Origin of the sequence: Paraburkholderia sp. BR14320 (genome assembly GCF_040948665.1) — a bacterium.
Lineage (GTDB): Bacteria > Pseudomonadota > Gammaproteobacteria > Burkholderiales > Burkholderiaceae > Paraburkholderia > Paraburkholderia youngii.
This window is the reverse complement of sequence record NZ_JBFPKG010000056.1, coordinates 1-49,363: the sequence shown is the minus strand read 5'-3', so window position 1 is coordinate 49,363 and position 49,363 is coordinate 1. Positions and strand designations below refer to the sequence as shown.

General features: G+C 56.9%; 38 protein-coding genes and 3 pseudogenes. 19 read left to right on the top strand and 22 right to left on the bottom strand.

Translation table 11 applies throughout. The features are described 5' to 3' along the window. Positions 1–150 precede the first annotated feature (150 nt). Entirely contained in the window at positions 151–621 is a 471-nt protein-coding gene (locus tag AB3X89_RS33160; protein ID WP_368587028.1) for a TetR/AcrR family transcriptional regulator, read from the top strand. An 816-nt stretch (positions 622–1,437) separates the two neighbouring features. Here AB3X89_RS33160 and AB3X89_RS33155 read toward each other — a convergent pair. From AB3X89_RS33155 to nodB, 15 genes are all read right to left on the bottom strand, one after another. After that, positions 1,438–2,805 (bottom strand): carboxyl transferase domain-containing protein, encoded by a 1,368-nt coding sequence (locus AB3X89_RS33155; RefSeq protein WP_368587027.1) that lies wholly within the window; start codon positions 2,803–2,805, stop codon positions 1,438–1,440. Between the two features lie 82 nt (positions 2,806–2,887). Further along, a complete protein-coding gene (locus AB3X89_RS33150; protein ID WP_368587026.1) occupies positions 2,888–4,231 on the bottom strand; it encodes an amidase family protein in 1,344 nt (447 codons plus the stop codon). Positions 4,232–4,270: 39 nt separating this feature from the next. Next, positions 4,271–5,959 carry an FAD-dependent oxidoreductase gene (locus AB3X89_RS33145; protein WP_368587025.1) on the bottom strand — a complete coding sequence of 563 codons (1,689 nt, stop codon included), beginning with the start codon at positions 5,957–5,959 and terminating at the stop codon, positions 4,271–4,273. A 1,554-nt stretch (positions 5,960–7,513) separates the two neighbouring features. After that, a complete protein-coding gene (locus AB3X89_RS33140) occupies positions 7,514–10,561 on the bottom strand; it encodes an efflux RND transporter permease subunit (protein WP_368587024.1) in 3,048 nt (1,015 codons plus the stop codon). 11 nt (positions 10,562–10,572) lie between these two features. Continuing rightward, positions 10,573–11,724, bottom strand: coding sequence for an efflux RND transporter periplasmic adaptor subunit (locus tag AB3X89_RS33135; RefSeq protein ID WP_368587023.1), 1,152 nt, complete (start codon positions 11,722–11,724; stop codon positions 10,573–10,575). A gap of 94 nt (positions 11,725–11,818) precedes the next feature. Then, positions 11,819–13,411 carry an efflux transporter outer membrane subunit gene (locus AB3X89_RS33130; protein ID WP_368587022.1) on the bottom strand — a complete coding sequence of 531 codons (1,593 nt, stop codon included), beginning with the start codon at positions 13,409–13,411 and terminating at the stop codon, positions 11,819–11,821. Between the two features lie 217 nt (positions 13,412–13,628). Continuing rightward, positions 13,629–14,225 (bottom strand): adenylyl-sulfate kinase, encoded by a 597-nt coding sequence (gene cysC, locus AB3X89_RS33125; protein WP_368587021.1) that lies wholly within the window; start codon positions 14,223–14,225, stop codon positions 13,629–13,631. Between the two features lie 181 nt (positions 14,226–14,406). Then, a complete protein-coding gene (gene nodU, locus AB3X89_RS33120) occupies positions 14,407–16,155 on the bottom strand; it encodes a nodulation protein NodU (RefSeq protein ID WP_368587020.1) in 1,749 nt (582 codons plus the stop codon). Positions 16,156–16,168: 13 nt separating this feature from the next. Then, the gene (gene nodS, locus AB3X89_RS33115) at positions 16,169–16,804 is read right to left on the bottom strand and encodes a nodulation methyltransferase NodS (RefSeq protein WP_368587019.1); all 636 of its coding nucleotides are present in this window, start codon (positions 16,802–16,804) and stop codon (positions 16,169–16,171) included. An 80-nt stretch (positions 16,805–16,884) separates the two neighbouring features. Further along, complete coding sequence (locus AB3X89_RS33110; protein WP_026228599.1) at positions 16,885–17,475, bottom strand: NodA family N-acyltransferase; 591 nt, start codon at positions 17,473–17,475, stop codon at positions 16,885–16,887. 222 nt (positions 17,476–17,697) lie between these two features. Then, positions 17,698–18,438 carry a sulfotransferase gene (locus tag AB3X89_RS33105; protein ID WP_368587018.1) on the bottom strand — a complete coding sequence of 247 codons (741 nt, stop codon included), beginning with the start codon at positions 18,436–18,438 and terminating at the stop codon, positions 17,698–17,700. Between the two features lie 102 nt (positions 18,439–18,540). Next, on the bottom strand, positions 18,541–19,329 hold the full coding sequence (locus AB3X89_RS33100) for an ABC transporter permease (protein ID WP_368587017.1): 789 nt from the start codon (positions 19,327–19,329) through the stop codon (positions 18,541–18,543). Positions 19,330–19,331: 2 nt separating this feature from the next. Continuing rightward, positions 19,332–20,252, bottom strand: coding sequence for a nodulation factor ABC transporter ATP-binding protein NodI (nodI, locus tag AB3X89_RS33095; protein WP_368587031.1), 921 nt, complete (start codon positions 20,250–20,252; stop codon positions 19,332–19,334). 49 nt (positions 20,253–20,301) lie between these two features. Beyond that, positions 20,302–21,645 (bottom strand): chitooligosaccharide synthase NodC, encoded by a 1,344-nt coding sequence (nodC, locus tag AB3X89_RS33090; protein WP_368587016.1) that lies wholly within the window; start codon positions 21,643–21,645, stop codon positions 20,302–20,304. A gap of 432 nt (positions 21,646–22,077) precedes the next feature. Beyond that, positions 22,078–22,755, bottom strand: coding sequence for a chitooligosaccharide deacetylase NodB (nodB, locus tag AB3X89_RS33085; RefSeq protein WP_368587015.1), 678 nt, complete (start codon positions 22,753–22,755; stop codon positions 22,078–22,080). Between the two features lie 226 nt (positions 22,756–22,981). Here nodB and AB3X89_RS33080 point away from each other — a divergent pair, with 226 nt between their 5' ends. Continuing rightward, positions 22,982–23,890: a LysR family transcriptional regulator gene (locus tag AB3X89_RS33080; protein WP_368587014.1), complete on the top strand. Its 909-nt coding sequence runs from the start codon at positions 22,982–22,984 to the stop codon at positions 23,888–23,890. Here the strand turns inward: AB3X89_RS33080 and AB3X89_RS33075 are convergent. Continuing rightward, a complete protein-coding gene (locus tag AB3X89_RS33075; protein ID WP_184251770.1) occupies positions 23,887–25,206 on the bottom strand; it encodes an acetyl-CoA carboxylase biotin carboxylase subunit family protein in 1,320 nt (439 codons plus the stop codon). The genes AB3X89_RS33080 and AB3X89_RS33075 overlap by 4 nt on opposite strands. A 626-nt stretch (positions 25,207–25,832) precedes the next feature. Further along, positions 25,833–26,546, bottom strand: a complete 714-nt coding sequence (locus AB3X89_RS33070; RefSeq protein ID WP_368587013.1) for a hypothetical protein — start codon at positions 26,544–26,546, stop codon at positions 25,833–25,835. Between the two features lie 657 nt (positions 26,547–27,203). On the opposite strand from AB3X89_RS33070, the gene AB3X89_RS33065 reads away from it, so the two are divergent. The 8 genes from AB3X89_RS33065 (at position 27,204) to AB3X89_RS33030 (ending at position 35,305) form a co-directional block, all read left to right on the top strand. Continuing rightward, the gene (locus tag AB3X89_RS33065) at positions 27,204–28,136 is read left to right on the top strand and encodes a LysR family transcriptional regulator (RefSeq protein ID WP_018435001.1); all 933 of its coding nucleotides are present in this window, start codon (positions 27,204–27,206) and stop codon (positions 28,134–28,136) included. Positions 28,137–28,866: 730 nt separating this feature from the next. Beyond that, on the top strand, positions 28,867–30,513 hold the full coding sequence (nifA, locus tag AB3X89_RS33060; RefSeq protein WP_368587012.1) for a nif-specific transcriptional activator NifA: 1,647 nt from the start codon (positions 28,867–28,869) through the stop codon (positions 30,511–30,513). A 273-nt stretch (positions 30,514–30,786) separates the two neighbouring features. Further along, a complete protein-coding gene (gene nifE / locus AB3X89_RS33055) occupies positions 30,787–32,280 on the top strand; it encodes a nitrogenase iron-molybdenum cofactor biosynthesis protein NifE (RefSeq protein WP_368587011.1) in 1,494 nt (497 codons plus the stop codon). Positions 32,281–32,301: 21 nt separating this feature from the next. After that, positions 32,302–33,663, top strand: coding sequence for a nitrogenase iron-molybdenum cofactor biosynthesis protein NifN (gene nifN, locus AB3X89_RS33050; RefSeq protein ID WP_368587010.1), 1,362 nt, complete (start codon positions 32,302–32,304; stop codon positions 33,661–33,663). A 51-nt stretch (positions 33,664–33,714) separates the two neighbouring features. Then, the gene (gene nifX, locus AB3X89_RS33045) at positions 33,715–34,128 is read left to right on the top strand and encodes a nitrogen fixation protein NifX (protein WP_018435005.1); all 414 of its coding nucleotides are present in this window, start codon (positions 33,715–33,717) and stop codon (positions 34,126–34,128) included. A 73-nt stretch (positions 34,129–34,201) separates the two neighbouring features. Further along, positions 34,202–34,420, top strand: coding sequence for a CCE_0567 family metalloprotein (locus AB3X89_RS33040; protein ID WP_026228605.1), 219 nt, complete (start codon positions 34,202–34,204; stop codon positions 34,418–34,420). Next, entirely contained in the window at positions 34,417–34,719 is a 303-nt protein-coding gene (fdxB, locus tag AB3X89_RS33035; protein WP_368587009.1) for a ferredoxin III, nif-specific, read from the top strand. The genes AB3X89_RS33040 and fdxB overlap by 4 nt, the downstream gene beginning before the upstream one ends. Positions 34,720–34,735: 16 nt before the next feature. Then, on the top strand, positions 34,736–35,305 hold the full coding sequence (locus AB3X89_RS33030; RefSeq protein WP_018435008.1) for a nitrogen fixation protein NifQ: 570 nt from the start codon (positions 34,736–34,738) through the stop codon (positions 35,303–35,305). A 421-nt stretch (positions 35,306–35,726) separates the two neighbouring features. Here AB3X89_RS33030 and AB3X89_RS33025 read toward each other — a convergent pair whose 3' ends face one another. Continuing rightward, positions 35,727–37,619, bottom strand: a complete 1,893-nt coding sequence (locus tag AB3X89_RS33025; RefSeq protein WP_368587008.1) for an SAM-dependent methyltransferase — start codon at positions 37,617–37,619, stop codon at positions 35,727–35,729. A 1,502-nt stretch (positions 37,620–39,121) separates the two neighbouring features. On the opposite strand from AB3X89_RS33025, the gene AB3X89_RS33020 reads away from it, so the two are divergent. Together AB3X89_RS33020 and AB3X89_RS33015 are read left to right on the top strand one after the other, a co-directional pair. Beyond that, positions 39,122–39,586, top strand: a complete 465-nt coding sequence (locus AB3X89_RS33020) for a hypothetical protein (protein WP_368587007.1) — start codon at positions 39,122–39,124, stop codon at positions 39,584–39,586. 248 nt (positions 39,587–39,834) lie between these two features. After that, entirely contained in the window at positions 39,835–40,083 is a 249-nt protein-coding gene (locus AB3X89_RS33015) for a hypothetical protein (protein ID WP_368587006.1), read from the top strand. Between the two features lie 733 nt (positions 40,084–40,816). Here the strand turns inward: AB3X89_RS33015 and AB3X89_RS33010 are convergent. From AB3X89_RS33010 to AB3X89_RS33000, 3 genes and pseudogenes are all read right to left on the bottom strand, one after another. Next, the gene (locus AB3X89_RS33010) at positions 40,817–41,011 is read right to left on the bottom strand and encodes a CocE/NonD family hydrolase (protein WP_368587030.1); all 195 of its coding nucleotides are present in this window, start codon (positions 41,009–41,011) and stop codon (positions 40,817–40,819) included. 1,065 nt (positions 41,012–42,076) lie between these two features. After that, positions 42,077–42,259: pseudogene (locus AB3X89_RS33005) on the bottom strand (transposase); the annotation flags it as partial. A 132-nt stretch (positions 42,260–42,391) separates the two neighbouring features. Next, a pseudogene (locus AB3X89_RS33000) lies at positions 42,392–42,490 on the bottom strand (DUF6680 family protein); the annotation flags it as partial. Between the two features lie 243 nt (positions 42,491–42,733). Between AB3X89_RS33000 and AB3X89_RS32995 the strand changes: the two are divergent. The 4 genes from AB3X89_RS32995 (at position 42,734) to AB3X89_RS32980 (ending at position 44,985) form a co-directional block, all read left to right on the top strand. After that, positions 42,734–42,883 (top strand): DUF4224 domain-containing protein, encoded by a 150-nt coding sequence (locus tag AB3X89_RS32995; protein ID WP_368587005.1) that lies wholly within the window; start codon positions 42,734–42,736, stop codon positions 42,881–42,883. A 109-nt stretch (positions 42,884–42,992) separates the two neighbouring features. After that, positions 42,993–43,799: an IS5 family transposase gene (locus AB3X89_RS32990; RefSeq protein ID WP_368587004.1), complete on the top strand. Its 807-nt coding sequence runs from the start codon at positions 42,993–42,995 to the stop codon at positions 43,797–43,799. Between the two features lie 235 nt (positions 43,800–44,034). Next, a complete protein-coding gene (locus AB3X89_RS32985) occupies positions 44,035–44,583 on the top strand; it encodes a hypothetical protein (RefSeq protein ID WP_368587003.1) in 549 nt (182 codons plus the stop codon). 114 nt (positions 44,584–44,697) lie between these two features. Continuing rightward, complete coding sequence (locus tag AB3X89_RS32980) at positions 44,698–44,985, top strand: hypothetical protein (protein WP_368587002.1); 288 nt, start codon at positions 44,698–44,700, stop codon at positions 44,983–44,985. 121 nt (positions 44,986–45,106) lie between these two features. Here the strand turns inward: AB3X89_RS32980 and AB3X89_RS32975 are convergent, their stop codons facing one another. After that, complete coding sequence (locus AB3X89_RS32975) at positions 45,107–45,343, bottom strand: DUF3892 domain-containing protein (RefSeq protein WP_368587029.1); 237 nt, start codon at positions 45,341–45,343, stop codon at positions 45,107–45,109. Here AB3X89_RS32975 and AB3X89_RS32970 point away from each other — a divergent pair. The 3 genes and pseudogenes from AB3X89_RS32970 (at position 45,233) to AB3X89_RS32960 (ending at position 48,443) form a co-directional block, all read left to right on the top strand. Further along, positions 45,233–45,463, top strand: coding sequence for a hypothetical protein (locus AB3X89_RS32970; RefSeq protein ID WP_368587032.1), 231 nt, complete (start codon positions 45,233–45,235; stop codon positions 45,461–45,463). The genes AB3X89_RS32975 and AB3X89_RS32970 overlap by 111 nt on opposite strands. A 600-nt stretch (positions 45,464–46,063) precedes the next feature. Continuing rightward, positions 46,064–47,141, top strand: a pseudogene (locus AB3X89_RS32965) (IS110 family transposase). A gap of 166 nt (positions 47,142–47,307) precedes the next feature. After that, positions 47,308–48,443, top strand: a protein-coding gene (locus AB3X89_RS32960; protein ID WP_368587001.1) for an IS3 family transposase whose coding sequence is annotated in 2 segments (ribosomal slippage) — positions 47,308–47,563 and positions 47,563–48,443 — 1,137 coding nt in all. Because the reading frame shifts where the segments join, the coding sequence is not laid out codon by codon here. Positions 48,444–49,363 lie beyond the last annotated feature (920 nt).

Below are 49,363 nucleotides of genomic sequence, written 5' to 3'. Positions count from 1 at the left end.
CAAATCAGCACTTGCGAGAGGAGGTAAAAACAAGGATTCTTGATACCCGTTCGAGCCCCGAATCAGGCGCCTGTCGCTGGCGCCATTACGCCGAAAACACCCGGCTCCTTTACGGCGAAAGGCAACATTTGCAAAGCAGCTCATCGTTGCGTGCCTTCCAATGACGCTATAGGGACAATCTATCGTCACTTCCCCCAACGTTCGGATCTAGTTGTAGCCGCGTTGTGCAGTGAGGTGGATGCCTGCGCCGATGCAGGCTTTGAACTTGCCGCCACGCTTGGCGCTGGCGACGCATTAGTAGGATGGATTGAACGCTACGTCGATTTTGTGACGAGGAGACGCGGTCTCGCCGCGGCTCTGAATTCGGGCGATGCCGCGTTCCGGGCATTGCCGACCTATTTTCTTGACCGACTCCGGCCTGTCGTTCAGAGCCTTCTTGATGCCGCCACAGATTCGGGCGATATTCGCAAGGGAATACGGCCCGAAGAAGTTTTGTGCGCGGTAGCCGCCCTGTGCGCTCCGCTTGAATGTCCCGATCCGCCCGATGCCCGGAGGTTGGTGGCTGTGTTTCTCGATGGATTGCGCTACGGTGCGAGCAACAGGATTCTAGTCCGGGGTTGACTTAGCGACGATAGCGCGACTATCGCCACTTTTTGTTGGGCGCTTTTGCCGACCAACTGCTCAAGCGGCTTGCCGGATCGTCGAGCATCAGTGCGATTCACCCGGTTTCGCAAAATCGTCTCATACGGCGCATCGCACGATATTGCCATCGAGACGTTCTTCAGAGAGAAATCGTGAGTGCGGCGATCGACCACTTGCGGACCAAGCGCGTGTCTGGCCGCGCCCGCGCGACGGGCGCGCTGTCGCACCCGTCACCGGGCCCGGACGCGGAAGTCGGGCGAGTCCGGCTTCCTCGCCCAGGACTTTGGTCCCGCAGCGCGAATGACAAGAGTGTATATGTTACATCTCCCCTAGTTCAGCGGCAGGTTTTGTGCACGTCATTTCTTCAAATAGAACTAATCCGGGAGGCACGCTCGACGTGCGCAAAGGCGCCACAGTGAAGTCGGTGCGCGTGTAGACACCACACAATCCGATCGGAGCAGTTCAAAAGCGGCCGGTTTTTGCATCGGCAGCTGAACTGCAATCCTTGGCAGAAAAGCAGTCGCACTATGCAGGTTACAAGTCGGCGTGCCAAACGCATCTGTCCTGGGCATCGTCCTGCTGAGCCTGACACGCAGCGCAATCTTGTTGATAGTGCGTGGACCCCGCCTAGCGCGATGAACGTGACATGCGTACATCGAATCGCTGGTTATCATGACGCAGTGCCGGATGACCGTGGCGCGGCAACAGTCCAAAGAAGTTTGATCGCGGCAGTGCTACGACTTGGACACGATAGTCTGGCAAGTCGCGCATTGTCCCGCGATCAGAGCATCCGACTCAAGATCTGCCTGCTTCCGCGAACAAGTATCTCGAAACCTGCTCCCGGGTATCTTCTATTTCAATGACGTCGGTGATCAGTCCACTGGCCTTCAACAGTTCGGGATTTACGATTTCGTCGGTCAGCTTCTGTATTATGTCTCTTGTCGTTTCATCAAGTTCTGGCATGTCTTTTGTCATCGTATCGGGACCGAAAACACCAATGTGAGCCTGCGGATAAGCCAAGACTGCTACTGGGTTAAAGCCAGGGCCGCACATAGCATACACGCCTCCCGTGTACGCTTTTCTTGCAATGAGCAGCAACTTAGGTACTTTGCTTCGAACGTGTGCCCTGAACAAATCTGCCGCTGCAGAAAAAATCCCACTATTTTCGGCCTCTCGGCCTATCATAAATCCAGGGATGTCAGCAATAAACATGATCGGTATCCGGACTTTCTCAGCCACACCAACCATTTTGACTATTTTGGTAGCGGATTGCCTGTGAATGGCACCGCCCTTATAGCGGGGATTGTTGGCAATGATAGCAACCGCGCTTCCTTTAATGGTCGCGTAGCCTGTCAACACTTCCTTTGCGTATTCGGGGCTAATTTCGGTGAAACTGTCCTTGTCGACGAAAGAATGCAGCAACTGATGCATGTCATAGGGCGTACGATGATCCGATGGAATCAAGCTCTTGAAATCAGCTGCTTCGGGTTCTTCATATCCCAGACCACGGTTCGCTCCGCGGTTGGCGCTGACGTGAAGCAACTGCCTTACACATCCGAATAGGTCTTCTTCATCTTCGAATACCAATTGAACTGAACCTGAGTGCTTGCTGTGAACGTCTGTTCCACCTAGCGAATAGAGATCTGAATCCTGAGCCAGCATGGCCTTCACCATATCGGGGCGACCCATGCACAAGGCGCCCTTTTTGGTCATCAACACCAAGTCAGCCAGCATCAGTGGTAAGGCCAAGGGGCCTGAGGTCGGGCCGAGTATGGCGGAAATTAGCAAATTCTTCTCGGCCAACTCCGCGAGAGATGCACTGACTCTGCCCATTCCAGTTGGTGATAAAAGCAGTTTCGACATGTCCGATGAAAGAACTTTTGTGGTATCGAAACTATCTGTCCCTCCGGGACGGTCCTGAACGTAAATCAATGGGGCGCAACTGTCCCGGGCTATCGTTACGGTCTTTGTAATCTGCGTGGCGGTGCGCCACTGTCCGCTTCCTCTGAATTCACAGTCTCGTCCCCGATTCATGACCAGAAACGTTCTTACGGAATTTATAGACCCTTCGCCGCAGATGAAATGACTTCTCTCGACAGGGTGATGGTCGACAAAACTACCGGCGTCAAAGAGAGTGTTTATTCTTTGCAATGAAATCTGCATTGGCTACCGCCTCCGAAACGGTGTGCGAATCGTTTGCTGCTGCCTGCGCATGAAACATTTCGCAGTGAAGATGGCAGTCGTGTTACGACGAATTCAGAACGTCTTCTACAGACGTTGCCATAGTCAAGAGGCGGCGGTCCTGACCTCGTGGTGCGTCAAGGCTCAAACCAACGGGCAATGCACCATCCGGAGCGACAGGAAGCGTAACCGAGGGCATCGCGGCATTGCTGGCCAAGTCGGTATTACGTATCACCTCCGAGAAAAGTTCGGGCCGCCCGGCATCGCTACAGTGGGGAACGCTGCGTGGAACCGTCGGGTATGCGAGAAAATCGATACCTTGGGTGGTGAACAGGTTTTTCATTTGCTGACGCAAAAGGCCCACATTCTGAATCGCAAAAGAATAATCCGCCGCAGAGATCAGTTGCGCACTGAGGTTGCTGTGGACGATGTTGCGGACAGCTTCATCACGGATGTTATCGAATATCGTATTTATCCTGTTGGCCCAACCGAAGGAAAGCAATGTGCGTGGAAAGTCCATGAAGAATTCGTAAACGGGAATGGTGAAGGTTCCGATCCTATTTAAGTCGGCAACAGCCGAGTCGTCCAGATCAACGCACTCGAACCCCGCGCGGATCAGACGCGTGATCGCACGCCAACAATGCTTTCGGACATCTTCATTGAGGTCACTCCACATGGACGCCGGAAGTCCTATGCGGCAAGGAGTACCAATCTGTTTTGCCGGCGGGCGGGTACCGGTGGACAGCAGCTCATATATCATCAACGCGTCCTTCGCCGTGCGCGTCAAAAGCCCAGGTGAATCTTTAGTGCGAGAAACTGGAATGATTCCAGCTGAAGACCAGTGACCGCTTGTAGGCCTGAAGCCGATAATGCCACAGAAGGCGGCCGGTATCCGCACTGAGCCGCCAGTGTCAGTTCCGATCGCCATCGGAACGATCCCGGCAGCCACTGCGGCCGCGCAACCGCCACTGCTTCCGCCCGCCAGATATCCCGGAGCCGTCGGGTTGCCCACCGTTCCCCACCTCGGATTGACCGATGTGATGCCAAAACTAAGTTCATGCATATTGTTCTTACCGGCGACGACAGCGCCCAAGGATTTCAGTTTTCGGACGATAATGGCATCGCGTGTCGCTATGCATCCTTCCATCCCTGGCGTACCGGCGGTTACTGGAAACCCGTTAGCACAAATATTGTCTTTCAATGAGAAGGGGATGCCGTAGAGTGGTGCACCTTTCAGCACATCATTCGGCCTTGCGAAATGCGCATCGAGGTCGCGACTACCAATGAAACAATTGAGCTTCGACTGACTAGCATTGGCGCTAATTGCGTGCTTCCGCATGTCATCCGCAGAGATTTCACCATCGCGTATACCATCACAAAGCGATTCCAGAGAGTCTTCCGAATACATAAAGTGTCCCAAAATAGGGTGTCGTCAGAGCATGCGATATCAGTAGTGATAGGCACTGCGTATTTCGTCGAGAGGATTGCCCCGTAGAAGGTCTCCGCCTGTACTGCGTATAACGGCGCAGGCGCTATTGATAGCCGTCTGGATCGCCCCCTCGATCCAACCACCGGTGAATGAACAACCACATCCAGCCAAATATAGGCCGGTATCCGTTGCAAGGTCGTTTGCCGTCTGAAATTGAAAAAAAAGCCGCTGTGAGTACACATCTTCACCGGGATAGTTGAGTTTAAACGCACCGGAAGAATGGGGATCAGTCAACCAGTCATGGTGAAGGATAGCATGCTCGTAGTCGTCATCCACGGGAGTCAGGTGGCGCGCAAGTTCAGGGTTGAATGTAGCAAGGGCGTTGACAAAACGCTCGCAGCGCTGCTTTTTGTCGGGGACGCTTAGTAGCTTATGCGCGTCGTCCTCCCACGTGTAGCTAAGCAAAACTACACCTGGACCGTCTGGCCTATCGGGCTCGTAGTCAAGGCAATATACCCCGCGCGCAAAACTGTCAGATTGAATTGTGACTGGCAAATCGTTACCGATCCAAAATTTACCATGTGTAAGCATGAATAGTTTTGATGACCCGGTGAGATGCGTTTCTCTAACGGCTCGTGAGACGTCTCGACTGAGAAACGTCTCGTCGTCGGTCAGGCCGTGAACCATCTGCATTGTCCTTGTGTTGCTGGTAACGATAACTCGGTCAAAAGTCATGATTTCGCCCGCGTCAGTCATCAGCCTTATCTTTCCGTCTTCTTTGTAGATACGGCCCACGCCATTGAAGCGAACCCGGTCAGCAACGGTGCATTCTCCGATCTTCTCTGCTGCGAGGCACTCAGCTAGTGTAGAAATTCCGCAAGAGACCAAGCGTTGATCGTCCATGTAGCCATTGATGACGAGCCGTAGTATTTCGGTGAATGCCGCCTGATAAACGGGAAGGAAGCCTCCAGAGCCTATGCCCAAAGAACCGAATAGTTCAAAGTCGTCAGGCCGTTCCCAGCGGATGTCTCCGGGCGGGCGAGATCCAGTGAAGATGGCCACGATGGCTGCATAAAAAGAACTGTCACGAAACACGTCGAGCCACGTTTGCCATTCCGCTCGGGCTTTCTCAAACCGGCCTGACCTCAACATTGCGGTGATTTTTGCGGGAGCAACTAGAGACGTACCGTTGATCACGCATCCTTCCTGCAAAAAGGCTCTCCAGCCTTCATAGACGACTCTGAACAATGGGGGCGGCGGTTCTCCCGCGCGCCAGATATGGCGAGTACCGCGATAGTGCAATTCGGTATCGACCATTCCTGGATCCGGGAAAGAGGCTGTCGTCGAAATACCGTACCTGTCAAGATAATGAAAAAGACCGGTCGCAGTCGGAGGAAATCTCATTGCACCCATTTCAGCAATGAGATGCGGGTACCGTGGATCAAAAGCTTGTGACCATACTCTACCTCCGATGCGATCGCGGGCTTCAAACACGGTGACATCGGTGACACCTGCTCGCATCAATTCCGCCGCGGCCAGAAGCCCGCTAATGCCAGCCCCCACGATTGCAACCCGCGGCGTCTGTAAACTGGGTGAAAACGAGCCAATTGCTCCTTCTGATTTGCAAATGTCGAGGAAAGGAGCGTAGTCATACAATAGGTCAATAGTCGGTGATGCAATTTGTGAAGATGCGGAGCAGTTTTTCATGAATTATCTCGCTTTGGAGTACCTCTACCCGTCGAAAAGACGATCACTGAGAGTAACGCTACGATTTAGATAAGAGAGAGGGAAAGATTGCTTATTTCGTTGCCAATAACTTGGTTGTCTGTCAAGGCAAGCCGCTATTTATTTTTAGTATCCGTGTATGCCACGATAGCAAATCGTCTACCTCAGGATCAAACAAATAAAATTGATACTTGTGAGAAGATATCGTGAGGTCAGAGCCGGTCGTCTATTTTTTGTCGCCGCCGAGTTGCCTAAACATCGCTTGCGAAGACGTGAAGGCAATGTCGCAACGAGGCGAGCGTCAGGATGTCGACTGGAAAAGGTTACCTCGTGCTCGATATCGGCTAACTTGAGGACGAGAACCCGTGGGCATATAACTTTCGGACTGGACTCGATTGCGGGTTGGTGGCGTGGAGTTGCCCTATAACCCCGGGGAAACGCACATCGTCTTCACGAACGAGTGAGCCATACAATTGCTGTGGGCCAGTGTACGTGCGTGGTCAGCGGATGCGGGGGGAAGGCAGTTCGCGCCCGAAGATACGCGTGCCATGGTCGATGTAGGTAGAGCGTTGTACGTCATCCGTTCGACGAGCTGCGCTGCTCGACGGCAATCAGCATCACGTCGTGCGCCACGCTACCGGTATGGCTTCGAGTTGTCGCAGTCCAGCTAATCGCCTCCGGTTGCGGCAGGCAGCTCGAAGGTTACACACAGGGAAGAGCCATCGTCGCACCGGAACTTGAAGCCATCGGAGCACGAATGGTATTGCTGTTGTCCACGGCAACAACACGATCGTCGTGCTGCCACGTGTATCGCAGCGCCCCGAGACGGCGCAGCAGCAGATGATGCCCTCAGATAAGCCGATACACGCGCTTGTGGTTGGGCTACGGGGCGATCTGTTCTCGCCCGGAATGCGGTAGCGCCCAGACACCTGAAGTCGGAAGAAAATGCGTTACATGGACCAGCATTTCTTCGAGACATTCTGAGTCATCGGACGGTGTGGCGCTACGACCGCTTTGCCAATCGGACAAGCGAGCCCGTTTTCACTGCTACGTCATAGCGGACCGCGCCGAGAACTTCGCAGACCGCTTCAATCGTCGCCCCCCGCACCAAGGCGGGCGCGCAAACACGTCTTTGTGCGCGCCATTCCAAACCTTCTTTTAAGGTTCCGACAGCGGTCGTCCTAGTCCGCTGCGGCGTGCTCTGATGACGGTGCGACGTATCGTCAGCTTTCATCGCCGCCACTCCGCCTTCCTGCAATTGCTCGGTCCGACCGGACACCTGGTTCGGGTTAACGCCTCGCCAACGGTGCTCCGGTTCACTCATAAATTCAACGGTTTCACATAATGTCTAGGCTTACCGCTAGCCTAGGCTATCCCTGATCTTAGGGGAGCCTTCGTGTCATCAGATACGTGGGGCTGATCAATGGCGAGACACAAAGACCCGCGTGAAGGCGGTCCTTACCGTCATCGCAAGTCGCTTGCTCCAGCCACGCCGCGGCGCGAGGAGTGCACGAAAAATTGCACAGTTGATGGCGGTCACGTCATTGCTGTTGTCTTCTTGTGATGTTCTGCACCTAACAACATGTACATCGACGGGACAACGAACAGTGTGAACAGAGTGCCGATCGACAGTCCCGTGAATATTACCAGCCCGATCGCGTTGCGCCCTGCCGCGCCAGCGCCGGACGCAATCACTAACGGCAGAACACCAAGCACCATGGCGGCTGTAGTCATTACGATCGGGCGCAGGCGCGCGCCTGCCGCTTCTTCAAGAGCTTCGCGCTTGCTGCGGCCTGAACGCTGTAACTCATTCGCGAACTGCACGATGAGAATGCCATGCTTGCTGATAAGCCCCATGAGTGTGACCAGTCCGACTTGCGTGTAGATGTTGAGCGTGGAAACGCCGATGTTAATGAAGATCAGCGCACCGAACAACGCCAACGGCACTGATACCAGAATGACGATGGGATCGCGGAAGCTTTCAAACTGCGCCGCGAGTGCAAGGAACACAATGACCGCTGCGAACATCAGAGTGATTAGGAAGCCGCCCGACTCCTGCATGAATTGGCGCGAAAGTCCGGAATAGTCCATGTTGTATCCTGAGGGAGCGACGCGGGTTGTGGCGTTGCGCAGGAACTCGAGTACTTCGCCCTGCGAAACGCCGGGTGCGACTACGGCCGAGATCGTTGCCGAATTCATTTGCTGAAAATGGTTGATGGATTCGGGCACAACCGTCGACTTCAGATGCGAGACAGTCGAAGCAGGGATCATACTGCCGTCGGAAGTGCGCAGGTTGTAGTCTAATAGCTGCGATGGGTTCATTCGGTCGACCTGCTGAAGTTGTGGAATCACCTTGTAAGAACGGCCGGCGACCGAGAAATAATTCGCGTAGTTACCACCGAGCGCAGCTCCGAGCGCCTGTCCCATGTCGCTTTGCGTAAGGCCGAGCGAGGCGACCTTGTCGCGGTCAACCATCAGAACGGTCTCGGGCTTGTCGATCTTTAGGTCGCAGTCGACAAAGAGGAACATGCCGCTTTCGCGCGCCTGTTGCAAAACCGCTTGGGTTACTTCGTTAAGGTTATCGAAAGGCTCAGTCGTGTTGATCACGAACTGCACCGGGAAGCCTTGCGCACCGGGCAGGGGTGGAAGCTGGAAAGCAGCAACTCGCGCGCCGGCGATGCCATTCCACTTCTGTTGAAGCTCCTGTTGCAACTCGGAGGCACCTCTCTTGCGCCTGTCCCATGTCGTGAAGAGCACGCCGCCGAAGCCCTGATTCAATGTCGGCGCGCCTGTCAACTGAAACATCTGCGCATACTCGGGCAATTGCTTAGATATCTGGAAAACCTGGTCGGCATACATCTGCATCTGTTGAATCGTCGCATTGGGTGGTCCCTGGATCAGCGACAGTACGATGCCTTGGTCCTCCTGGGGGGCGAGTTCGGACTGTGACGTCGCAAATAAATAGATGGTCCCGCATAACAGTATTGCACCCATCACGACGAATACGGTCCATGTGTCCAGTATCGAGCGCAGGAGCCGCATGTAACCCCGATGCACTTTCTCAAACTGCTGATGGACGAAACGGTTGAAGCGTCCGGGTTGCTGCTCGTGATGAAAGAGTCGCGAGCACATCATTGGCGATAGGCTTAGCGCGACCACCCCCGACATAGTGACCGCGCTTGCCAGTGTAAATGCGAACTCCGTGAACAGTGCGCCCGTCAGTCCGCCCTGGAAGCCAATGGGGAGATAGACGGCAATCAACACAACAGTCATTGCGAGTATCGGGCCACTGAGTTCGCGCGCGGCGATGAACGCGGCATCGAAGGGACGCTTGCCCCCGGTCGTCAGGTGTCGGTCGAAATTCTCAACCACGATGATCGCGTCATCGACCACGAGTCCGACCGCGAGCACCAGCGCGAGCAGCGTCAGTAGATTAATGGAGTAGCCGAGCAACTGCATCATGAAGAATGTGCCGATCAGAGACAGCGGCATCGCGAACAAGGGCACTATCACCGCGCGGAAGCTGCCGAAGAACAGGTAAATCACTAGCGTTACGATCAGTAGTGCCTCGACGAGCGTCTTCACCACTTCGTCGATGGCAGTCTCGATAAAGTCCGTGGCATCATAGACGATGTCGCTCGACACCCCCGTGGGGAGCTGCTTCTGCAGATCAGGGAACACAGCTTTGACGCGTTTCGCTACTTCGAGCAGGTTCGCGTCGGGCGCTACCTTGATCCCAATGAACACCGAGCGTTTTCCACTAAAAGCGACATTGGAGTCGTAGTTGTCCGCACCCAATACAACATTGGCGACATCCTCTAGGCGCACGATCGCGCCGTTCTTCTGCTTGATAACCAGCTTCCTGAAGTCTTCGACGGAATGCAGATCGGTACCAGCGTTTAGACTGACGCTGGTCATCTGGCCTTTGGTTGCTCCGAGCGTCGCCAGATAGTTGTTGTTGCCGAGTGCGGTGTAGACGTCAGAAGCCGTGACGTTGTGCGCTGCGAGCCTGGTGGAATCAAGCCACGCGCGCAACGCGAACTGACGGCCGCCGAGAACCTCTGCGGTTTGCACGCCCTGAATTGAATCGAGCTTCGGCTTGACAACGCGCAGCAGATAGTCCGTGACGTTGTTGCTTGGCAGGACATCGCTGTAGAAGCCCATATACATCGTGTCAGTAGTCTGGCCGACCTGAATCGTCAACACTGGCTGTTGCGCTTGGGGTGGCAACTGGTTCCGCATAGACGCGATTTGGGTGTTGATCTCTGTTAGCGCGCGGTTCGGATCGTAGTTCAGGCGGAGAGTCGCGGTGATACTTGAGACACTCGTGCTACTCTTCGACGACATGTAATCGATGCCTTGCACCTGTGCGATCGCGGCTTCGAGCGGCTGAGTAACGAAGCCGGCCATCGTCTCGGCGCTAGCGCCATAGTACGAGGTGGTGATGGTAACGACGCCAGTGCCGGTCTGGGGATATTCGCTAACCTTAAGTGTCGACAGGGAACGTAAGCCCAGCACGAGGATGAATAGGCTTACCACGGACGCGAGGACCGGCCGTTTGATAAAGATGTCGGTGAAATCCATCTGAGGAACTCTTATTGTTCTTGGGGCGTCGGAGCAGGACTGTCTGCCGGCAACACGCGATTGTCGATTACGAGCGGTGTGCCGTTCTTCAGCTTGAGTTGGCCGCTCGTCACCACTAGTGCGCCTTCGTCTAAGCCCTTCAGGATCGCAACCTGATCGCCGCGCGTGGGTCCTGGCGTTACGAAGATCTGTTGCGCAACGGGCATCGTTTTGCCGCGTGCGTCCTTATGCTCGCCCGGTTTGATGACGAAAACTGTTGCCCCGTAGGGATTGTAAGTGATTGCCGTTTGCGGCAGTGTCAGGTAACGCTGCTCGTGACCAACATCGACTTTTACGCTAGCGTACATCCCCGGCAACAGCTTGCGCTCGCGGTTGTCGAGGGCCGCTTCGACCTCCACGTTGCGCGTCGTGCTGTCGAGGCGCGGGTTGATAGCGCGGATCTTGCCCACGAAGCCGCGGCTCACGAATGCACTTGTAGCTACGGCGACGCTCTGTCCCACCTGCAGTTGACCGAGTTCCTGCTGGGGCAGGTGAAAGTCGACGTAGATGGGGTCAATAGCTTGCAACGTAACGATGGCGTCGCCCGGATTGACGTACTGGCCTGGATTGACTGTCGTGATGCCCACGCGTCCCGCGAAAGGCGCGCGAATCGTTTTTTTCTCGACTAGTGCGGCCTGCTGTTCGACTTGTGCTCGTTTGCTTCTCAGGTCGGCGGCATCAGCATCCACTTGCGCCCTGGCAATCGCCTGAATGTCGTACTGTGCCGTGTCGCGGTTATAGACGGTTTGCGAGAGTTCGGCGGCAGCTCTTAGCGAGGCGAGCTGCGCGCGGTCCGAGCGGTCGTTCAGACGCACGAGCACCTGTCCAGCCTTGACTTCCTCGCCGGACTTGAATGCGATCTCGCGAACGAGTCCAGCCACTTCAGTCGTCACGTCGACACCGCGCACGGCACGCAGGCTGCCCACAGCGGCAAGCTGTGGCTGCCATATCTGATAGCTCACGACGGCGGACGTGACGGTAGCAGCCGGCACCGCATTGTGTGCCATGAATTTCCGGATCATATGCGCCTTGTACAGGTTGAAACCGATCAGCGCGCCAAGCAGAACGCCCATGCAGATCAGCATGGTGATCATCCGTTTTGCTGTTGGTTTATTTGTCGTCATCGTCGTGTCCTTGCACGGCAAACTGATATGGAACAGATCCCTTTGGACGCGCAGCATTGGAAACCATGCGGGGCGCGGCAAGCAGAAAGAGGGTTCACTGCGGGTTGATATCGGAGTCCGCCTGTCCTGTCTGGATCCTGGCCGCGTCGCTCCACCAGCCGCCACCCAGTGCTTCGAACAATGCGGCCGTGTCTGCGTAGCGTGCAGCGCGCGCCTGGGTGAGATTGACGATGGTCTGCTGGTATTGACGCTGCGCATCGAGCAGAGCTAGATAACTGACACCGCCGGCACGAAACTGGCCACGCGTCAGCTCGAGCGAGCTGCTGGCTGCACGCCACGCTTCGGTTTGCGCGGCGAGTGCGGCTGCATCGTGATCGAGTGCGCGGAGCGTATCCGCGACATCTTCGAATGCAAGCAGTATCGTTTGCCTGTATTGCCCGTTGGCCTCATCGTAGGCGGCTTCCGCCGCGCGCTTTTTAGCGCTCAGTTGGCCTCCGTTAAAGATCGGCTGCGTGAGCCCCGCGCCGATGTTCCAGATCATGTCCGCGTACTTCAGCATGCCCGCTGGCGTTAATGATTGCGGGCCGTAGTTTGCGGACAGCGTAAGCTGCGGATACATGTTCGCGGTTGCGACGCCGACCTGGGCGCTCGCCTGACGCAGCAGGGCTTCCGCAGCCAGGATGTCCGGACGTTGACGGACGAGCGACGAAGGGAGGGCGACGGGTAAGGTCTGCGGTAGGGTGAACATCGACAGCCTGAACTCGGGAACGCTGTTATCGCTAGGTGGTTTACCCGCGAGCACGGCAAGCTGATGTCGCGCCCGATCGAGAGACTGCCGCAGTGGCGGCAGGGTAGCGCGCGTTTGTGCGAGCAACGTTTCCTGCGAGAGCACAGCCACGCGACCCACCCCGCCGAACTCAAGTTGCTTACGCAATACACCGAGCTGAGTCTCCTCATCCGCGGCGATACGCTCGGTCGCGTCAATCTGCTCGCGGACGGAAGCTTCCCTGACCGCAGCGGTGACGATGTTCGCTGACAGCGCCAGGTATGTGCCCTGTAGCTGCAAATTCTGGAAGTCGACCTGCGCGCCCAGCGCCTCGAGTTCGTGGCGTGCAGCCCCGAATAGATCCAGGTTGTAGGAAACGTTCACTGATGCGTTGTACAGACTTAGTATTCTGTTCAGGCTGGGCTGGCCTAGCGTCGTGCCATTGAGCTTTTCGCGAGTAGCATTGAGCTTCACATCGATGGCGGGATATAGATCGATCCCTGTTTGCGCACGCAGATTTTCGCTCGCCTGGCGCAGCGCCGCGCTGGCTGCAGCGATATTCGGGCTATTTGAGAGGGCCTCGCGTATCAGCGCGTCGAGGGGCTCGCAACGGTAAAGGGTCCACCATTGTGCAGGCAGCTCGCCGCCAGCCTTGAACTGCTGCGCAAGACCCGTCGCACCGGGCGACGAAACCGTGTGTTCGGGTAGGGCCTTCGGTGTATAGCTGTCGGTCGCGGGCGGCGCGGGAGTGCGATATTCGGGGCCGACTGTGCAGCCGGAAACTGAATAGACTAGTGAAAGCAAGACAGTGATCGATGCGGCACGGCCGAGAGGCCGATTTGCTGCCGGAAGCAACGCTGAGTCGCGCAACCGAGACCGCGATCGTCCGCGATAGCAATTGAGATTGCCGTAATCAATCATCTGTCTACCTTGGTCCGCGTGAGCGCAGTGCAATCAGATGGGTGGTTGAAGAAACTCACCTCCCTGGCACCGGGTTCGCTGGAAGGAGGGTATGCAACATGCGAGTGTCGACGTTTCGCCCGCTCCGACAATTGGCGTCGATCGAGCCGCTCGTCCGCCATGGACATCGGTTTATCGAGTCCAGTTTTGCGGCGTGCCCACACTCGTCTCGCTCCAACTAGCGGCTATTGAGCCATTTCACCACAAGGTCCGCGCCTTCATCGATGGACTTCGAACATGTGTCGATGAATACGTCCGGGAGCGTCGGCTGTTCATACGGCGAGTCGATGCCGGTGAAATGCTGTATGGCGCCAGTTCTCGCAAGCCGATACAGTCCCTTGGGATCGCGAGCTTCGGCTACGGCCAAACTAGCGTGAACGTGGATTTCGGCGAAACGGTGCCTACCCGCGGTAGATCTGGCGAGTTCCCGATCGCGACGGAACGGCGAAATGAGGCACACCAGCACTACGAGCCCCGCGTCAGCCATCAATTTTGCAATTTCGGCCACGCGCCGCACGTTCTCGTGGCGATCCGCATCCGCAAAGCCGAGATCCTTGCATAGACCGAGCCTGATAGAGTCTCCATCGAGAATGTAGGTGAGTTGACCGGACGCATGCAGTAGTGCCTCGACCTTGTCGGCAATCGCCGACTTTCCAGCTGCCGACAGCCCCGTGAACCACAGGATGGCGGGCGTTTGCCGGAGCAATCGTCCCCTCGACTCCGGCTGAATCCGGAAGCCGTGCACATGAAGATCTGAAACGGAGGTCTTCTTCATATTTGTCTACGATAGGGGGTGAAACCGCTGTTGGAAGCAAAGGCGTCCGCTCTGCATCGCAGGGTCGGAGCAGTGTGGTGGGGCATCGGTATGGCAATATAAAAAATCTTGACATTGAGGGATGCTGCCGCTGTCTGTGCAGTTCGTCCGTGAAAGAAAGTCCCTGACGCACTCATTCAAGTCACGCCCCGAGCGGTGCGCCTACGGCCCGCTCAAACCGGCCGCCAGAACCTGGTTCGTCGATTGACAATGGCAGGCCAGTGCTACATGCCTTGCTCAATAAAAGACCGTCGCACCATACATGTTCGACACCTCCCCACTCGCAGGCTGAAGCAGCGTCCGGAAAGAAGCCACGTCCATGATAGTTGGCACTGGTGTTACATAGCAAAGGAACGCCAGTGAGTCTTTCGTATTCAATCAGGAGTTGCGCCACGGGATGCGCGGAAGTTCTTGCAATGGTTTGCAACCGAGCCGATCCGTCGAGATGCACTACGGCGGGGATCCTCTCCCGCCATTCCTCGCGCGTCTGATGATCGAACAGCATGTAGGGGTCTGGAGTACCGGGACAAAAGACGGCAACCGCCCGATCTTCAAGACATATTGGTGCTACCGGACGAAAATGCTCCCGATGCTTCACCGCGTTGAGGAAGTCCTTCATCGCAGGGGACGTCGCAGCAGCGAGAATGCTTCGGGCACCCAACGCTCGGGGTCCCAGCTCTGCCCTGCCGGCTAGGAAGACGACGGGTTTATTTTCAGCGAGTACGCCGGCGAGTTGTGCAATGGAGCAAGGGGACGTTGTCCATCCGGGCGGCACGTCACCAGTTTTCACTGCTGGCCCGCTATAGATCGACCATTCCAACGGCAGGAAGCCTTTGTTCGCTGCCATCGAGCAGCAAGCGGCGCCAATCGCAGACCCACTATCGTTCGGAAAAGGCGGAATCCAGATTGCGTCAAAAAGACGACTCTCACGTAGTGCGCTGTTCCATTTGATGTTGAGACCGCATCCGCCAGAGATGCACAAGTTCCGCGGCTCGAAAATCGGATGGCGTGAGAGCGCTGCCTCCATTCCTTGAACCAGAAGACGCTCGAGGAATACGTGAAAGGATGCAAGTATGTCTTCTTCAGGCTTGGCCTCCAATTGTGGAACGCATTCTTGGAAAAAGTCGCGTGTAGCTGCGAGAGATTTTTCTGGTATGCGGACATTCTCGCGGTATTCTTGCGCAAGTTCGGTGTCGCCGGCAAAGCGTTGCTCATAAAGATCCCGAAAGACTGCAATGATGCCTTCGTCGACCGACCCCAGCGCGATGTATGCCATAAGCTTGCCTGCCACGCCCAGGTCCCAGTCAGCGCCGCTCGCCTTCTTGTAGGGCCCGAAATGATGTCCAGCCGCCGCGTACATTTGGCCGATAACTGGGAACAGGCAATTGACGAGGCGTGCTTCGTCCGGTCGCACATAGTACAGTCTTGGGACCATGCCGCCATCCCAGACTAGGCAGTATGCAGGCTCCCCGCTTATCGCGAACGGACTGGTGCAGTACGCGGACGCGACATGGCCCGAAACATGAGGGTAGCTCTGATACGAATACGATTGTTCGCCGATTAACAGGCCGGTGCGTTCGAGCGGATGGAGGAGATCGTCGGCTCTGCGTTCGATATAGGGAGCACCTTTCAAGATCACAGGCGTACGGCCGCTGAGAGTGCGAAATTCCGACTCTATCTCGCCGTCCCAGCCATCAATTACAAACTGATCGATGTCATCGACAAGCAGCCCGTGTTCGCTCAGCACTGTTGCAACTACGTCAAGATTCCCGATTTCCTGATATCGCGGGTTATTGTCCCGCTTCTCCTGTTCGATGCAAAAAAGGAGCTTTCCATCCTCCACAACAGCGATGGCTCCATCGTGTGTCAGTTTGATGCCGCAGATGCGCATAGTATCTCCCGCTCTAACGGAGGCAATTCGGTTGATTTGGAAAATCCATCGGGCTCCGGAAGCGCGCGAGCATGCAATCCTCATTGGACGACCGCCCGATGCACTGCACGCGCTCGACCTCGGTCAGCTCTTCCCGTAGCATTTCGAGCACCGTTTCCGCCCCGGCGATGTGGCCCCACCGCCGGCAATTGGCGTCAACAGCCGATCCGAATACCAACTGCCCGTTGGGCGCAAGCATGCGCGCCAAGCTCTGCACAGTGGCCCGTACCTCGGCGATGCTTCCGAGGTAATAAAGAACCTCCGCGACAACGATCAGATCGAACTTTGCCGGAGCCGAAAAGCGCTGGATGTCTGATACGATCCAAGTGATATTGGCCGGTTCCATTAACCGTGCGCGTGTTCGCGCGATCGCTTCTGGAACTACATCGATGACGGTGAGCCGTCGACAGTGAGGCGCCAGCTTTTCCGTGAACGCCCCGCCCGCACATCCAACTTCAAGTGCATTTGTGACGATGCCCTCGGCAAGTGACAATCGAAGCATTTGCCTGTGGCGCTCGAATTCGAACGGGTTACTGTCCAGCCGCCACGGATCGTTGGAGTTCAATTCCCGAAGCAGCAAGTCGAAGTTCGCTACATGTGTCAAGTTCACATACCTCGATAGCGGTTTACTATAAGGACAATTGCATGGGGGCGTCGGCTCCACCGCCTTCTGTGGTGAAGCGCCAGCCTTCATAGCTCCGGACCATTGCGCTCGATTGCACTCCCCTCCGGCCACTGGCTCATCGAGCTACCAATCGGCATGATTACCGCAAGGACGTCTTCAGTGCGTGTCGGGGGCAAATCTAGACGAACGTCGGCCAGAGTTGACCGCACCCGCACGCCCGAGACGACCGTTCCCAATCCATGCCGACACAACCTCGCGATATGGTTCTTCAACTCATGGCGCACCGTGCCGAATGCGAAAGGAACCCGAAGGCCCTGCAGTGCCGGATACATCGCGCGGATCGAATGGCTGATGCCGAGTCCTTCGAGATCCGGACGAACTCCGTAAAGTCCCAGTTCGGCTACAAGAACATCGACCGTGCCAACCTTGATGAACCGGCGCAGCGAGCCCATGTGAGCCGCCACCCCTTGCGAATCGTAGGCAATCGCACGGAGTTCGGGCCGCGCACCAGCCCAACTCCGGCTGCCCTCGAAAGGTTTCGCGTTAAAAGATCCAGTTGGTCCATACGTTGCCCGAAAAAACTCGGACAATTCTATGTGGTCCGAGAGCCCTAGCTCATTTTCCCAACACAGTCTCCATTGCACAGTTGAGGCCATTTGACGTCACCTTATAACAATATGTTCATACGCCATTCGCTGAACACAGAACCGGAACAGTGGGCCATACACATCGTGGTTCATCTGCTGTTCGGAACGCAGGAATTAGTTTAGCTAGGCTGCGGACCGCTAAACCCGAGTTTGCGAGTCGATAAAGCCAATGCTCTTCAAAAGCTAGACAATTGAAAGCTATCGGGGAAATCTTGATGTTTGGCGGGCCGATCAGCCCCCTTGAGCTTCGAAAAAGCTATCGTATCGACTGCCCTCGAAGTGACGCCTCAACTCTTCGAAGTTAAGTACCGTCTGCCGCAGCGATCGAACTTCCTGACGTCTAAGAGATGTGTTTTCAGAGCAAGGGTGATTCGAGATGCCGAGAAAGGCTGAGACCGCCTTCAGACTTGAGGCCGGATCGTCCCGAAGAGTTTCATAGTCGATAGTGAGCACGCTCGACGGTGAAAACGAGCTCAGAATTAAGTGGTGGAAATCGTCCGCGGCTTTAAAGTAAGCCTCACAGTCTTCGGTTTTCAATATGACTTGCGGAGGCGGACGTGAGTCGTCGTTGTCCGGACCGTATTTTAGCCACTGACCGCTTTGTCTTGCTTGCACCAAAGAACGAAACGATTCCAACGTGTTTCGTCGAATCACGAGCAGTACCTTCAAACGTGGCCACGCGGCCAGCGTCTCGAAAAACCCTGGACGTTCGTTAAACTGAGGCTGGTTGATCTTGCAACCGACGTGTGTCAAATGCGGATTGCCGGTCATGGTCGGATGGTGCAGATAGGCTAGCTCGAGCAGTTCGCGATCGCTACGCAAAAGCCGGGCGCTATCGGGCCAGATTGGGTCATACGGATTGAGCAACTCACCATTGCTTGACACGTTCGGATGCGCATTCAGCAATTCTTCCAAGTAATGAGTGCCGGTCCTCGGCATCCCCACGATCGCAAATGGCTCAGTTGTCAGCATGGGGTATGTCATGGCGTTCATCTAACGGGTTGAAAGAGGGTGTGAGTGCTGCGCAGATGGTCCGTTGCGAAGCTCGTGGGCTCGGATTGATTGCCAAAATCGTCACGACATTAGGCGGCGGCGAAGTAGAACCGCCGATAAAAAGAACGGCAGTACTGCGTAGACGCAAAGCGCAGCCACGTGAAGGCTGATACTAGCGACAGGCCGTGCCAGCATCGCTGGGCGGATCAGCTCAACGGAATGTGTCAGCGGAAGGAATCGCGCAATTTGCCGAAGAGCACCGGGGAGATGACCGATCGGGAAGACGACGCCGCTCAGGAACAACATGGGCGTCAGAACAAGGGTTTGGTAAAAAATGAAATAGTCGTAACTGGGCGCGATGGCGACGAGCACCATAGCCAGACTCGCGAAGGCGAGTCCAGTGAGAACGACGACGGGCATGACATAGATGATACTCGGCAGCGCCGCATAGCCTAGGACCGCAGCAACCACCATCACCGCAGCGCCGGCAAGAAGGGCTTTTGTGGCCGCCCATGAAAGTTCACCTAGAACGACGTCGCCAATCGTGAGTTGAGTGCATAACACCGCTTCCCACATGCGCTGAGTATGCATTCGCGAGAAGGCCGCATAAATCGTCTCAAAGGTGGCAGAAGTCATTGCGCTCGTCGCAACCATTCCAGCGGCCAAGAAGGCGATGTATGACGTGCCGTCGACGCGGCCTATCATTATTCCCACACCTAGGCCAAGACCAAACAGGTACATCATCGGATCCGCAAGGTTCCCGAGGAGCGACACGAGCGCAGATTTCCTCCATGCAAGGTAGTTGCGGTGCCATACCGTGTGCCAGTTCAGCGCGTTGCCGGGCAGAGTTATCATGAATACATCACGCATCACTAATCCTTCATTTCGCGGCCGGTTAGCCGCAAAAACACGTCTTCCAGGTTGGCGGGGCGTTGGAGAATGCGCAGACCCGCATGCCCCCGCAACTGCAAACGCACCTGCTCAGGATCAGCGGCGTAGCAAAACAATGCTTCGCCGCTCAGTTCGGTTCGCTGTGTGTAGGGCTCGAGTAACGGCCGAAGTTCATGTGAATTGCCGCCATATATCTCAATCACTTGGCTCCCAATCTGCTCTTCGATCAGCGCACTAGGAGTACCTTCGGCAATGCTGCGCCCTTCGTCAATCACACAGAGACGGTTGCACAGTCGCTCCGCTTCTTCCATGAAATGAGTGGTGAGAAGAATTGTTTTGCCGCGCGCGAGTAGCAAGCGCAGGCGTTCCCAGATGAGGTGGCGCGCATGCGGATCAAGGCCCGTCGCGGGCTCGTCCATTACAAGTAGTTGGGGGTCGTTGATGAGCGCGCGAGCGAGCGTCAGACGCCGTTTCATGCCGCCTGATAATTCGACAACGCGCGCATCAGCCTTGCTTTCCAGGCGCGCGAATTCGAGCAAAGAGGGAATCACAGCCGAGATCTCACCTGCGCTCATGCCAAAGTAGCTCCCGAATATCTCTAGGTTCTCACGCACTGTGAACCCGGGTTCAAGATTATCGAATTGCGGAACGACGCCAATTCGTGCACGTGCCCGTCGCGCGCGTCTAGGCACAGGCTCTCCGAGGACTGTGATCGTACCCGCGTCAGGTAGCGCCATCCCGAGGACCATCCGCGCGGTCGTGCTCTTGCCTGCGCCGTTAGGCCCCAAAAGGCCGAAACACTCGCCCGGCTCTACGTGGAAGGACAGTCCATTGACAGCGAGCTTCCCGCCGTAGGACTTGTTGACACCTGTAAACGTGATTGCTGCAGTTGGCATTGACATGGAAATCCAAATGGTTGTTCTCTTCAGGAAGATCTCGTGACGAACACGATCATCTGTTTCGGAAAACGTCATCAGATTCCGTTAATGCCTGCTCATCCCAGTGTCGACGGTGCTTGTCACGCTGAGCCCCGCCATTTGTGGATATAGTGGTGTCCGTTCCAGTGTCGTGCCCCGGCGGGTCGACGTGTGCGCTACAACCGCCGGCGGCCACGCCGCGGGACAGCCAGTTGCTATTGCTGAGTGTACACAAGGCGTACGCCTTAACAGGTAGTAGGAACAGTAGGTTGACCAGCGTGTGCGCGGAGAACCCAAGAAATCGAAGCTCACGAGAGCGCACAGCTGCCACGGAGCAGCGGAGCATACTCATTGACGCAATCACGAAGCACGCCTTCCATGGGGCCGTCTCTGTCAATGCGATCTGTAAAAAGCCGGAGAGCATTGCGATCGCGAGCAATAGGGAGCCTGCATTCTGCGCAATGACGTCCAGCGTAAGATACCGATCTAGGCGGGGTAAAAGGCGTAGCGCCAACAGCGTGTCGCGATATGTGCTTCGCGCCCAGCGCAATTGTTGGCGAAGATACGGCCCGAGTCTGTCTGGAACGACGGTCGAAGCGATCGCATTTGGAACGTACTCTGTTCGGTAGCCTGCGGCCAGCATGAGAATTGTTAGATGACGATCTTCCCCAAAATCGCTTCGCTTTCCCCGGAACATCTGTGTCTCGTACTGGTCGAGCAGCAAGAGAAGCGCGGAGCGGCGATATATCGCGCACGGCCCGCAGCAGCACATCACGGCGCCGAACCGGGCCTGAGCTGCGCGCTCCTCGTTACACGCTAGCCAGTATTCCATATCAATCAGACGGGTCAACCACGTATCGTTGCGATTGCTGGCGGTCAATTGACCCATGGCGGCGCCGACCTCTGCATCGCTCATTGTCAGTATGAGTTGGCTTATAACGTCCGGCGCCAAGGTCGTGTCGGAATCGACGTTGAGTATGAGTTCTGCGGATGAAGCCCGTATTGCGGCGATCTGGGCCTTGCGTTTTCCCACGTTTTGTGGAAGAAGAGCAAAATTGAATCTTGGATCGTGCTCGTAGTCGCGATAAACGGGTTCCAACGCATCGCGGTTGGCGGATCCGTCATCGACCACGTGGATTTTTAAAGCCCCTGAGTATTCCTGCGTTGCGATAGAGGCGAGACACGCGCGCAGAGTATCGGGGTTTTCGTTGAAGCACGGAACGATGACGTCGACGTCGGGAAGAAAATTCGTGGCAGATTGGTTGCTATGCTCAGCTGGAGCGGGTAGGGTATGTAGAACCTGCGCTGTCTTATAAACGGCAGAAAGAAGTGCGTACAATAAAACGGAGGTCGTATTGATGGCGGCAGGAATGTTCATCGAGGTCAGTTTGCTAAGTGGTGTCAAAAAACGATCTGATTACAGGCCTGCTAGGATCCGTCAATACGCCTGCTTGGCGTGATCACATCGACGACAGACCCTGCGTGAAACTGCGATACCGTAGACAGGAAGAGTTGACTGGGTGCTGTCGTGTACCGCCTTTTGTTGATGCAATCGTATTAATCTGTCGCTTTCGACCGACTAATAACCTCCTTCAGTAAGTTCCATGGTATCGAGGTGGGCAACAACACCTCCATCGGCGGACACGGAAAGTTATATCAGTGGATCCTTTTTCACGGGTCAGTTTTTCCTGACATCTTCATTTGATTGTCCGCCAGAATCGTGCACGATCTCTCGATGTGACTATAGGGAACCGTTTGCAATGAGTGGCTAGCCAATAGTCCAAGCAGGCTAGTGGTTACAGATGTGTGCTCATTCGGCCAGTGTTTTGGATCGACGATCAGGAAGTCGACTAATCACGAACCTGCGCGCCTTCAATGCAGGAATTAGACGCGAGAGAGCCTCGGTCGTTTGTCTGCGGGATGTCGTGTGAACATCGGAGTTCGACTCTCCGGGAGGGCTTCCATCATGCAACAGCACAATCGAGCCTGGCCGGACTGATGCCATCACCGCATCAACAATCACATTGACACCCGGTTGAGACCAATCCCGCGGGTCTACTGACCAGTGAAGGGCGATCAATCCAGCCTTCCCCGTTTCCTCGATTGCGTCTTTCGTCCAGATTCCGTATGGCGCCCGGATATACGTCACTTTTGCCGCAGGACACGTCTCCTTGATAAGCGCATCCGCCTCCCATATTTCACGGCGAACTAGGTCCGGCTCACATTTCGAAAGGTCTGGATGTGTCATGGTGTGGTTAGCGAGTTCATGACCTTCTGCGGCGATCCGTTTGAGCAGTTCTGGATACTCCGCTGCGTACGCGCCGATGACACAGAAAGTTGCCGCCGCTTGCTCATATGCCAATATGTCAAGTATTTTCGGCGTCCATACTGGATGAGGTCCGTCATCAAATGTAAGGTAAACCTTAGGGCGAAGATCGGCACAATCACTGTCGCTGCGCACTTCTGTCAAATAGTCTGGGTGGTTCATAGCCTTTCCATCGCGTCGGACGCATGCCTTGTATCGTTCGATCTGCCGATAGGTTCGATCGCCAACTGCGGATCACTATGCGGGATTTTGCGGATCAATCAGTACTACGATAGACGGGCTTCGACGTTCCCTATTCCATTTGAATGGTCGCAACTTTGCGTTACCGCAAATAATTTGTACAATCGATTGTTTCGATATGTCTCATCCATAAGGCGGATACCGGAACATGCGATTCAAAGGCCTTGATCTGAATCTTCTCGTCGCGCTGGATGCGCTGATGACGCAGCGCAACTTGACGGCTGCGGCGCAAAGCGTCAATTTGAGCCAGCCTGCCATGAGCGCCGCCGTTGCTCGACTACGCGATTATTTCGGCGACGACCTGTTTGTAATGAGAGGTCGTGAGTTCGTCCCCACTGCGCGAGCGACGGAGCTTGCTGGACCTGTTCGGGAAGCCTTATCGCACATCCAGCTTTCGATCATCTCGCGGGACGTGTTTCGACCGGACAAGTCGAATCGCCGCTTCAGGGTGTGCCTGTCCGACTTTATGACGCTGGTCTATTTTCAGAATGTCATTGAGCGTGTGGCGCGCGAGGCTCCTTCGGTTGGTTTCGAATTGCTTTCCCCTGATGACGACCCGGGTGAGCTGCTTCGGCGTGGGGACGCCGATTTTTTGATCCTGCCGGAGCTGTTGTTGGCTGATGCTCATCCTAAAGCACCGCTCTTTGAGGAGAAGCTCGTGTGTGTAGGCTGTCCGACGAACAAACAGTTGTCCCGCCGCCTGCCGCTCGAGAAGTACATGTCGATGGGACACGTAACAGTGAGGTTTGGACGTGCACGGAGACCTTCGATCGAGGAGTTCTTCTTACTCGATCTAGGTCTCAAGAGGCGCGAAGAGGTTATCGTGCCTACCTTCGACTTGATCCCGCGAGTCCTGCTTCATACTAACCGTATCGCTACGATTCCTCTGAGGTTAGCAAAGTATTTCGCGGAAGTCGCCCCGCTGCGGATCGTCGACGTCCCGTTGCCACTTTCCTGTTTCACTGAAGCGATCCAATGGCCTTCCCTGCATAACGGGGATCCTGCGAGCATCTGGATGCGAGAGCTCCTGCTGGAGGAGGCGCGAAACTACGTCTAGCAAGGCAGAAGCGGCGGGGAATGCCTTCCGGGATGAACCATTGGAGCCGCTGGCTCCGCAGTGAAGGGGGGCGCGGCAATCTCGGCGAGCGTGTATTGGAAATTGTCTAATGTCGTGTGAATTCCTGTGGCTATTTCGTGCTCCGATGCCGCGCGGTAGCGGAAGCGCGCGAGGAGGGTGGCGTAGCCGCCGGTGCCGTCGAAGAAATGACGTGGCTTGGGGAAAACCGCCTCGTAAAGCGCGGGGATCTCTCGTAGCAATTTTGCATCGACGAATACTTTGCCCACTGGCTCCGGCAACATGAGGAATCCACCGCGGGCGGACGATGCCGACGCGTCTAGCGCTGCTTGCACCTGAGTGGCTAACCGCGCCTTGTCACCTGACTGCTGCGCGGCCCAGAGGGCGAACAGGTCAACACCGTACAGATCGTGAAAGAGGAATGGGATTTCTCCTTCGCCGACGCGGGCACCAACCTTAAGGAAATACAATCCATCGCAGCCCCGGACTATCTCAAGATGGAATGGCCCATTTCTGAAATCCAGGGCGCGCAGACACTTTACGGAGAATGCGGTTAGCGCCTCATTTAGAGGACTTGGGTCGAGCATCACCGAGCCGAGTGGTTTACCTTGAGCGAACTGGACATAAGTGCTGATGTAGCGAGACGCGCGCGCGATAACCAATGTGCCATTCAGAAGGAAGCCGTCAACGTGATAAACCGGACCGTCGATGTACTCCTCGCAATCGTACTCGGCAAGCGGTAGTGTCGGCCACAGTGCATCGAACTCAGGACGGGTCTCGATGCGCCGTGACCCTATGTTCGCCGTACCTGATCGCGGTTTCACGATTATCGGAAAACGCATCACAGTGGTAGTCGCCGCCTTGGCAACGACCAGATCTTCCAGGGCTGCAAACCGCGGTACACGCAGGCCAGCTGCGGCGATAGTATTCGTCGTAACGGCCTTATTTCGAAAGCGCACGACTGTCTCGGGAAGGTCGCCGGGGATATTGAACGAATTGCGCAGTCGCGCGGCCGCTAAAAGGTCGAATTCGGATAAGGCGACTAGCCTGTCGATGCCGCCGAGCGCTGAACTACAGGCGCGCACCGCCGCATGCAGCGCTTCTTCATCGAGGATGTCAGATAGCTGTTCGACGTGTGCAATGCGAGAGGTGTCAAGCGCGGCGACACTGTTGGGCGTGCAGACGTATGCGATCTTGTTCGCCGCATGATCAATGTAGCGCTGATAGGCAGCGAAACCGTCGGACCACCGGTTAAGCACGACTATGCGGTTACCCTTAGCAGGATGATTGGCTTTCATGTGGAAGCAACTTGTTCAGATATTTTTTCGGCTTGATCAAATTTGAGCGCACAGAGCGTATTGGCGATGTCCGGGCCCGGCGTCGGGGCGATCTGCGGCGGTGAACCGGACATGTCTGGTAGGGGTTTAAGAGAGCAGTCAGTCTCGCGATAGTGGAGGGTGGGTGGGCGTGGGAGCTTCGTCTCCTTTGAGACCGGATTGTGGCGCACACTCGCCACTTCGGCGCCGCCGGCGAAGTCCGCTGATAAGGATTTGACGAACCGTACAATTGTCAGGCAGGTCGCATCGCCACGTTCGCATTGCCGGAGCAGCGTGGGTTTGGATTGCAAATATGGCCGCGTATCATCAGTTTCGACAACAAGATCGACTTGTTTAGTTTAACCAGTGGGTATATGTGTCCATTACGCTGCTGCCCGGCAATCTCCGCGAGCGCTGAACTGTCCACGGTGACTCGCCTGTGCATGGGAAGACGGCGAGCGCAGCGCCCACCACCGCGAAGGACGCAACAGACGCTCGCAGTCGAAGGGTCGCGGCACGCGCAAATGCAAGGGCGGCGATACCTTGACGAGCTGTGGCGGCGAAAACTGCGGTACCGGATGACGCTGGCGCAACCAAGATGACGGCGGTCATGTGGCTGCTTCCCGCGAGGTTATGCTTTCCGTCCGGGGCACGGTCGTCACACGCAACTCATCGAAATATTCGTGGATCAGGCCGACGAAGTTGCGGAGATACATTTCCGCGCTCTCAATGCTGCCCCAGCCGCCTATTGCCCGCTGAAGGGCAATCCAAATGATGTCATAGTGCTTGTGCGATTCCGCGTACTGAATGTGGTCGAGCGAACCTTTAACGTGATCGTGGCCGAACGCCCGGGCGGCGGCTTCTGTAATGCTCTTGCTGTAGCGATTGGTGTACCATTCGAGCAGCCAGTTCCAGACCATCGTCGGCAGCGGACCATTGCGACCAATGCTCAGATAGAGGTAGCCGATCAGTTTGTCGGTGCTGTGGAGGGGGGCAACCCGGTCGACGTCATTGGCAGATAAGCCGAATTTCTTAAGGTCGTGGAGGAATTTCCCCTCATGCCCGTATCCTTCTGCCAAGTATTGCGCGAGGATCTGTGCGAGCGTGTTGTCCTTGGAGCCGATTTTGTAGAGTGCGAACGCGTCGACCTCGTTATTGAGTCGGATTCGCAATACAGTTTCTACGAGGTGGCGGCGATAGTACTCACTGTCGATCCAGTCGCCACGGTGGAACGCTGCGGTTTCGGGCGAAGTTGCGAACATCTGTTCCACAGCTTGTTGAGCGACTTGCTCAAAATAAGTGCGATCGTTGGCTGTACTCATGTGACCTCCGGTTAGAAATTGAAAAAGGGCAAAGAAACGAGCGAACCGGGCTGCTATAAACGCGTCGAGGAGATCAGCCGGGCACCTTGACGCGTTCCTGCGGGAAACTTCGATGCGTACATCAGGCTCGCGGGAGTTCCTAGAGCTTCTAGACTCGCACCGCGACTGCGGTGGTCGTGCGATGAGAGGGCAGCACTGTCAAACATTCTTGGGCATTTTTTTCGGCTAGCATAGCGAGAGAGGGTTCGTGCAACCTGCTGAACGCAATGCTTCAACCTATTGTTTGCTAATTGCAGTTAAGTGGACGTATCCGGGCTCAGATAGCCCGGCGTGCCGAGAACTCCTCATCGAGGAGCGCCATGAGGTGGGCACGAGATGACTGGAGGCCACAACGTCAAGCTGTGCTTTTCTGCAGTATTGCTCCTTCACTGGAAGGAGCATTGGCCAGTTCGGTGGCGGCTGTTCGATCAGGTACACGGCGAAGCTCGAAGGGCCGGCTGCGCCAGCGACTCGGGTATTCCCCGCAATGCGTATTCGGCGTGTTTCTCGTGCAACTTTTTTCGCATCCATGTTCCCTGACTCGTGACGGTAGGATATTAACCGCAGGGGTATGCGTGGTATAAGCTGATAATCTTTATGTCTGCATGAGGGAAATTGATGATTCGCGATCTCGACAGCACGCTGCTGCGTACGTTCGTGACGGTTGTAGAAGCCGGCAGCGTGAGCAATGCTGCGATGGCTCTCCATCGGACACAGGCTGCTGTCAGCATGGCCCTTCGGCGGCTCGAAGATGAGGTTGGCCAACGCTTGCTCGAACGTTCACCGCGCGGCGTAAAGCCGACCACCGCGGGCAACGTGCTACTGCCATATGCGCACAAGCTCCTCGACATTGGCCTCGCGGCTCGCTCCGCCCTGACTGAGGGCGACGTTTCTGGCACGGTGAGGGTCGGCATTCCGGAAGACATCGCAATGAGCCACCTTCGCCATGCATTGCGGCAGTTCTCGGCTCTCTATCCGGACGTAGCGCTGGAGATTGTTGTCGATGCGAGCCCGGCGTTATCGCAGCGGCTCGCAAGCAACACACTAGATTTCGCGATCGGCGACCCTGCGCTGATTCACTCGGAGCCGATAGTTACATGGCGGCATCCGCTTCGCTGGGCGGCCGCACGTACCCGGAACACGGACCTTGGCGAGGGCCCGCTTCCGATTGTTGCATTCGGCGGCGCATGCCGGTGGCAAGAGATTTTTTTCGCGACGTTACTCGACGCCGGCATCGCGTGGCGTGTTGCGTGTACGAGCACAAGTCTGTCGGCGGTGCAGTCGGCCGTTGAGGCAGGACTCGGTATTGCAGTGCTGCTCGACTGGCACGTGCGCCGCGACACCATGCACGCGATCGATCCGCAAGCTGTCGGGTTGCCGATGCCGCCAGTGGCGGAATTCGGTCTGTTCACTCAAGAGAACTGGAACGACCGAACATCCGCAGCTACCGCACTTCAACGGTTCCTCTTTCGCTCGCTGCAGCTGAGCTCGGCAGAGCACGGAATGTTCACGGCAGAGCAGCCGGCGATGCCAACGCGTGGTCAGGTTTAGGTGACGTCGCGCAGTGGTCGCGTCGAAGAGATGATATTTCGGCGCGTCAAAACGGTTGCTGCCGGGTATTTTCGATGAGCAGCCCCGACGCTGACGCGGGCAGGCAGCGTTGCTTTGGGAATTCAGGAGCCCACTGAGTGGCGTTTGACTTATGTCATCGAGAAACATCGGGCCTCGATGCGGAATGACATAGGTGTCGACCGGTTGCAGGCGTGTAACGTTGCATTGGATCGCGCGCTAAAAAAGAAACGACGAACAACTGGGCGGATGCACTCGAGCAAGCTGCTGAACAGCTCTCACAGCATTTTGGAAGGACTCGCGCGGAGTTGCGTCTGCGTGGTGCAATGAAACCTGAACTGCCATTTGAGGCCTATGGCACTTACGATTTGGATTTCATATAACGAAGCCGCTTCTGCCTTCCTTCAACGCTGGCAGCGTTCGACCGAGACTAGGAACCTCGACTGACTGTGCGGGTTGCCGTTGACCCGAATTTGTCGTGAAACCTACGTCTTTTTTGGTTAGTATGCTAGCCGCGAACGGAGGGGCCCCGTTGCCTCTGTTTGCAGCTTCCCGACGCCATTGCTGCGATTTTGTCATTTTTGTCGAGTTTGGCGATGCCTGAGCACAGCGGCATCCCGAATTCGGCTGCCACCAACGCGACTATGGCTCTGCCGTTGTGCCGAGCCGTCTCCGTCACTGCGTTGACGAGTTGTCGCTGGAGCCCGAATCTATGTCGCATTCTCTTATCAACGAGAGCCCTCCCGATTTCGATGTAGTGGCCGAAGTGCTAAAAGCGCTGGCCTCATCCCGTAATGCAGAGCACGCGTTGAAGAGGTCGCTGTGGTTTCTGTCGCGTGCGAGAGGCTGGCGGTCCGCGTTCATCGCCGTCGAGCAGCCGGATGGAAAGCTTGGCGGCCTGTGTAGCACGGGACTGTCAGACGGCTGGCGAGAAGGTATGCGTTTTCCCTCCGGTGAAGGGATCGTAGGGCAGATACAGGAAAGCGAGTCCGCCGTGGTTGTGTCTGAGTTGGATGGTGACCCAATGTTCGACGACCGCACGGGGGCTGTTCGTGTTTCCAATGCCGAGCGTGTCGCTCTACTTGGGACACCGATCCGGCACGAAGGACGGCCGCTCGGGGTGCTCGTAGCACTTTGTGAGAATCCGGACGGGAAGCGTGTTTTCGCAGACGATCTCCAACTTTTGGAAGTTGTTGCTGCGCCAATGGGCAGGGCACTTCTCCTTGAGCGTGAGGCGAATCCGAACCGCAAAAGCGTGCAGGAGGAGATTAGTCGCCGACGGAACGCGGCCCCTCCTATATATCAAGTCGATTGGGCAATCGGCCGATCTGCGTCGATGCAGCACGTATTCGCGCAGGTCCGTCAGGTCGCACCTGCGAGAACGACGGTGCTCTTGCGCGGCGAGAGCGGCACCGGCAAGGAGTTGATCGCGCGTGCAATCTATCGTTTGTCCCCGCGCAAGGACCAGCCATTCGTCTCGGTGAATTGTGCGGCGCTCACGGAAACACTGCTGGAAAGCGAGCTGTTTGGCCACGAGAAGGGGGCGTTCACGGGCGCGCAAACTCAGCGAAAGGGGCGCTTCGAATTGGCGCACGGCGGAACACTTTTCCTCGACGAGATAGGTGATATATCGCCGTCGTTCCAAGCGAAACTCCTGCGCGTTCTGCAGGAGCGGGAGTTCGAGCGGGTAGGAGGGACAACGCCCGTGAGAGTTGACGTGAGGCTCATCGTAGCAACTAATCGCAGTCTGGAACAAATGGTGAGAGAGGGCGAATTCCGAGCGGATCTTTACTACCGCATTAACGTGGTGAGCATCGTGTTGCCGCCGCTGCGCGAGCGCCGGGAAGACATCCCCGAGATGGCGCAATACTTCCTTAACCGCTTTAATCGTGAGAACGGTCGCGCTCTGCATTTCAACGAGGAAGCGTTGCGCGTGCTGTCAAGTTGTTACTGGCCCGGAAATGTGCGCGAGCTCGAAAACTGCATTGAGCGGACTGCGACAATGGCGCATCATGACACGATTGGTCGTTCTTCGTTTCTCTGCGAGATCGACCGGTGCCTCACGAAGGTGTTGCATCATGTGGAGCGAGAAGACGCAGTACGTCCGGCACGCTCGTCGGACGTTACAGTTAGTAACGCGCTGAACGTTCCCGCGAAATTCGGCGCCCCGGAGCGCGATGCCCGCGGTCTCGGCATGCACTCTGGTGAGCACATCCCTGAGGACGAGCGTGAGCGGTTGCTCTGGGCCATGGAGCGCTGCGGTTGGGTGCAGGCAAAGGCGGCACGCCTGCTCGGCATTACGGCGCGGCAGATCGGCTATGCACTGCGCAAGCACGGAATCAAACTACGCCGCTTCTAAGAAAGCGAAGCTTGAGGTCACGCCCTGGACGGCTCCGATATTTCGTCTGCTCGGTATGCAAAGCGAAGCGCGCGTGGAACACAGCACGCGCATGGTCTGAAAGAAGGTCGATAAGTATGTTGTGTCGCAATCCGTTCAACTCCGACAAAGCACTGGTTTAAGTTGACGCTGTTAGTACAGTGCCCGATCCCCCACGCTGCGGATGCATGCGGGTTCGAGCCGTGGTACGGAACTTGCAATTAGTTGTGGACCTCATATTGTCAGGATTCTCCAATGTGGTTCAAGGCTAGGACTGCAGATATTTTCGACGAACCCGGTTGCGCGAAGAATAGGGCGAAAAGTGAGACGGAGCGCAGACAAGGCTGCGCCAAGCAACTTCCGCCAGGAGCGACTGCTGGCGGTTGTGCATTCGATGGAGCTCGGATTGCACTTCAGCCCGTGGTTGACGTAGCGCACCTTGTGCACGGGCCGATTGCGTGCGAGGGCAACTCGTGGGATAACCGTCCCGCGGCATCCTCCGGGTCGATGCTCTATCGGACCGCGTTCACGACTGATCTAAGTGAGATCGATGTAATCTATGGCGGCGAGAGACGGCTGTTCAGAAGTATTCGCGAGATTATCCAAAAATATGATCCCCCTGCCGTGTTTGTCTATCAGACGTGCGTCACCGCGCTGATCGGTGACAATATAGAGGCAGTGTGTAAGCAAGCGTCAAAGAAATTCGGCAAACCTGTGATACCGGTCAACGCGCCCGGTTTCGCCGGGTCGAAAAACTTCGGCAATAAACTCGGTGGGGAGGCGATTTTCGATCATGTAATCGGCTCGCGTGAGCCCGCTCACACAACGCCGTTCGACATCAATATCATCGGCGAATACAACCTCTCGGGGGAGTTGTGGCAGACGAAGCCGCTCTTCGACGCGCTTGGTATCCGTATCTTGGCTTGCATCTCTGGTGATGCTCGCTACAGTGACATCGCGAGCGCTCACCGCGCGAAGGTAAATATGGTGGTGTGCTCAAAGTCGATGATTAACATTGCCACAAAGATGCAGCTGAAATACGACATTCCCTATTTCGAGGGCTCTTTCTACGGAATCGGCGATGTGAGCGATGCGTTGCGCCAAGTCGCCAAGCTGCTGGTGCAAAGGGGTGCGCCCGACGATCTGATCAAACGCGCCGATCGCTTGATTGAAGCAGAAGAGGAGCGCGCGTGGGCGCGCATTGCGCCATACCGGGCGCGCCTCGATGGAAAGCGCGTGCTGCTGATTACAGGCGGTGTGAAATCCTGGTCGCTTGTTGCGGCGTTGCAAGAGGTGGGGCTCGAGATCGTTGGCACCAGTGTGAAGAAAAGCACCGAGAAAGACAAGGAAAGGATCAAGGAGATCATGGGCGATGACGCGCGCATAGTCGACAATATGACGGCAAGCGAAATGTACGGCATGCTCCGCGAGTCGCAGGCCGACATCATGCTGTCCGGCGGGCGCTCGCAGTTTGTCGCGCTAAAGGCGCGGGTGCCTTGGCTTGATGTCAATCAAGAACGCCATCATCCATATGCCGGGTATGAGGGAATCGTCGAGCTGGTGCACGAGATTGACCGCGCAATCAGCAACCCGGTCTGGGAGCAGGTGCGCATTCCAGCTCCGTGGGACGACAAAGGCGAAGGGCTCTGTGGCGAGCGAATGGAGTTCACGGAGCGCATGACAGAACAGTCGCCGCGTGCAAGCGCGCGGGATTGCCCGAAGGGCCTTCGACCCAGCGTCGCGGCCTGAACATAGCGGAGTGCAGACACAATGGCAAACGTCGTCGAACTAGGGAAAGCCTGTACGGTCAACCCGCTAAAAATGAGCCAGCCGCTTGGCGCGAGTTATGCCGCCATGGGACTCGATGCGTGCATGCCGGTGATGCACGGTTCGCAGGGCTGCACGTCGTTCGGCCTCGTCCTGTTGGTGCGCCATTTCAAGGAGGCCATCCCGTTGCAGACCACTGCAATGAATGAGGTCACTACCATTCTGGGCGGATTTGAAAACGTCGAAACGGCGCTACTAAACATCTGCAAGCGCGCGGCGCCGAAAATCATCGTGCTTTGCTCGACAGGGCTGACTGAGGCCAACGGGGAAGATGTCGCCGGTCATCTCGCGATGGTGCGCAAACGCAAGCCAGAGTTGAGCAATACCGAACTCGTGTACGTATCGACGCCAGACTACATTGGCGCATTCGAGGACGGCTACAGGCGCGCCATCGTTGCAATCGTGAAGGCGCTTGTCAAGCCGCTGCCAACCGTGCAGCGACAGGTCAACGTGCTGCCCGGCAGTCATCTGTCACCCAGCGATATCGACGAGTTGCGAGAGATCATTGAGGCATTCGGGTTAGTTCCGATCATATTGCCAGACGTCTCCGGTTCGCTCGATGGCCACATTGCTCCCGACTGGCGCGGGACCACGCTGGGCGGGACTTCTCTCGACCAGATACGCGCCGCAGGTGCGTCGACATTCACCTTCGGCGTGGGCGAGCAAACGCGCGACGGTGCGCAGGCACTGGAGACGATCGCAGGCATCCCATTCGAAATTTTTGAGCGGCTCACAGGGCTCGAACCGAACGACCGACTCTTGCATCGCCTTGCGCGATTGTCAGACCGGGAGGTCCCGATCAAATACCAGAGGCAGCGCAGCCAACTGCTGGATGCAATGCTCGACTGCCATTTTTACATAGGTGGCATCAAGGTGGCCTTGGGCGCAGAACCGGATTTGCTGCTTGCAATCGGTTCGCTGTTGCACGAAATCGGCGCCGAGTTGCCAGTCTGCGTCAGCACGACTACATCGGCGTCGCATGCGCTACTGCCGACGAGCGAGGTCGTGCTCGGTGACCTTGAGGACATGGAACGAGGCGCGGGGGATTGCGACCTGCTTATTACGCATTCGCACGGCCGGCAGATGGCCGCGCGTCTCGGCAAGCCTCTGTTGCGCATAGGCTTCCCCGTATTCGACCGGGTCGGCAATGCCCATCGATGCCAGGTCGGCTATCGCGGAACGATGAACCTCGTCTTCGAACTCGCGAATCTATTAATCGATCGAGTTACGCACCACCGCTCGGCCGACTGGGCTCTGCCGCAGTCGTCGCTCGACCTCGCTGCGCCAGTCGCTAACGCGGAGTAAGGAATTCCGGTCGTCGCGACCATTGCATGCAAATCATGAGGGAACCATTGCATGAAAATCGCATTTGCCACGCAGGACAAACTGCATGTCGACGCGCACTTTGGCTGGGCGAAAAGCATTGTTATCTTCGATGTGACGGCGGAGGGGTACGCGTTCGTGGAAGCCTTCGATTTTGGCGGCAAGTTAGAGGAGGACGGCGACGAAGATAAGCTTGCACCGAAGCTGGACGCGATCCGCGGTTGCGCGATCCTGTACGTTGCCGCAATCGGTGGTTCAGGAGCGGCGCGCGTCGTAGCGCTGAAGGTGCATCCAGTCAAGGTGCCACAACTGGAGCCAATTGAGGACATCCTTATCAAGCTTAGGGATGTCCTGAAAGGTACGCCACCGCCGTGGTTGCGCAAGGCGCTAACCAGAAATGTGCGCTCATTCGACTTGGCCGAGGATGACGAGGTATCTCATGGCTAAAGCCACTGTTGACAAGACCGCCACTTTGCGGACAGCGACAACTGAGGCGCGTCCTTTTACCACGGGAGGGGGCATGAGTGACCCGAATGAACTGAAGGTGCGCCTGAAGACACTCAATACACGGGCCATTCAGGCCAAGATGGATCTCCACGACCTTTCGGAGGATCTTCCGACTAGGTGGGAAGAGATATTGACGGTTGCGCAGCTCTGTCACGAGGCTCACGCCGCGCTGATGGACGCGCGCAAGGCCGCGGCAGCGGCTCTCGACGAAGCGCCTGGGAGCCGGAGATGAGCGAGATTTTTTGCGTAAAGCTACCTAGCGGGGAGATGTGGACGCCTACCTTTGTCTCCGCCCTTGATGATGAGAAGTGTATCGGCTGCGGACGATGCTTCCGGTCGTGTTCTCGTGGGGTCCTGCAGCTCGTCGGTGTAGACGAGGGGGGCGAGCGTACCCCGGTAGGCGAGGATGACGACGACGAGTACGAAAAGAAGGTTATGACTATTGCGCGCCGGGAGTTGTGTATCGGTTGCACGGCATGCGCGAGGATATGCCCAAAAAAGTGCTACACGCACGCGGTGGCCATGGTCTGAGCCACAAAGGACGGTGATGGACTTCTACACGACGTTGATGCGTCACGCTGTGGACAGCAACGATTCCACGGTTCTTGCCCTCGCTGGGGTACTCTCGGCGGCGTTCGGCCAAGCCGGCGTGCACACACTGCCCATCCGCGGGTTGAATCTGGATGAAACCCACTGGCTGCTCGCGCATTGGTTTCCCGGCGTCGACAGCGCCCTTTTCTTGCAACTGGCCGCCTCGCCTGCGGCGTGGCGCCAGCGATCGTGCGACGACGAGGTCGGAGACCTCGCAAACCTGTTGAAGGCACATGCTGATCCGCTCGCAGGCACAACGATTGAAATCCATTGCGTTTCGCATGCGCTCGCCTGCGCCTGTGCGGGGCACAAACACCTGTGGCAGGAGCTGCGCCTTCGCTCGCGTAGCGAATTGCCGGTGCTGTTGGGCTATTGGTTTCCGCGGCTGGCGCAAAAAAACGTTCACGGTATGAAGTGGAAGAAATTCCTCTACAAGCAACTGTGCGAGCGTGAGGCGTTGCTTGTCTGCAAGTCTTCAAACTGCGCGGAGTGTGGCGACTTCGCGGATTGCTTCGGACCAGATTGATGGTCTGGCTACCGACGATACGTGGCCATGCGGGGCCTTGGCATATTCGCCGTGACGGTGAGCTACAAATGCTAGGAGATACTTTAACGATTGCCAGCTGATTGCGTTCAGCGCGGATCAAGGTGTTAAGCGTGGATGTCATCATGTCTTCCTATGCGTCATCGCCTCCGGGTTTCTCGTCGCACACGACTGTACCGAGGCTGCAAACAACCTAGAATCCTCGGTGCATCTCGCACCCGAGGATTTCCTGCTCGGCTCCCCGGCGCACGCGGTGACCCGTACTTGGCTCGGTGGCATCGCTGCGCTGGCGCATTGCTACTCGTATAGCCTTGCGATTGTGGGATGCCCTTGCCGCTTGTAGCGCTGACCATTGCGCGGACTGGGGCGGATAAACAAGTAATTGCGAGGCATAGTCTGACGATTAGACCGTGGCTAGAGTTAGACGTGACGGTGTTGTTCCGATTTGCAGTCCGTCTGAGCGGTTCGCAAAGTACCTGTGGTTCAACTGGTCTATAGTCCAAGTGTGGGAACTGCTGAAGCCCAGTGTAACCAGCATTTGAGCCAACTCAGCCGGATCGAACGCGCTTTTCCACGGCTCGCCGCCCTCGGCGAATTGCGCCATCAACTGTTCGACGAAGACACGCATCATCGGCGGCAAGCTGGACACTGGCAATGCGTATTCCAGGAGCACGGCGCTGCCTCTGGCGCAGCGCGCGATGAACCGCAAAGTATCAACGACCGCAGCCTCGTCGAGGTACATGGTTACTCCGAGCCAGCTGAAGAAGGCCGGTGCGAGTGGATCGAATCCGGCACGCGTCAAGCCCTCGGCAAGGCTGATGCGCTCGAAGTCGACCGGTACGAACCGCAACGATTGCGGCAAGCGGATGCCCGCCTCATTCAGGTGCGCTCGTTTCCATTCCTGCGTGGCCGGCAGGTCAACCTCGAAGATGCTCCCGGGCGTGTCGTGCTGCCGGTAGGCGGTGGTGTCGAGCCCTGCCCCAAGCACGACGTATTGTCGCACCCCCCGCTCGGCGGCCTCGGTCCAAATGTCGTCCGCTAGCCTACTGCGTACGACCAGCGCGCTGCGCCTACACATCGACATTGGGTGGCGGAACCGATCGAGGCCATTGCGTAGGTCCTGTGCCTCGGCTTTGCCTAGCACGGCCAATGCGAGCGGATCATCAAGCACCAGCGGGCGATCCAGTAGTTGGTGCGCCGCCCGTTGCCTAGCCACGATCAAGGCGCTAGGCTTGGGCCCGGCGTCGGTTGGCGTCACATCGTGCCCAACGATGTGTGCCTTATGCAGATAGGCCAACAATGCCTCGTCGAGCCCCACCCCAAGTTGCAGGCCCGGCTCTTGGTTCAAGGCGTCTCGAACATGCACTTCCAAGACCACGTCATCGCCACAGAAGCTTTCACGGAAAAGCTGTTGCCAGCGCTCGACGAGAGCCTGTACCGGCGCAGCGTCGGCCGCGACGCCGGCCTGCATGTGTGCCCGCAACTCAAGCGCCAACGTTGGCCATTCGCGCCTGTTCTTTTCGTTAAGCTGGCGGCGTCGAACTTCGTCCATTTGCGCCGGGTTCAAGTGTTTGGCGAGAAGTGTGCAGCGCGCGTGCGCAAACGATTCGTCTATCCAAACCAGCATCTCCGCCGTAATGCCGACAATCTGCTGTGCGCGTGGCTCCGCGGTTTGAATCTTCATCAACTTGTAAGCGAGCGCCGGGTCGTTGTTCGTCATGCGGGTCATGAGCCGAACCCAGCGCCAAGCCAACTCTTGGGCAACACTGCTTTCACTAGACAGACCTTCCCGCATGGCGCTATGAACCTCAACGATGAGCTCGTCCCATATTGGATCCATCGGCGCAAGCGCGTCCGGGCCCGTTGCAAACAGCGTGTCGAGTTCGTCTTCGTTCAAGTGCTTTTGATACATACTCATCAACTCCAAGGTGTTGAGCCAATCAATCGCGGGCGTTTCGCTGCCGGCGGCCAGCATCTTGGCGAGGCGTCTCAGGTGGCGACTGAGACGCTGCGCCCGCGAAGCCTGCGCGTCCAGTTCGGCGATCTGCCGATGAAGAATATTTATCGGGGCACTGGCCGGTTGGTCGTCAAGGCTGGCTTTGATATCGGGAAGCGAATAACCGAACCGTTTCAGTGCCTCGATACGATGCAGCCGGATCAGGTCGCCACGCCCGTACAGGCGTGCTCCCCCCTCAGTGCGTTGCGACGGAGACAGCAAGCCGATCGCGTCGTAGTGATGTAAAGCACGAACGCTCAGCCCCGCTCTTTTTGCCAGTTCACCGATCTTTAACTGCATTGCGTCTCCGGTACGTACGTCAACGCTAAAGCCTGACGTAGCGTTAGGTGCAAGGTGAATTGATGTGCCGGTGCTGCGCCGCATTTTCAAGCTAGATGAATATCAGGTGTCGCGCCGATCGGCATCTGGCCTGATCTTGAAAGCATTGTCAATAGCTTGCCTGTGCTACCAAGGAAACGCCAAGCGCTGCGATGTTGTGATGTCTGGAAGGGCGATACAACGCAGCCCCGATTGAATTCTGAATCACTTCGGATGCGATAGAACTCTTTGGCTGGTTTGCGCGCCGCGCAAATCAAACAGTCAAGTGGTGGTCCGCGCGGTCGCCAAAAATCTAGCTACTGCTACTTGTTGATAGTCGCTGCTCCGATTCTTTGCACAGCTGCAACCCGGCCTCGACGTCATAGATTAGATCTGATTCTGGCTATTCCACCCGGGCGGCTTTGTTGCACTCCAGGCCTCCATGGCTCGTCAGTGGTACGCTCACGGCGCACAAGCGTCTCATCCGTCTGGCAATGTCATCGAGCATGCGCGGTTGGACGATTGTCAGCCGTTGTCCCAACGAATCGCCGCAGGAATGTGGCGCTCTGTCACGGTTTGCGTGGCCCCATCTGTATCGGATTCCGATATCGGCTCGCACGCGAAGGTTATGCCTCGTTGAAAGCGGTCGATAAGAACTTGCGGCTAGTAGTATAAGAAATGTTGAATGCCAATTTGTTCTATAGTCTGCTAGTCTTCGGAACTCTAGCTAAAACGTGGCAGAGTTCGAGCGCGTTCAGCGTTGAGGTGGGCGGCGGCACCCATGACGTTAGTGTCGTTATCGTGGCAGCAGTGCTACGAACCGCGGGTTCGATGGCCATCTGCTACCGATAGGGAGTCCATGCCTAAAATCAAGAGGGTCGTGTGTGGATGGGGCTGGTCGCAGTGCTAGCTGTAAAGCGCCGCTGGTCGCCTGCTCAGTACGCGGCGGTCTGTCAGTCTCGCAAAATCCTTCCGGGATTTACTGCTGCGCAACTTTTGACGGAGGGTCAGGGGGGCGTTACTTTTAAGCGGTGTTGAGCATGATTGTTGCTGTACTGATCAACGGCACAGGTACGAAACGGGCAAAGCAGCAAAACTCGTTGATATGAGGCACATGCTCGTCAAGGTGACTTCGCGTTTGACAGCCTTTCGGAGAATGGCCGTCGGTCGGGCGCGGGACTATATGTATCGTCGGCCTAACTTCTAAAGATTGCGGTGGGGGCGAACCCGTTTTTGGGTGCCGTCGCCCGTCGTCCTCCGCTTCAAGCGTCCCGCCGCCACTCACGAATCACTATGAATTCGGTTACTCTTTTGACTACTGGAAAACGTTAAGTCGCGCAGAGCAAGCTTCTTGAACTGGCTGCTTCCTTTCGCGGCTCGTGCGTAGTCGCTGTGCGCGGAATGGCGGAGCAGTGACATCTCACTTTAGCCGTCATTGTTGGTTGATCATCAAATGGGCCCTTTTCGAAACATTGGAGAACATCGTGGCAACACTTGTAAACATTACCAGCGGTACTCCCGATGCCGTGCAAATTTGGGGATTCTATGATCTGTGTGGCGTGAACGACGTCGCGGCCGCTCTCAACACTATCGCTGCGGGGCTGAGCGGTGATGGTAATACGATTCATGTGATGTCAGGTACTCACGGATACTGCAGCGGACGGGTTGGTGCAGTAGCGACGCGGGAACAAAGGTTCGCGGAAGAAGATCGAGTTCTCGCTCATCCAATGACGAAGGACAACAACGCCGTTGCCGTGGTTGTCCACGACTTCAATACCGACAAGCTGCCGGCCCCCGACTACGTGTCTGCGGCGATGGCGAAGCTCAACGCGGATATCCGCTCAATCGTCAGGACCGACACCGGAAACCATGTATTCCTCCTCGCCTACTGCTGTAGTGCAGGTACGGAGTGGATTCGCAAATCGGGACAAGAGAACAAGTGGACTTGACCCCGAGGTGTGCCTGTCGCGCAGCGCGAGCCGGTTAGACACGCTTGCCCGTCTGCAACCTTTGCAAGGTCGCGCATGCGACAATAAGGCTTGACGCTGAATCGCGAGGCCACGCTGCTGCGTCGCTTCGGCGGTGAATTGCGTTGCAAACCATACAGAAATTGCTCATATGCGTACCGAAGAAACGGGGTGGTCAAACTGCCAGCGAAGCGGCTGGTGGCAATGCTCGCATGTGTTAGAGCGCAGAAGTGCAGCCATTTAATCAGTGTGCACCTTTGTTTTTAGTTGATACGCTGTTCAGGATGCGTAAAAGACAGATTCATAAACTTCTCGACCTTGCTCACGAAGAAGCCTACGCTTTCGTTGAGGAGAGTCCAGCAAGAGCTTTCAAGGAATTGGAAGAGCTCTTTGATGAAATGTTCTTTCATTCGCTTTCGCGTCACATCGGTGAAATGACAATCGCAGAAGTATCCACCCGTATTCGCGAAGGAGAATGAGAATGGAACCTAATCTATCAGTTGGGCTCTGAGCAGTCAGAGAGGCACTGTGACATTGCTGAATTGACCGAGTACGATCGCGTGCTTAGGATGCGAGATCGCCGTGACCCACGGTCATCGCTTCCCAGCGGCGGTCATCAGTTGCGCGATGTCCTATGCTTCAGGTTTCGGCTCAGTCTATCTGATATCGAAGCGCTGCTGTTCAAGTAAGGGTTATCGTTAGTTGCGAACCGGTCCGACTTACGGACCTGATGGCTGGAAAAACAAGGGACAAACTCCATGACGAAAAACTCCGATGCCGCGACGCGGGGGAGCCGTCCGTAGTGGTGTGGAAGCCCTTGCGATGAGGCCGGCGCGAACGGGGCGTTATCCGGTTGACGATGGTCGTCAACCGGCCAGCTAGGGATGAGTGACATGGCCTTAACAAAAACCGCATTGCGAAGAGCATGGTGTGAAGCGTATCAGTTTGTACCGATTGCCCGGCAGGTTCTGTCCGAATGTGGCGATTGTCTCATCGTTCACGCCTGCAGCATCCGTATTGGCCCTACCAGCCTGCGTGATCAGCTTGGCCGCTTCGATCTAGTCGACGAGCGACAGCCATTGCCCGCCTACCAGAAGTCGTTGTAGGTGTAAGTGACGTCATCAGAGTCAGCCACCGCCTTGAATCGCGCCAGTTCGCAGATCGCCCTGCGGGCGGCCGCCTCTTGCTGGTCCATGTACGGACCCAACCGGATCAATACCTCATCGACGCCGTTGTAAGGAAATGGTCGTAGCCGTTGCTAATACCCTGCACCGGCACGGTCGCGTCAAGGTTCGGCACGTCGGTCGCCGCGATCATCATCGGCAATGTGCCATTGTACGAGACGCCCTCGAGCGAGAACCACGAGGAGGTTGATAAAAAGCTCTTCCCTGCTCCCGTAGGAAGCAGATTTAGCGGCCTCTTGCGTCGGCTCTCCGGTCAAAAGATGGTCGAGATATTCCTTCCCTGCGTCCAAAACGGCCTGTTCAGCCTTGCTACGCTGATTCCGTCCAAGACGGACCGGCCCATAGTAAGAGCCGCTAACACAAGTCATCAAGTGCGACGCGTGTCGCCGTCCGCCGGACGTAAATCGGCAATGGAGTAGATGGCAAAGCTCTTTTCTGCCTTGTCACATTCAAGTACCTGAATATGGGAATTTGAAGCCGTGACCTGCTGTACGACCAGCAGTTGCCTACCCGGACGCGCGCGATTGGTAACGGTCGGGTGCGAAGCTCCGGGGACAACGTAACCTCCGTTAAGGCGGTTCACCCGGGCAACCGGGAAGGAATCGACACTGCCCGCAGCCGTGCGGTGTGGGGGCCAGGCAAGTTCCGCATGCACAACGTACGTGAACTGCTGACAGAATCCTCGTTATTGTGAAAGAGCCCAAGCTGCTGTTGACTCTGACCAAAAGGTATATGGCTGGTTGCGCCTTTTTGATGTGGGCGCACGCACGTCGTCAAAACGCCATCGGGGAAGAGGCAGGTGCTAACCGGACAGGCCCAGAAGTGCTCGGGTCGGTGGAGATGGAAACGCGGGAACCCCGATTTCCCGCCTTCGTTTCGCGTCAGGGAAACGGCGGCAGGTAAACCGCGAGGAATACTGTTGGGAAAGCGGGAGTGAGAACGCGCAAGAAGCGAAGGGTTGCCTGTAACGGGCAATATAGGGGTTCAAGATTTGCCTTGACCTGAAAGGGTGCTGACGTGCGTGTGGTGCGGCTGTCGTGAGTCCGCATCTGGGGTTCGCCGAAGGGAAGCTTGTGAGAGGCCGGTTGGTCTACGGCTCAGCGCCCTTGTCCCGGTTTCGGGACGAATCGACGATGCGACGCTAGCGAATGTTGCGTATGCACAGACGCAGCCGGCATCAGCACGATGCTTAACGCCGTGCGCGAGCCGTATGCGGGGAAACTCGCACGTACGGTTCTTCAGGGGCCGCGTTTCTGAGAGGGAACGCGGCTACCCTCTCGAAGCGCGAGCAGATAACGGCAGCAGCCCGGGAAAGCAAAGCACTATGAATGTCGAGACGCCGTTCGAAACGAATGCGCAGTTTGCCGAAACCGGCAAACCATGCATGCGTGCGTTCGACCACCCAGCGATGCTGCCCGAGCCGCTCCTTGCTTTCCACGCCGCGACGGGCAATACGGGCCGTGATTCCGCGCTGCTCCCGTGACGGCGTAAATGCCGGAATCGACAGTTCCAGCGCCGCCCACAGTTCGTTGCTGATTTTTCTTCTCGACATGCGCCCAGGATACGAAACCTATGGCTTGATGTCCAGGTTGTGTTAGCCGCTCTAAGTAAGGTCGATCATATTCAGGGCGCCAACATGCTCCCGAGAAAGCCGCGCGCCGCACGTCGCCATAAGCGTTCGGAAGAGCGCTTGCTTTCTGTTTTCAGAGTCTTTTAGAGAGCGTCAAGCAGCGTGGCCGGCGGACAAGCTAATTGTCGCCGCCCAGTCTTTACTGAGTTCGATCGACTTTTGCGCTTGCACGGCAAAAATCGGCCCCGCAAAAGTCGCGACGCGATTACCCACTCACCCGTTGTCATTTCGAAGCTTCCCGATAGCGAAAAAAGAAAGTATGACTGAAGCAGCTCAACGAATGATCGAAACCACGCGTAAACACTGGAGGATCTGATGATCGGGTCTATGTTTCTTTCCGCCGCCGAGCTGGTCGAACTGACCGGCCGCAGCAAGCGCGCATCTCAAGAGGCAGCGCTCCGCGCGATGGGGATCGAGCACAAGGTGCGCCGACGGTCGTCTCGTCTTCTCGCGGCGCCACGTTGAACAGCAACTCGGCGCCGGCGAAAGCAGCGCGCCGCCGGAAGCTATGCCCGATCGGAGCGCAGCCTAGAAGGTGTTATGAACTTTCGGCCAGACCTGGTACCCTGGCGGAATGAAAGAGCGCAGACCTTACCCAACGGATGTATCGGATGAAGAGTGGTACTTTGCCGCTCCGTACCTGACATTGATGAACCAGGAGGCGCCTCAGCGTCGCTACGAATTGCGCGAGATGTTCAACGCCTTGCGCTGGATTGTCCGCGCGGGCGCACCGTGGCGTCTGCTGCCCAATGACTTCCCGCCGTGGGAGGCGGTCTACGAGCAGACGCAGCGCTGGATTCAGGCAAGCTGTTTCGAGGCCATGGTCAATGATCTGCGTTCGATTATCCGGGTGGCGCAGGATCGCCGGGGGCAGCCCAGTGCAGTCATCCTGGATGGCCGCACGCTGCAGTCGACGTGCGAGAGCGGTCCACGCGCGGATTACGACGGGTACAAGCGCAAGAAAGGCAGCAAGGTGCACATGGCGGTGGATACATTGGGACAACTGCTTGCGGTGCATGTGACGCCGGCCAACGAACAGGAGCGTGCACAGGTCGGAGAACTGGCGAGGCAGGTCCAGCAGGTCACGGGGCACACCGTGAGAATCGCGTTCGCTGACCAGGGCTACACCGGCGAAGAGCCTGCACAGGCCGCGCGCGATGAAGGCATCGAGCTTCACGTAGTCAGGTTGCCGGAGGCAAAAAAAGGCTTTGTACTGTTGCCGCGTCGTTGGGTGGTGGAGCGCAGTTTCGGCTGGCTCAACCGCTTCCGGCGACTGGCCAGAGACTACGAGCGATTGCCCGAAACCTTGGCTGGTCTGCATTTCGTCGTGTTCTCCGTCCTTATGCTCGTCCACTTTGCAGCCCTTAACAAAAGTGCATAACACCTTCTAAGAGGCGTTAACAAAATGAGTATGGGTTTAGCCATGTCCTATTCGTCGTCGAAACAATGAAAAGTTAACAGGATTCATCGAGAGTAAACAGCCCCTTTATTCATTTTGTTAAGGTTTCTAATGCCGAAGGCCAGAAACAAAGAGAACAAGCGCCTCCCAGCCCGCTGGCGTCAGATTCACGGGGCCTAAAACTACCGCGTTCCCGAAGGGTTCGAGGCTGCATGGGATGGGAAGAAGCAGTTTCGCCTGGGCAAGACTCTTCCGGAAGCATACAAGGCATGGGCCAGCCCGGCTGGAGACGCTCGACGACGCAAAGACGATCGGCGATCTACTCGACCGGTATGCGCTCGAAGTCGTGCCGAAGAAGGAGGTCACATCACAGGCGCACAACGCTGTTGCGATGAAGAGGCTGCGCGCCGTGCTCGGCGCCTTGCCGCTGCCGTCGCTGAAACCGCGCCATGTCTACCAGTGCATCGACAAGTGCTCGGCGAAGACCGCGGCGAAGCGCGAGATAGAAGTCCTTTCACATGCCGATACGAAGGCCGTCGAGTGGGGCTATCTCGACCGACATCTGTTCAAGCGAGAAGTCCGACTCGAAGGTCAGAAGCCGCGCACGCGCTATATCGAGGACTGGAAGATCGTCGAATGCCTGTCACTAGAGTCGCGCCGCAAGACTGGCAGCGTGTTCGCGACCCAGACATACATGCGGATCAAGCTGCTGACGGGACTGCGCCGGGGCGATCTGCTGCGCCTGACGATGTCCGATCTGCAGTAGGAGGGCATTCACGTTACGCCCGGCAAGACCGAACACACGACGGGCAAGCGGCTGATTTATGAGTGGACCGCCGAGCTACGGGAAGCAGTCGCGCTCGCAAAGAAAGTGCGGCCGGTGTCGATCGCCCCGTGGCTGTTCTGCAATCGAAGCGGCGAATGCTATTTCAATTTCAACGACAATGGCCGCGCCGGCGGATGGGAAACGATGTGGCGCAACTTCATGGAGCGCGCTCGTGAAGAGACGAAGGTTAACGAGCACTTCACCGAACACGACTTGCGGGCGAAATGCGCCACCGATGCAGAGACGCTCGAGCACGCAAACGCACTTCTGGCCCATGCAGACGGGAAGGTAACGGAAAGGATTTACCGCAGGAAACCGGAGCGCGTGAAGCCGCTTCGTTAAGAGAAAGGCCCCGACCGCACGATCCTTGGCGGGAACGTTCGGGGCCTTGTGTCGCACGTCCGCGGTGTTTAGCGCCGCAGACTAGACGCGCGGCGCTGACCGATACCGGAAACTCCCGCAATCAGAAACAAGGAGAGGCATTTATTGGGCACTCGGGCAGGCTGAGAAGATCGTCCGCAGTGGTTTCGTCGCACCCGGTCCTGAGGAATTTCTGGCCTTGCGGGGTTTGCCAGCCGAGCACATCAGCATGCTGGCCATTTCCGCCAACATAGAAGTTCCACTTACCCGTTTCAATCCCGTTAATAGCGTCTTTCTGGCTGATCTTCCACCTACTCCCGTCGGCATTCTTTCCGCCGATATGCGAAATGGCCTCGTGCCTACTCTCCTTATTGGTCTTGCTGATGCAGAAAACCTCAATGCGCATTGTCGTCCCCCAATCTTTATGATGGAGTTTGAATTGTATCATCGCGCATATTAAGGAATTACAGGTTCACCAGAAAGCATTGAAAATCATTTTTGTTTTCGTTAAATTGGCCTATGTTTGATGTACGCTAATGGCACATCAACTAAAACCGAAATCAGATTTCAAATACGGAATAACCCGCGCCGATGCTGACGGGGTCCGCAGCATCCGTCTAGGACCCGCTCGGGTTAGAGCGCCGCCAAGGTGGGTGAGTTCGATTCACACCCTTTTCGTCGGCGTCAAGCCGTCGCATCGACTCGCCGCAATTTTCATGATAGTTTGCCATTTCCTCAACTACACCAGAACGGGTATTTAAATGCCATTAAACGAACTTGGCGTCCGTGAACACGCAATTGCAACTTTTCACAAGCTCATCGAATCCCAGTCCATTCAACTATCAGGCTGCAGCATCGGAATGGGCCAAACTCATGAAGGTCGGGCCCAAGGCGACATCGAATATCTCGACGAGCTGTTCAAAGGTCTCGTGCAGCTCTATCGTAAGGCTCCGTGACGAAGTGTCCTGTCAGCTAGAGGGTGTTAGATCCTACGTAGCAGGAACGTGGGCGAGCCGATCCGTAAAATCAGCTTGTCAACGCGTGCTCAAAGGAGAGCATCATGCACACACAACAGGGATCCAACCCATGCGCCGAGGAAGTTGTACTGGCGGTGTCGCTCGAACTGGCTATGGCCAAGTGGAAAGTTGCGCTACATGATGGCCACCGCGATCAGCCGGCCGTGCATACGGTGACGCCGCCACAGGCCGCATGCCTGCAGGCGGTGCTGTCCCTAATTGAACACCGCCGGCAGAAATGGGGGTTGCCAACCGAACTACGGATCGTCGTGAGCTACGAGGCGTGCCAAGACGGACCGGCTGGATGCAATCAGGCTGATCATCAGCCTGCGAGCCTAGCTGCGCGGTGAACGCGAACGCATGCGCGCGATCCGTGTGCCGTCGGTGCAGGATGAGGCGTCGCCCCACCTGATAGGCGACCGTCGGCAACTTCTAAGGGAAGTCCTGCAACACCGGGATCGCATGCGCAAGCTGCTGGTCACGCTCGACTGCTGGGGCGAAGTCGACAGCCGGAAGTTCGCCGAACGTCTGGCACGCGGTGACGTACTATGCCACGATGGTACGGCACTCCCGCTGGAACTGCAGCAACGGCTGCTGCGCGAAGGCGAACGACTCGAGGTCGTCGCGCGCCAACTGGCCGCACTGGAGAACGCACGGCTCGAGAGTCTGCCCGAATCCGCGCGCGCGCGAATCGATCGCCTCACGCGCCTGAGCGGCATAGGGGCGATTGACGGCGCGCGACTGGCATTGGAACTCTTCTGGCGGCAGTTCAGCAATCGCCGGCAGGTCGGTGCGTGCGTGGGTCTCGCCCCGCAGCCTTATGACAGTGGTGAGAGCCAGGTCGACCAGAGCATTAGCAAGCAGGGTAACCGGCGAGTGCGGGCACTGTTGATCGAGATGGCATGGTCTTGGAACCGTTACCAGCCGGAGAGCGTCCTGACGCATTGGTTCTCGCAGCGAACAGCAGGCACCGGTCCCAATCGCCGCGCACGACGAATCGCAATCGTTGCGGTCGCACGACGCCTGGTGATTGCACTATGGCGATACCTGAAGGACGGAGTGATTCCAGAAGGAGCACGGTTGAAAGCGGCATATGATACCGCACTTCAGTACCTCGAATGATAAGTGGGTGATGCCGAAGGAAGCGAATACAGTCTGAAGTGAACATGCCCGTCAAAGTTCCAGGTTGCTGGGCATGTAGAGGTGGCGCCGGAATTTCGGACAAGGTCGGTAAGTGGAACGGTCGGGGCCTGAGCTGGTCATAGGGACCAGCAAAAGGAACCCAAAGATGGCAAAAAGAAGCCGCCGGTCGCATAGCCCGGCATTCAAGGCAAAGATAGCGCTGGCAGCCCTAAAGGGCGACAAGACGCTGGCAGAGCTGGCGCAGCAGTACGATGTTCATCCGAACCAGATTACGGACTGGAAGAAGCAACTGCAGGAGCGCGTGTCGGAAGTGTTCGAGACGGGCAAGTCGACGACAGGTGAGCCACCAGTGGACGTCACGGTGCTCCACGCGAAGATTGGCCAGTTGACGCTGGAGAACGATTTTTTAAGCGGAGCGCTCGGCAAGGCGGGGTTGCTGAGCGGAAAGCGATGATCGACCGTGCACACGCGCTACCGATTGCGCAACAGGCGCGACTTGTGGGGATCGCCCGATCAAGCGTCTACTACCAGCCTCAACCGGTCAACGAGACGGAACTGAAACTGATGCGCCGGATCGACGAGCTGCATCTTGAGTTCCCGTTCGCGGGAGCGCGCATGCTGGTACGTCTGCTGCGCCGCGAAGGCATCAAGGTGGGCCGACGGCATGTGGGCACGCTGATGAAACGCATGGGTGTCGAAGCGCTGTACTGCAGGCCGAACACGAGCCGCGGCCACAAGCAGCACAAGATCTGGCCGTATCTGCTGCAGGGAATGAAGATCAACCGCGCCAATCAGGTGTGGGCACTCGATACCAGCTACATCCCGATGGCGCGGGGCTTCGTGTATCTGACGGCTGTGGTGGACTGGGCCAGCCGAAAGGTATTGGCACATCGCGTGGCGATCACGCTGGAAGCGATCCATGCGGTCGAGGCGCTTGAAGAGGCATTCGCGAAATACGGCCAGCCTGAAATCGTCAACACCGACCAGGGCAGTCAGTTCACGGCGACCGCTTTCACCGGCGCGGTTCTGGATCGCGGCATCAAACTATCCATGGGCGGCAAGGGAGCCTGGCGCGACAACGTGTTCGTCGAACGAGTGTGGCGAAGCGTCAAGTATGAGGAGGTGTATCTGAAGGCATATGAGTCGGTCAGCCACGCCCGGCGCTCAATCGGCGATTACATCAATCTGTACAACCAGAGACGACCTCATTCGAGTCTGGAAGACCGCACGCCGGATGAGGCATACTTCGCGACACTGTCTGCGATCAAATCGGCAGCATGAACGCCCCGGTGGTTCCACTTAAAAATCTCGGGACCCTGCCCGAACAAGCGGCGCCACCTCTAACAACGGTGGCAAGTCTCGGCATCCACGTTACGGAAGGCCTTGGAATATCCCAGCCGATCCCCTTTTAGCAATCACCAACCACCCACCAAGCCCGGTGACAACACCGCCCGGATCATGACTGCGACTGGGGGCGAGAATCATGCCGGGTCTGGCTGGCCAAAGTGTCAATTATTGAGGCGGGAAGATAGTAACGGGGGCGGATCTGAGTAATAAACCGACCCCCGCACGACTGTCGCCGTCCTGAGTCCCTCCGCCACTTCGGCAGGTTGCACGACGCGCAGGCATTGAGTCGGTCTTGCCGTCCTGATCGGTGTCCAAGCGTCTGCATCACGCTTTGCTTCAATGGCGCGCGCATCGCTTTATCCGGGGCATGACGGCCCGAGCGTCAACGACGGCATGATCTGTAGCTGTCGGGTGCCCAGTTCGCACTACCCACGCGTGGCCACCCGAGCGCGTCTACTTTGCGCCCACTTCCGTCGTCGGCGTCGGGGGTGGCCGCGATGGTGCGGTCGATGGGGTAACGGTACCGGGCGGTGTCGACTGGCCGGATGCGAATGGTTGACTCGCCTCCTTGTCAGTAAGCGGCAGTGCCGCATCGTCTCAATTGCATCCGGCCAACTGGATTGCTACTGATACGAGCAGAACAGCCGCCCCCACATCGCAGGAAAGGATGCTCCGCTGGCGGCCCGTTGTTCTCATGTTTTTCGAACTAGAGCGTGTTAGGAACTTTGTAAGCGGCTCAGCTGGGCCGTTGGTCCATCCGCGTGCGCGTGAGGCATGATGGTGAATGGAGCGGCTGGTCAGGTCGAGGGATCTGGCGGACTGGTCGGCGTATGCAGCTTGTCGGCCACACGCCA

Bases quoted from the DNA above. Each gene is read 5' to 3' on its own strand.
- AB3X89_RS33080 (WP_368587014.1), top strand. From the start codon at position 22,982: ATGCGATTCAAAGGCCTTGATCTGAATCTTCTCGTCGCGCTGGATGCG.
- nodI (WP_368587031.1), bottom strand. From the start codon at position 20,252: ATGTCAATGCCAACTGCAGCAATCACGTTTACAGGTGTCAACAAGTCC.
- AB3X89_RS33025 (WP_368587008.1), bottom strand. From the start codon at position 37,619: ATGCAGTTAAAGATCGGTGAACTGGCAAAAAGAGCGGGGCTGAGCGTT.
- nodC (WP_368587016.1), bottom strand. From the start codon at position 21,645: ATGAACATTCCTGCCGCCATCAATACGACCTCCGTTTTATTGTACGCA.
- nifA (WP_368587012.1), top strand. From the start codon at position 28,867: ATGTCGCATTCTCTTATCAACGAGAGCCCTCCCGATTTCGATGTAGTG.
- nifN (WP_368587010.1), top strand. From the start codon at position 32,302: ATGGCAAACGTCGTCGAACTAGGGAAAGCCTGTACGGTCAACCCGCTA.
- AB3X89_RS33105 (WP_368587018.1), bottom strand. From the start codon at position 18,438: ATGCTGACAACTGAGCCATTTGCGATCGTGGGGATGCCGAGGACCGGC.
- AB3X89_RS33150 (WP_368587026.1), bottom strand. From the start codon at position 4,231: ATGTATTCGGAAGACTCTCTGGAATCGCTTTGTGATGGTATACGCGAT.
- AB3X89_RS33110 (WP_026228599.1), bottom strand. From the start codon at position 17,475: ATGGCCTCAACTGTGCAATGGAGACTGTGTTGGGAAAATGAGCTAGGG.
- AB3X89_RS33070 (WP_368587013.1), bottom strand. From the start codon at position 26,546: ATGAGTACAGCCAACGATCGCACTTATTTTGAGCAAGTCGCTCAACAA.
- fdxB (WP_368587009.1), top strand. From the start codon at position 34,417: ATGAGCGAGATTTTTTGCGTAAAGCTACCTAGCGGGGAGATGTGGACG.
- AB3X89_RS33065 (WP_018435001.1), top strand. From the start codon at position 27,204: ATGATTCGCGATCTCGACAGCACGCTGCTGCGTACGTTCGTGACGGTT.
- AB3X89_RS33135 (WP_368587023.1), bottom strand. From the start codon at position 11,724: ATGACGACAAATAAACCAACAGCAAAACGGATGATCACCATGCTGATC.
- nodU (WP_368587020.1), bottom strand. From the start codon at position 16,155: ATGCGCATCTGCGGCATCAAACTGACACACGATGGAGCCATCGCTGTT.
- nodB (WP_368587015.1), bottom strand. From the start codon at position 22,755: ATGAACCACCCAGACTATTTGACAGAAGTGCGCAGCGACAGTGATTGT.
- AB3X89_RS33145 (WP_368587025.1), bottom strand. From the start codon at position 5,959: ATGAAAAACTGCTCCGCATCTTCACAAATTGCATCACCGACTATTGAC.
- AB3X89_RS33100 (WP_368587017.1), bottom strand. From the start codon at position 19,329: ATGCGTGATGTATTCATGATAACTCTGCCCGGCAACGCGCTGAACTGG.
- AB3X89_RS33155 (WP_368587027.1), bottom strand. From the start codon at position 2,805: ATGCAGATTTCATTGCAAAGAATAAACACTCTCTTTGACGCCGGTAGT.
- AB3X89_RS32985 (WP_368587003.1), top strand. From the start codon at position 44,035: ATGGGAAGAAGCAGTTTCGCCTGGGCAAGACTCTTCCGGAAGCATACA.
- AB3X89_RS33075 (WP_184251770.1), bottom strand. From the start codon at position 25,206: ATGAAAGCCAATCATCCTGCTAAGGGTAACCGCATAGTCGTGCTTAAC.
- AB3X89_RS33040 (WP_026228605.1), top strand. From the start codon at position 34,202: ATGAGTGACCCGAATGAACTGAAGGTGCGCCTGAAGACACTCAATACA.
- nifX (WP_018435005.1), top strand. From the start codon at position 33,715: ATGAAAATCGCATTTGCCACGCAGGACAAACTGCATGTCGACGCGCAC.
- nifE (WP_368587011.1), top strand. From the start codon at position 30,787: ATGTGGTTCAAGGCTAGGACTGCAGATATTTTCGACGAACCCGGTTGC.
- AB3X89_RS33030 (WP_018435008.1), top strand. From the start codon at position 34,736: ATGGACTTCTACACGACGTTGATGCGTCACGCTGTGGACAGCAACGAT.
- AB3X89_RS32990 (WP_368587004.1), top strand. From the start codon at position 42,993: ATGAAAGAGCGCAGACCTTACCCAACGGATGTATCGGATGAAGAGTGG.
- AB3X89_RS32970 (WP_368587032.1), top strand. From the start codon at position 45,233: ATGCTGGCCATTTCCGCCAACATAGAAGTTCCACTTACCCGTTTCAAT.
- cysC (WP_368587021.1), bottom strand. From the start codon at position 14,225: ATGAAGAAGACCTCCGTTTCAGATCTTCATGTGCACGGCTTCCGGATT.
- AB3X89_RS32995 (WP_368587005.1), top strand. From the start codon at position 42,734: ATGATCGGGTCTATGTTTCTTTCCGCCGCCGAGCTGGTCGAACTGACC.
- AB3X89_RS33140 (WP_368587024.1), bottom strand. From the start codon at position 10,561: ATGGATTTCACCGACATCTTTATCAAACGGCCGGTCCTCGCGTCCGTG.
- AB3X89_RS33130 (WP_368587022.1), bottom strand. From the start codon at position 13,411: ATGATTGATTACGGCAATCTCAATTGCTATCGCGGACGATCGCGGTCT.